Source organism: Pseudomonas sp. C8002, assembly GCF_013385765.1.
Classification (GTDB): Bacteria; Pseudomonadota; Gammaproteobacteria; order Pseudomonadales; family Pseudomonadaceae; genus Aquipseudomonas.
The window spans coordinates 1-57,671 of record NZ_JACAPJ010000037.1; the positions used below are offsets into that span (position 1 = coordinate 1).

At 62.8% G+C, this 57,671-nt stretch carries 50 protein-coding genes (1 of these 50 running past the window's edge); 32 read left to right on the forward strand and 18 right to left on the reverse strand.

What is annotated here, in order from left to right; genetic code table 11:
• Positions 1 to 267: 267 nt before the first annotated feature.
• The 4 genes from HX814_RS28560 to HX814_RS28575 form a co-directional block, all read right to left on the reverse strand.
• Positions 268 to 1,776 (reverse strand): MDR family MFS transporter, encoded by a 1,509-nt coding sequence (locus tag HX814_RS28560; RefSeq protein ID WP_177009187.1) that lies wholly within the window; start codon positions 1,774 to 1,776, stop codon positions 268 to 270.
• A complete protein-coding gene (locus HX814_RS28565) occupies positions 1,766 to 2,896 on the reverse strand; it encodes an HlyD family secretion protein (protein WP_003208172.1) in 1,131 nt (376 codons plus the stop codon). The genes HX814_RS28560 and HX814_RS28565 overlap by 11 nt, the downstream gene beginning before the upstream one ends.
• Positions 2,893 to 4,341 (reverse strand): efflux transporter outer membrane subunit, encoded by a 1,449-nt coding sequence (locus tag HX814_RS28570; RefSeq protein WP_003208173.1) that lies wholly within the window; start codon positions 4,339 to 4,341, stop codon positions 2,893 to 2,895. Before HX814_RS28570 ends, HX814_RS28565 begins: the two co-directional genes overlap by 4 nt.
• 114 nt (positions 4,342 to 4,455) lie before the next feature.
• Complete coding sequence (locus HX814_RS28575; RefSeq protein ID WP_003208174.1) at positions 4,456 to 5,199, reverse strand: helix-turn-helix domain-containing protein; 744 nt, start codon at positions 5,197 to 5,199, stop codon at positions 4,456 to 4,458.
• Positions 5,200 to 5,360: 161 nt separating this feature from the next.
• On the opposite strand from HX814_RS28575, the gene HX814_RS28580 reads away from it, so the two are divergent.
• The 6 genes from HX814_RS28580 (at position 5,361) to HX814_RS28605 (ending at position 11,061) form a co-directional block, all read left to right on the forward strand.
• Positions 5,361 to 6,161 carry a glucose 1-dehydrogenase gene (locus HX814_RS28580; protein WP_003208175.1) on the forward strand — a complete coding sequence of 267 codons (801 nt, stop codon included), beginning with the start codon at positions 5,361 to 5,363 and terminating at the stop codon, positions 6,159 to 6,161.
• Entirely contained in the window at positions 6,154 to 7,989 is a 1,836-nt protein-coding gene (locus HX814_RS28585; RefSeq protein ID WP_177009188.1) for a glycoside hydrolase family 15 protein, read from the forward strand. Before HX814_RS28580 ends, HX814_RS28585 begins: the two co-directional genes overlap by 8 nt.
• 136 nt (positions 7,990 to 8,125) lie before the next feature.
• Complete coding sequence (locus tag HX814_RS28590) at positions 8,126 to 8,587, forward strand: cysteine hydrolase family protein (protein ID WP_177009189.1); 462 nt, start codon at positions 8,126 to 8,128, stop codon at positions 8,585 to 8,587.
• Positions 8,588 to 9,078: 491 nt separating this feature from the next.
• Positions 9,079 to 9,711, forward strand: a complete 633-nt coding sequence (locus tag HX814_RS28595) for a BRCT domain-containing protein (RefSeq protein WP_003208180.1) — start codon at positions 9,079 to 9,081, stop codon at positions 9,709 to 9,711.
• The gene (locus HX814_RS28600; protein WP_177009190.1) at positions 9,711 to 10,103 is read left to right on the forward strand and encodes a VOC family protein; all 393 of its coding nucleotides are present in this window, start codon (positions 9,711 to 9,713) and stop codon (positions 10,101 to 10,103) included. The genes HX814_RS28595 and HX814_RS28600 overlap by 1 nt, the downstream gene beginning before the upstream one ends.
• A gap of 49 nt (positions 10,104 to 10,152) precedes the next feature.
• On the forward strand, positions 10,153 to 11,061 hold the full coding sequence (locus HX814_RS28605; protein ID WP_177009191.1) for an alpha/beta fold hydrolase: 909 nt from the start codon (positions 10,153 to 10,155) through the stop codon (positions 11,059 to 11,061).
• Here the strand turns inward: HX814_RS28605 and HX814_RS28610 are convergent.
• The 3 genes from HX814_RS28610 to HX814_RS28620 all read right to left on the reverse strand — a co-directional run bounded on the left by HX814_RS28610 (position 11,039) and on the right by HX814_RS28620 (position 14,918).
• Positions 11,039 to 13,234 (reverse strand): ATP-binding protein, encoded by a 2,196-nt coding sequence (locus tag HX814_RS28610; protein WP_087695344.1) that lies wholly within the window; start codon positions 13,232 to 13,234, stop codon positions 11,039 to 11,041. The two genes, HX814_RS28605 and HX814_RS28610, sit on opposite strands and share 23 nt — an antisense overlap.
• Positions 13,231 to 13,818 carry a biliverdin-producing heme oxygenase gene (locus tag HX814_RS28615; RefSeq protein ID WP_087695343.1) on the reverse strand — a complete coding sequence of 196 codons (588 nt, stop codon included), beginning with the start codon at positions 13,816 to 13,818 and terminating at the stop codon, positions 13,231 to 13,233. The genes HX814_RS28610 and HX814_RS28615 overlap by 4 nt, the downstream gene beginning before the upstream one ends.
• A 131-nt stretch (positions 13,819 to 13,949) precedes the next feature.
• Positions 13,950 to 14,918, reverse strand: a complete 969-nt coding sequence (locus HX814_RS28620) for a GlxA family transcriptional regulator (RefSeq protein ID WP_102605371.1) — start codon at positions 14,916 to 14,918, stop codon at positions 13,950 to 13,952.
• Between the two features lie 90 nt (positions 14,919 to 15,008).
• On the opposite strand from HX814_RS28620, the gene inhA reads away from it, so the two are divergent.
• Positions 15,009 to 15,689: an isonitrile hydratase gene (gene inhA, locus HX814_RS28625; protein WP_102369581.1), complete on the forward strand. Its 681-nt coding sequence runs from the start codon at positions 15,009 to 15,011 to the stop codon at positions 15,687 to 15,689.
• On the opposite strand, the gene HX814_RS28630 is transcribed toward inhA, so the two are convergent.
• On the reverse strand, positions 15,686 to 16,027 hold the full coding sequence (locus tag HX814_RS28630; protein WP_003208192.1) for an antibiotic biosynthesis monooxygenase: 342 nt from the start codon (positions 16,025 to 16,027) through the stop codon (positions 15,686 to 15,688). The two genes, inhA and HX814_RS28630, sit on opposite strands and share 4 nt — an antisense overlap.
• Before the next feature lie 27 nt (positions 16,028 to 16,054).
• A complete protein-coding gene (locus HX814_RS28635) occupies positions 16,055 to 16,684 on the reverse strand; it encodes a LysE family translocator (protein WP_087695340.1) in 630 nt (209 codons plus the stop codon).
• Between the two features lie 94 nt (positions 16,685 to 16,778).
• Between HX814_RS28635 and HX814_RS28640 the strand changes: the two genes are divergently transcribed.
• From HX814_RS28640 to HX814_RS28720, 17 genes are all read left to right on the forward strand, one after another.
• Positions 16,779 to 18,104 carry a PLP-dependent aminotransferase family protein gene (locus HX814_RS28640; protein WP_177009193.1) on the forward strand — a complete coding sequence of 442 codons (1,326 nt, stop codon included), beginning with the start codon at positions 16,779 to 16,781 and terminating at the stop codon, positions 18,102 to 18,104.
• Between the two features lie 298 nt (positions 18,105 to 18,402).
• On the forward strand, positions 18,403 to 18,705 hold the full coding sequence (locus tag HX814_RS28645; protein WP_003208197.1) for a DUF6124 family protein: 303 nt from the start codon (positions 18,403 to 18,405) through the stop codon (positions 18,703 to 18,705).
• A gap of 129 nt (positions 18,706 to 18,834) precedes the next feature.
• A complete protein-coding gene (locus tag HX814_RS28650) occupies positions 18,835 to 19,350 on the forward strand; it encodes a sigma-70 family RNA polymerase sigma factor (RefSeq protein ID WP_134327039.1) in 516 nt (171 codons plus the stop codon).
• Positions 19,337 to 20,296 carry a FecR domain-containing protein gene (locus tag HX814_RS28655; RefSeq protein WP_177009194.1) on the forward strand — a complete coding sequence of 320 codons (960 nt, stop codon included), beginning with the start codon at positions 19,337 to 19,339 and terminating at the stop codon, positions 20,294 to 20,296. Before HX814_RS28650 ends, HX814_RS28655 begins: the two co-directional genes overlap by 14 nt.
• A gap of 105 nt (positions 20,297 to 20,401) precedes the next feature.
• The gene (locus tag HX814_RS28660) at positions 20,402 to 22,888 is read left to right on the forward strand and encodes a TonB-dependent receptor (RefSeq protein ID WP_177009195.1); all 2,487 of its coding nucleotides are present in this window, start codon (positions 20,402 to 20,404) and stop codon (positions 22,886 to 22,888) included.
• Positions 22,889 to 23,332: 444 nt separating this feature from the next.
• Positions 23,333 to 24,772: an undecaprenyl-phosphate glucose phosphotransferase gene (locus HX814_RS28665; RefSeq protein WP_003208206.1), complete on the forward strand. Its 1,440-nt coding sequence runs from the start codon at positions 23,333 to 23,335 to the stop codon at positions 24,770 to 24,772.
• On the forward strand, positions 24,772 to 26,232 hold the full coding sequence (locus tag HX814_RS28670; protein ID WP_003208208.1) for a mannose-1-phosphate guanylyltransferase/mannose-6-phosphate isomerase: 1,461 nt from the start codon (positions 24,772 to 24,774) through the stop codon (positions 26,230 to 26,232). Before HX814_RS28665 ends, HX814_RS28670 begins: the two co-directional genes overlap by 1 nt.
• Positions 26,232 to 27,143 carry a glycosyltransferase family 2 protein gene (locus tag HX814_RS28675; RefSeq protein ID WP_003208209.1) on the forward strand — a complete coding sequence of 304 codons (912 nt, stop codon included), beginning with the start codon at positions 26,232 to 26,234 and terminating at the stop codon, positions 27,141 to 27,143. Before HX814_RS28670 ends, HX814_RS28675 begins: the two co-directional genes overlap by 1 nt.
• 29 nt (positions 27,144 to 27,172) lie before the next feature.
• Positions 27,173 to 27,937 carry a polysaccharide biosynthesis/export family protein gene (locus HX814_RS28680; RefSeq protein WP_003208211.1) on the forward strand — a complete coding sequence of 255 codons (765 nt, stop codon included), beginning with the start codon at positions 27,173 to 27,175 and terminating at the stop codon, positions 27,935 to 27,937.
• Positions 27,938 to 27,951: 14 nt separating this feature from the next.
• A complete protein-coding gene (locus tag HX814_RS28685) occupies positions 27,952 to 29,943 on the forward strand; it encodes an exopolysaccharide transport family protein (protein ID WP_003208213.1) in 1,992 nt (663 codons plus the stop codon).
• Positions 29,943 to 31,133 carry a glycosyltransferase gene (locus HX814_RS28690; RefSeq protein WP_177009196.1) on the forward strand — a complete coding sequence of 397 codons (1,191 nt, stop codon included), beginning with the start codon at positions 29,943 to 29,945 and terminating at the stop codon, positions 31,131 to 31,133. Before HX814_RS28685 ends, HX814_RS28690 begins: the two co-directional genes overlap by 1 nt.
• Positions 31,123 to 32,451 carry a cellulase family glycosylhydrolase gene (locus HX814_RS28695; RefSeq protein ID WP_008434562.1) on the forward strand — a complete coding sequence of 443 codons (1,329 nt, stop codon included), beginning with the start codon at positions 31,123 to 31,125 and terminating at the stop codon, positions 32,449 to 32,451. The genes HX814_RS28690 and HX814_RS28695 overlap by 11 nt, the downstream gene beginning before the upstream one ends.
• 8 nt (positions 32,452 to 32,459) lie before the next feature.
• A complete protein-coding gene (locus tag HX814_RS28700) occupies positions 32,460 to 33,677 on the forward strand; it encodes a glycosyltransferase family 4 protein (RefSeq protein ID WP_177009197.1) in 1,218 nt (405 codons plus the stop codon).
• Entirely contained in the window at positions 33,668 to 34,771 is a 1,104-nt protein-coding gene (locus tag HX814_RS28705) for a glycosyltransferase family 1 protein (protein WP_177009198.1), read from the forward strand. The genes HX814_RS28700 and HX814_RS28705 overlap by 10 nt, the downstream gene beginning before the upstream one ends.
• A 2-nt stretch (positions 34,772 to 34,773) precedes the next feature.
• Positions 34,774 to 36,201, forward strand: coding sequence for an O-antigen ligase (locus HX814_RS28710; RefSeq protein WP_043225192.1), 1,428 nt, complete (start codon positions 34,774 to 34,776; stop codon positions 36,199 to 36,201).
• Between the two features lie 2 nt (positions 36,202 to 36,203).
• The gene (gene murJ, locus HX814_RS28715) at positions 36,204 to 37,619 is read left to right on the forward strand and encodes a murein biosynthesis integral membrane protein MurJ (RefSeq protein WP_177009199.1); all 1,416 of its coding nucleotides are present in this window, start codon (positions 36,204 to 36,206) and stop codon (positions 37,617 to 37,619) included.
• Between the two features lie 36 nt (positions 37,620 to 37,655).
• Entirely contained in the window at positions 37,656 to 38,699 is a 1,044-nt protein-coding gene (locus HX814_RS28720; protein WP_177009209.1) for an acyltransferase family protein, read from the forward strand.
• Positions 38,700 to 38,812: 113 nt separating this feature from the next.
• On the opposite strand, the gene HX814_RS28725 is transcribed toward HX814_RS28720, so the two are convergent.
• Both HX814_RS28725 and HX814_RS28730 read right to left on the reverse strand, forming a co-directional pair.
• Entirely contained in the window at positions 38,813 to 39,394 is a 582-nt protein-coding gene (locus tag HX814_RS28725) for a DUF4174 domain-containing protein (RefSeq protein ID WP_003208227.1), read from the reverse strand.
• Between the two features lie 164 nt (positions 39,395 to 39,558).
• Positions 39,559 to 40,179, reverse strand: coding sequence for a glutathione S-transferase (locus HX814_RS28730; protein WP_177009200.1), 621 nt, complete (start codon positions 40,177 to 40,179; stop codon positions 39,559 to 39,561).
• 70 nt (positions 40,180 to 40,249) lie between these two features.
• Here HX814_RS28730 and HX814_RS28735 point away from each other — a divergent pair, with 70 nt between their 5' ends.
• Positions 40,250 to 40,465 (forward strand): AbrB/MazE/SpoVT family DNA-binding domain-containing protein, encoded by a 216-nt coding sequence (locus tag HX814_RS28735; protein WP_003208231.1) that lies wholly within the window; start codon positions 40,250 to 40,252, stop codon positions 40,463 to 40,465.
• Here the strand turns inward: HX814_RS28735 and HX814_RS28740 are convergent.
• A complete protein-coding gene (locus HX814_RS28740) occupies positions 40,462 to 41,040 on the reverse strand; it encodes a GNAT family N-acetyltransferase (protein ID WP_008434573.1) in 579 nt (192 codons plus the stop codon). The two genes, HX814_RS28735 and HX814_RS28740, sit on opposite strands and share 4 nt — an antisense overlap.
• 72 nt (positions 41,041 to 41,112) lie before the next feature.
• Positions 41,113 to 43,470 (reverse strand): DNA polymerase II, encoded by a 2,358-nt coding sequence (locus HX814_RS28745; protein ID WP_003208233.1) that lies wholly within the window; start codon positions 43,468 to 43,470, stop codon positions 41,113 to 41,115.
• Positions 43,471 to 43,700: 230 nt separating this feature from the next.
• Between HX814_RS28745 and HX814_RS28750 the strand changes: the two genes are divergently transcribed.
• The 7 genes from HX814_RS28750 to HX814_RS28780 all read left to right on the forward strand — a co-directional run bounded on the left by HX814_RS28750 (position 43,701) and on the right by HX814_RS28780 (position 52,147).
• Positions 43,701 to 45,935: a TonB-dependent siderophore receptor gene (locus HX814_RS28750; RefSeq protein ID WP_177009201.1), complete on the forward strand. Its 2,235-nt coding sequence runs from the start codon at positions 43,701 to 43,703 to the stop codon at positions 45,933 to 45,935.
• Between the two features lie 194 nt (positions 45,936 to 46,129).
• Positions 46,130 to 47,011, forward strand: coding sequence for a LysR family transcriptional regulator (locus HX814_RS28755; protein WP_003208237.1), 882 nt, complete (start codon positions 46,130 to 46,132; stop codon positions 47,009 to 47,011).
• Between the two features lie 120 nt (positions 47,012 to 47,131).
• Positions 47,132 to 48,238: a tartrate dehydrogenase gene (locus HX814_RS28760; protein WP_177009202.1), complete on the forward strand. Its 1,107-nt coding sequence runs from the start codon at positions 47,132 to 47,134 to the stop codon at positions 48,236 to 48,238.
• Between the two features lie 2 nt (positions 48,239 to 48,240).
• Complete coding sequence (locus tag HX814_RS28765) at positions 48,241 to 49,689, forward strand: aldehyde dehydrogenase family protein (RefSeq protein WP_177009203.1); 1,449 nt, start codon at positions 48,241 to 48,243, stop codon at positions 49,687 to 49,689.
• A 32-nt stretch (positions 49,690 to 49,721) separates the two neighbouring features.
• Positions 49,722 to 50,480 (forward strand): SDR family oxidoreductase, encoded by a 759-nt coding sequence (locus HX814_RS28770; protein ID WP_008434578.1) that lies wholly within the window; start codon positions 49,722 to 49,724, stop codon positions 50,478 to 50,480.
• Positions 50,481 to 50,507: 27 nt separating this feature from the next.
• Positions 50,508 to 51,479: a cyclase family protein gene (locus HX814_RS28775; RefSeq protein WP_087695324.1), complete on the forward strand. Its 972-nt coding sequence runs from the start codon at positions 50,508 to 50,510 to the stop codon at positions 51,477 to 51,479.
• Between the two features lie 80 nt (positions 51,480 to 51,559).
• On the forward strand, positions 51,560 to 52,147 hold the full coding sequence (locus HX814_RS28780; protein WP_177009204.1) for a hypothetical protein: 588 nt from the start codon (positions 51,560 to 51,562) through the stop codon (positions 52,145 to 52,147).
• A gap of 21 nt (positions 52,148 to 52,168) precedes the next feature.
• Here HX814_RS28780 and HX814_RS28785 read toward each other — a convergent pair whose 3' ends face one another.
• The 5 genes from HX814_RS28785 to mrdA all read right to left on the reverse strand — a co-directional run.
• A complete protein-coding gene (locus HX814_RS28785; RefSeq protein WP_177009205.1) occupies positions 52,169 to 52,636 on the reverse strand; it encodes an SRPBCC family protein in 468 nt (155 codons plus the stop codon).
• A 78-nt stretch (positions 52,637 to 52,714) separates the two neighbouring features.
• Positions 52,715 to 55,204 (reverse strand): TonB-dependent receptor, encoded by a 2,490-nt coding sequence (locus HX814_RS28790; RefSeq protein WP_087695323.1) that lies wholly within the window; start codon positions 55,202 to 55,204, stop codon positions 52,715 to 52,717.
• A 100-nt stretch (positions 55,205 to 55,304) separates the two neighbouring features.
• A complete protein-coding gene (locus tag HX814_RS28795) occupies positions 55,305 to 56,255 on the reverse strand; it encodes a FecR domain-containing protein (RefSeq protein WP_008434584.1) in 951 nt (316 codons plus the stop codon).
• Complete coding sequence (locus tag HX814_RS28800) at positions 56,252 to 56,776, reverse strand: sigma-70 family RNA polymerase sigma factor (protein WP_008434587.1); 525 nt, start codon at positions 56,774 to 56,776, stop codon at positions 56,252 to 56,254. Before HX814_RS28800 ends, HX814_RS28795 begins: the two co-directional genes overlap by 4 nt.
• An 83-nt stretch (positions 56,777 to 56,859) precedes the next feature.
• Positions 56,860 to 57,671: the end of a penicillin-binding protein 2 gene (mrdA, locus tag HX814_RS28805; protein WP_003208249.1), read on the reverse strand. It continues 1,081 nt past the right edge of the window; only the last 812 of its 1,893 coding nucleotides appear in the window; its start codon lies beyond the right edge, outside the window; it ends in the stop codon at positions 56,860 to 56,862.

Below are 57,671 nucleotides of genomic sequence, written 5' to 3' on the forward strand. Positions count from 1 at the left end.
CGCCAGGTTAGCCGTCCTGGGCCAAGGATGGCCCATGACGGCGGCCCACGGTCCAAAGCCGGAGTGAGGGCACACCGAGCCTAGGCGAGGTGCCGAGTGGTGGGGCAAGAGCGTTTTGCTTACTTTTGCGCTTTTCAAAAGTGAGCCGCTGTAAGAGCGGAACCATAAGCGGCCATCACCCAAATAACGGATATGTACCCAGCCCTCAAAACCATAAAAAACACACCTGAACCATTGCGCTCACTTGAGTCCCCCACAGCACTGCCCCTAGATCCGCCGCAACATCAACGCCGCCACCGCACACGCTGCCAACGCCACACACGCCAGAAAGAACGCATCACTGTAGGCCATCAAAAACGCCTGATGGCGCGCACTCCGATCCAGCAGGTCCAACACCACCTGATGCTCCGGCAACTGCTCCTGCAGCACCCCGCCAGGCAAGCGCTGTTGCAGCACCGGGTCAAACAGCGTCACCGCCTCCCCGATCCGCGCCGAATGCACCCGCTCACGCACCACCACCAACTGCGCCAGTAACGCTGTTCCAACGGCGCCCCCCAGATTGCGCAGCATCGAGAACACCGCCGACGCCGACCCCGCCTGCGCCTTGGCCAGCCCATGCACCGCAAGCACCGACAACGCCACCATGATCAGCGGCTGGCCCATGCCGCGCACCACGATCGAGGGCACGATCACATTGCTGGCGCTGTCCGCCGACAAGTGCGCACCCATCCAGCAGCCCAAAGCCATGATCGCGAACCCCGAGGCCACCAGCATTTTGGCGCTGACCCACTTCATCAGGCGCGGCAAAAACGGCGCCATGATCAGTTGCACCAGACCATACGCGATCAGGCTCACGCCAATTTCGCTGGCGTTGTAGTGCTGCAATTGCGACAGGTAGTTGGGCACCAGGAACACCAGGCCATAGGTACTGGCGCCGAAGATAAACATCGCCACGCTGGCCACCCCAAAGTTGTAGTGGCCCAACAGTCGCAGGTTGATAAAGGCGTGCGCGCCCCATAATTGCCGGGCAACGAAGCCGATCAGGCCCACCACCGCCAGCAGTGTCATCCACACGATAAAGGGCGAGCCGAACCAGTCCTTGCGCCCGCCCTCCTCCAGCACGATCTGCAACGCACCCAGGCCCAGCACCATGCAGCCGATACCCAGCCAGTCGCCCTGGCGCAGCAGGCCCAACTGCATCGGCTGGCGGTCAATGGACCAGGCCACCGCCGCCAGCAACGCGATCCCCGGGAACAGTTGCAGGTAGAAGATCCAGCGCCAGGAATACGCATCGGTCAGCCAGCCGCCAATCGACGGCCCGGCGGCCTGGGCCACACTGTTGGCCAGGCTGAACAAGGCCATGCCCAGCGGGATCTTGCTGGGCGGCAGCTCGGTGATGATCAGTTGGAATGACAAGGGAATCAGCACCGCCCCGGCCGCGCCCTGCACCACCCGGATCAGGATCATCACTTGCAGGTTGGGCGACAGCGAACACGCCACCGAGGCCACCAGGAATATCCCCGAGCCCCACAACATCACCCGGCGCAGGGAAAACACCTGCACCAGCCACGCGGTGAGGGGAATCATGATGATCTCCGCCACCAGGTAAGCGGTGGAAATCCACGAACCCTCCTCAAACGTCGCGCCCAGTGCACCTTCGATTTCCGGCAGTGCGGCGCTGGTGACGTGCACGTTCATCCCGGCCATGAAGCAGCCGAACAGCCCGCCGATCACCGCGACCCAGGCGCGAAACGGCACACGCCCTTCAGCCTCCATGGACGTGCTCCTGGCTGGCGGCAGGGCGGGTGTCAACCGTGGCAATCACCGACATGCCCGGCAGCACCCGCGACTCACCGGGTTCCAGGCGAATCTTTACCGGAAACCGCTGGACGATCTTGGTGAAGTTGCCGGTGGCGTTGTCCGGCGGCAACAGCGCGAACACGGCACCGGAGCCGGGGGCGATGCTTTCGACTTTGCCGTGCCAATGTGCGCCGGCAAAACTGTCCACCGCGATTTCCACCGACTGCCCCGGCGCCATGTGCTGCAACTGGGTTTCCTTGTAGTTGGCAATCACATAGGCCTGCTCCACCGGCACCACAGCCAACAGCGGCAGGCCGGGCATCACGTATTGCTGGCGCCGGACCTTGCGCTGGCCCACCACGCCGTCAAAAGGCGCGCGGATCTCGGTGTCCTTCAACGCATTGCGGGCCAGCGCGAGGTTGGCCTGGGCCTCGCCGATGCGTGCCTGATGCTCGACGATTTGCGCCTGCGCCTGTTGCCGGCGTGCCTGCAAGACCTGCAACTGCGCCTGCTGCCGCGCGACCTGGGCGCTCGCCTGGGCCAGGGCCGCCTGGGCCTTGGCCTGGCTGGCGCTGACGGTTTCCAGGTGCTGGGCGCTGGCCACCTGTTGCGCGACCAGTTCACGATAACGCTGGTAATCGAGCCGCGCGCGCCGGGCTTCGGCCTCGCCACTGCTCAGTTCCGCCCGGGCCTGGGCGATGCGTTGCTGTTGCTCGCCCATTTGCGCGTCGAGGGTTTGCACCGATGCCTGCTGTGCGCTCGCTGCTGCTTGCGCCTGTTGCAGTTGCGCCTGGGCGCTGTTCAGACGCTCGGTGAAATCCCGCTCATCGATACGCACCAGCACATCCCCGGCCTTGACCGGCTGGTTATCTTCCACCAGCACCTGGGCTACATACCCGGCAATTCGTGGGCTGATAGCGACCCAATCAGCGCGCACATAGGCATCGTCGGTTTCTTCAAGAAAACGCCCCCATTGCCACCAGTACCCGGCAAAGGTTGCCAGCCCCACCAGCGTCGCGAGGGAAGCCGTGGTCACCAGGGCGCGACGATGACGTTGCATAACGGTCAGGCGAATGGGTTCAACAGCCTGGTTCATGGTTTGGCTCCATTGACAGCGACAGATAAGGGGGCGGTTGGATCGTCACGCTGCCAGCCGCCACCGAGGGCCTGGAACAGGTCGATCTGGCGGTTGATCAAGCGCAGGTCGGACTCGGCCACGCGGGCTTCAAGGCCCACCAGGCTGCGTTCGCTGTCCAGCAGTTGCAGGGCATCCAGCGCGCCGGAATGGTAGCCGCGGGAGGCCAGGTCGAAGGCGCGGCGGTTGTTGTCCAGGGCGGCGGCCAGGGCCTGCCCACGCTGCTGTTCGCCCTGGTACAGGGCCATGGCCTGCTCCACCTGCTTCAGTGCGTTGAGCACCGTACCGTCAAACCGTGCCAGGGCCTGGCGCGCTTCGGCCTGGCTCTGCCTGACCCGCGCCTGGGCGACCTGCCGGTTGGGAAAGCGCCAGGACACCAGCGGCCCGACGGAATACACCGTGGCGTAGCGGTCCCCGAGTTTGCCCAGGCTGCTGGCGGACGAACCGAGCATCGCGCCGAAGGTGATCCGCGGGTAAAGCTCGGCGCGGGACAGGCCCACCGTCAAGGTGGCTGCGCGCAATTGCCCTTCGGCGCGGCGGATGTCCGGCCGCCGTTGCAGCAGTGCCCAACCCTCGCCCACCGGCAAAGGCGCCTGCAACTGCGGGGCCTGGGTACAGCTGCGTGGCGTGACCTGCTCCGGCGGCAACCCGCTGAGCACGGCCAACTCATACAGCGCGCTGCTGCGCCGGGCCGTGAACATCGGCAACGGTGCCCGGGTTTCTTCCAGCAACCCTTGCAGGCGCGCCAGGTCGAGTTGCGTGGCCGCGCCGGCCTTTTGCAGCTTCTGCGTGACCGCGACGCTCTGCTCCAGCAGCTGCACCGAGTGCGCCTGCACCTGTTCGCGCACACCATAGACGCAGGCCTGGGCATAGGCGCGGGCCGTCTGCGCGGCCACCGTCACCCGCAGCTCATCCTCCAGCGCCCGCGCCACCTGGGCATCCGCCCGTGCCGCAGCGATGCGATAACGCACCTCGCCCCACAAATCGAGGGTGTAGCTCAGGGAAAACTCAGGCGTGTGGCTCCATTCGGCACCGGCATGACGGTTAGTCGCCTGGGCCAGCGTCTGGTCATCGCGGCTGCGACCGTAGGCCAGGCCATAGTCCAGGGAAGTCGACGGCAGGCGCTCGCCGTCTGCCTGTTCCAGCTGCGCCAGCAACGCATCGACATGGGCGGCGGCGGCTTCGAGGTCTTTGTTCTGGTGCAGGGCCCGCGCCACCAGGGCGTCCAGTTGCGGGTCGCGGTACAGCTGCCACCAACGGGCGGGCAACGCCTCGGCCGACTCGGCGGAGAGCCGCGGTGCAGGCTGCGCCGTGACGGTCGACGGTTGACCGGGCACACCAGTGCACCCGGCCAGCACACTCAACAGGGCGATGGGCATCCATGGGTGAAAAGAAGGGCTGTGCATCACAAGGCTCGCTCAAGAAGGAGCCTTGCAGATTAGGCAGATGGCCTGTCCGATTCGCCCGCGTCAGGGCCATGTATCGTCGCTAAACAGACAATAGCGTTACCTGACGCAACACTAAACTCCGGGCCGAAAATGACTTGGCGGATAACCCAGCGACTTGCGAAACATCGCACTGAACGCACTCGGGCTCTGGTAACCATGCTCCAGCGCCACCTCCAGGATCGACACGCCCTGGGCCAGCAACTTCAAGCTCAGGGCCAACCGCGCACGCTTGCGCCATTCACCGAAACTCATGCCCAACTCCCGCTGGAACACCCGGCTCAGGGTGCGGGCGCTCATGTTCAGGCTGTCGGCCCAGGATTCCAGGCTGCTGTCGTCAGAAGGGTTGCGGATGAAATGCGTGCACAGCCTGGCCAGCCGTGCTTCGCCGGGCACCGGCACGTGCATCGCCACCACCGGCGCGGCGAGCAGTTCCATGCGGATCAACTCGATCATGGCCTGCAGACGCGGGCTGTGGTGCCCGGCAATCTGCGTGGCGGCGACGATCAGCTCCCGCAGCAATGCCGACACTTCAATCACCTGGCAGGTGCGCCCCAGCCCCGGCTCGGCCTCGGGCATGAGGAACAGCGTGCGCATATGCACCTCGCCGGCCATGCGGATCTCATGCGGGGTGCCGGCCGGCACCCACAACGCATGCCCGGACGGCACCAGCCAACTGCCCTGGGCGGTGCTGACCACCATCACCCCGGACACGCCGTGGATCAATTGCGCCTGGGCGTGGCAATGGGGATGCACCACGTCATCGTTGCGGTAGTTGTCGGCGTAGGCTTCAAGCCACGGGCGGGGTGGGCTGTTCATCGGCTGAGGTCTCGCATCAATCAAGCGTCGATTCTAGCGAAAAGTCCTGTGGCAAAAACGATAGATATAGACAGCCATCGTCGCATTCCAGACAGCCGGTGAACTTGTGGGCCGCCCCGCCAGTCAGCTAGTTGGGCACTCTGAAAAAGGTTGGGTGGGCAATGCGCATTTCGTTGGAGCAACAAGTGGCGCTGGTGACTGGCGCCAGTTCCGGAATCGGCGCGGGGGCCGCCAAGGCCCTGGCCGAGGCCGGAGCCGCCGTGGTACTGAACTACAACGCCCAGGCGGCGCCGGCTGAAGCCCTGGCGGCGCAGATCAACGCCAACGGCGGCCGGGCCATTGCGATTGGCGCCGACGTGTCGAAAGAGGCCGATGTGGAGCGCCTGTTTGCCCAGACCCTTGATGCCTTCGGGCACCTGGACATCCTGGTGGCCAACTCGGGCATGCAGAAAGACGCCGCTGCCGTCGACATGACCCTCGACGACTGGAACACCGTGATCGGCGTCAACCTCACCGGCCAGTTCCTCTGCGCCCGCGCCGCGTTGCGCATCTTCAACCGCCAGGGCATCCGCGAAGGTGTTTCCCGGGCCGCCGGGAAGATTATCCACATGAGTTCGGTGCACCAGGTGATTCCCTGGGCCGGGCACGTGAACTACGCCGCGTCCAAGGGCGGCGTGGAAATGCTGATGCGCACCCTGGCCCAGGAAGTCAGCCAGCAGCGCATCCGCATCAACGGCGTTGCGCCGGGGGCGATTCGCACGGCCATCAACCGCGCCGCCACCGAAGGCGCGGCCGAGGTGGAACTGCTCAAGTTGATTCCCTATGGCCGCGTGGGTGACGTCGAAGATGTCGCCAATGCGGTGGTGTGGCTGGCCAGTGATGCCTCCGACTACGTGGTGGGCAGCACCCTGTTCATTGATGGCGGCATGAGCCTTTATCCGGAGTTTCGTGGCAATGGTTGATCTGAAAAACGAACCACAAAGTGCCATTGATGCCCACGGCATCATCGGCGACATGCGCAGTGCAGCGCTGGTGAACGACAAAGGCAGCATCGATTTTTTCTGCTGGCCGGAGTTCGACAGCCCCTCCATCTTTTGCTCATTGCTGGACTCCCCCGCCGCCGGCATCTTCCAGCTCACGCCGGACCTGCCCGACGCCCGCCGCGAGCAGATCTACCTGCCCGACACCAACGTGCTGCAAACCCGCTGGTTGAGTAATGACGCGGTGGTGGAAATTACCGATTTCTTGACCGTCAGTGAAGAAGTTGACGACCTGCCGATCCTGATTCGGCGGGTGCGGGTGGTCAGCGGCAAAGCGAGCATCCATATGCGCTGCGCAGTGCGTCATGACTACGCCCGCGCCCAGACCCGGGCCACTCAAGATGACGGCGACGTGTTGTTTGAGGCCGCAGACCAACCCGGCCTGCGCCTGACCAGCAGCCACACCCTGCAGTTGGATGGCGACGCTGCCGTAGCATCCTTTGAACTCGGCCAGGAAGAAGGCGCCGAGTTTGTCCTCGGCGGGCTGGACGATGCCCGAGTCAAAAACGACTGCACCGACCTGTGCCTGGAGCGCACCCTGAAGTTCTGGCGCGGCTGGATTTCCCAATCCAACTACCGTGGGCGCTGGCGCGAGATGGTCAATCGTTCGGCCCTGGCCTTGAAGCTTTTGACCTCGCGCAAACACGGTGCAATCCTCGCTGCCGCCACCTTCGGCCTGCCGGAAACACCCGGCGGCGAGCGCAACTGGGACTACCGCTACACCTGGATCCGCGACGCCTCGTTCACCGTCTACGCGTTCATGCGCCTGGGGTTTATCGAGGAAGCCAACGGCTACATGCGCTGGTTGAAAGGCCGGGTGGGTGACTGCTGCGATCAGCCGATGAAAATCAACATCCTGAACATCCTGTACGGCATCGACGGCCGCCAGGAACTGCCGGAAACCGAGCTGAGCCACCTCAGCGGCCACGGCGGCGCGCAACCGGTGCGCATCGGCAACGAGGCGTACGACCAGGTGCAACTGGATATCTACGGCGAGTTGATGGACGCGGTATACCTGGTCAACAAATACGGTGAGGCCATCTCCCATGAGGGCTGGAAACACACGGTGGAAGTAGCCGACCAGGTCTGCGAAACCTGGAACCACAAAGACGTCGGCATCTGGGAAATGCGCGGTGAGCAGCATCACTTCCTGCACTCAAGGCTGATGTGCTGGGTGGCCCTGGACCGGGCGATTCGACTGGCGTCCAAGCGCTCGCTACCGGCGCCGTTTGCCCGTTGGGACCAGACTCGCCAGGCGATTTATGCCGATATCTGGAGCAACTTCTGGAACGAAGAACGCGGCCACTTCGTGCAGCATATCGGCAGCACCGCGCTGGATGGCTCGATGCTGTTGATGCCACTGGTGCGCTTCGTTGCGGCGACAGACCCGCGCTGGTTGTCGACACTGGAGGCGATCCAGAAAAGCCTGGTGCGTGACGGCATGGTCTACCGCTACCGCAACGACGACAGCCAGATTGATGGGCTACAAGGCACCGAGGGCGCGTTTGCAGCGTGCTCGTTCTGGTACGTGGAATGCCTGGCCCGGGCCGGGCAAGTGGAGAAGGCGCATCTGGAGTTTGAACAGTTGCTGCGCTATGCCAATCCGCTGGGGTTGTATGCCGAAGAATTTGATAACCAGGCACGGCATTTGGGCAATACACCGCAGGCGTTGAGCCATTTGGCGCTGATCAGCGCAGCGACGTTTCTGGACCGGAAGTTGAGCGGGGTGAAGACGGTTTGGCAGCCTTGAGCCCGAGCACAATCTCAAGGCAATTGAGTAACCTTGTGGGAGCTGGCTTGCCTGCTCCCACATGACCGCGCCAGACTTGGAGACGAGGTGTACCCGGTGCACAATGCGTGGTCCTTCGATCTATACCAGGATGCCAATGCGCCAAGTCCTACTGATCATCGATGTACAACCCTCCTTCGCCCCGCCCGACTGGCTGGTAATCGGTATCAACGCCTTGCTGGGTCGCATGCCGTCAGTGGCCACCGTAGAGCGCCACGACGAAAGCATCACCCCGTTCGCCCGCCAACTCGGCTGGCAGCCGGCGCCCGACGACGATAGCCTGATCGCCGCCGACCATATCTTCATCAAACACGGCTACGCGCCCACGCCCGAGACCATCAGCCACCTGAAAAGCCTCGCGCCAGACCGGGTGTTGGTGTGTGGCATCCAGACTGACACCTGTGTGCTGGCGGCCGGGTTTGCGTTGTTTGATGCCGGATTACAGCCCACGCTGATCAGCGATTTGACTGTGGGTTCATCGCTGGATCGCTCGGGGAAACTGGGCGCGGATTTGTGGCGGCATCACTTCAAACATGTCATCAGCCACGCAGAGATTTAAGTCAGCCCCTCACTGTGGCGAGGGAGCTTGCTCCCGCTGGGTCGCGAAGCGGCCCCAAAAAGCTCAACGCCATCTAACTCAAAGAACACATTCAACAAAACCTGGGGCTGCTGCGCAGCCCAACGGGAGCAAGCTCCCTCGCCACAGGTTGTTTGGCAAAAAACACAAGATCTGTGTAGATCGGTCGCACCGTTTACGACACCGCTAAATATTCAAGGAAGGAATATGACCGCAATACCTGTGGCGAGGGAGCTTGCTCCCGCTGGGGCGCGAAGCGGCCCCAAAAGCTCAACGCCATCTAACTCAAAGAACACATTCAACAAAACCTGGGGCTGCTGCGCAGCCCAACGGGAGCAAGCTCCCTCGCCACAGGTTATTTGGCAAACATCACAACATGTGTGTATATCGGTTTCACCATCAACGCGAAACCTTCGGCCCATGCTGAGCTGGACCGAGACCTGGCAAAGCACTGACTTAAGGAGCATGGACGCATGACCGATCTTCATCAGGAATTCGAACGCAGTCACCTCTTCCACAAGGCGCGTATTGATCGGCGCTCTGCCGACGCATTACTCGGCGTCACTGCCGGCCTGGTCGCCGACGGAAACATCAATCAGATGGAAGCAGCGTTTCTAAAGACCTGGATAGAAACCCATCTGCTCCAGTTGGAAGACCCGGTGGTAAACATTCTTTATCAGCGCCTTGCCAGCATGTTGAGTGACGGTGCTCTCGACGCGGAAGAGTCCGCAGAACTGTTGGAAATGCTGCATCAGTTTTCCGGTATCTCGGTGGGGTCACCTCAACGCCCCTCTGCTGTCAGCAGCCTGCCGCTGAACAATCCGGCTCCGACACTGGAGTGGCAGGACCGGACTTTTTTGTTTACCGGTGTCATGGCGTACGGGCCTCGCAAGGAATGTGAGTTACTTGTCGTAGAACGCGGCGGCCTAATCGGTAACTCGGTGAGCAAGAAGGTTCATTTTCTCGTGGTCGGGAGCGTTGGTAATGAACAATGGCTCCATAGCTCATATGGAACGAAGATCAAAAAAGCCGTCGAGTTAAGAAATAGCGGTATTCCGATCGCTATCATCAGTGAAACCCATTGGCAGCAGGTGTTGTTCGGTTGATGCCCATTATCTCCATCCTGATTCACGTCCCCGACTGGCGTGCCGCCACTGAGTGGTACGCCACCGCCTTCTGTGCCGCCACACGCATCTACCACGAGCCCGATGATTTCGGTCATTTGGACGTGGGCGGCGTGGCCATCGAAATCGTGAACGCCGACAACAAGGTCGCCAGCGGTGCGGCGGGGTCGGTGGTGTATTGGCGGGTGGTTAACCTGCATCACGAGGTACAGCGACTGGTCACGTTAGGCGCCACTTTGTATCGCGGCCCGATGAAAATCCAAGGCGGCGAGTGGATGTGCCAGGTGCGCGACCCGTGGGGCAACTGCATCGGCTTGCGCCAGGCCGGTCTAGACAAGTCAAGCAATTGCAGCCTTTCGAACCACACTCGGTAACCCGCTTGGTCTACAGTTCCAACACTTTCCCTCCACCCTCGGAGCCTCCATGCCCACCCTCCAAATCCGCACGCCCATGCTCGATATCGCCTACGAAGCCCATGGCCCGGAAGGCGGTGAGGTGGTGATTCTGCTGCACGGCTTCCCCTACGACCCTCGTGGCTATGACGAGATCGCCCCGGTGGTCGCCGCACGTGGCTACCGGGTATTGGTGCCATACCTGCGCGGCTATGGCCCGACGCGCTTTATCAACGAACAGGTGATGCGCTCCGGCCAACAAGCAGCGCTGGCCAAGGATTTGCTGGATTTCATGGATGCCCTGTCCATCGAAAAAGCCACGCTGGTGGGCTATGACTGGGGCGGACGCGCGGCGTGTATCGTTGCGACGCTTTGGCCTGAACGGGTGCGCGGCCTGGTGACGGGCGATGGCTACAACATTCAGGATATCGCTGCGTCGACCAAGCCTCGGGCGCCGGAAACAGAACATCGGCTGTGGTATCAGTTTTACCTTCATACCCAACGCGGCGTCGACGGCTTGACCGCCAATCGTCGCGAGTTCTGCCAGTTGCTCTGGGCGCTCTGGTCGCCGTCCTGGGCCGAAGGGCCGAGCCTGTATGGCAAGACAGCGCCCTCGTTTGATAACCCGGATTTTGTCGAGGTGGTGGTCCATTCCTACCGTCATCGCTTCATGTACGCGCCGGGTGATCCGGCGCTGGAAAGCATCGAGCAGGCCCTGGTGCAGCCACCGCCGATTTCAGTACCGAGCATCTCGTTGTGCGGCGCTGATGACGGCGTAGGTCCGGCTCCGGTCGAAGATGACGACCTGGAAAATTTCAGCGGGTTTTATCGGCGCGAGGTGTTGGCCGGCGTGGGCCACAACATTCCCCAGGAGGCGCCCCAGGCAACCCTTGAGGCGATCTTCGAGCTGCTGAGCCTCAGCCCCCAGCCGAAATCCTGAAGCTGAACACGCTGCCCTGCCCCACCACGCTTTCAGCCCACAGGGTGCCGCCGTGGGCTTCGACGATGCCGTGGGAGATGTACAACCCCAGCCCGCTGCCGGTGGGGTTGCCCTCGCGTGAGGTCCAGTAGCGGTCGAAGATATACGGCAACTGCGCCGGGTCGATGCCGATGCCGTTGTCGCATACCCGAAACAGCACTTCGTCCCCCGCCGCCTCGGCAATCACCTCGATCACTCCGCCCACCGGGGTGAATTTCAGGGCGTTGCCCAGTAAGTTGGAAAACACCTGGAACAAGCGCTCCGGGTCGGCCTGGGCACTCAGCCCGTCCACTGAGCGCCAAGTCAGGTCCACACCCTTGGCAGCCGCCAGCGGTTGCCACATCGAACAGATCTGGTCCAGGGTTGCCGCCACATCGAGCCGTTGCAGCGAAACGCTGTAGCGCCCGGCCTCGATGCGCGAAATATCGATCAGGTCTTCCAGCAGCGTGTTCATGCGGGCGGTGGCGTTTTGCATGGTTTCAATCGCGGTGGAGAGGCGCCGGTTCGCCTTGTTGTCCTCGGCGGGCACCATGCTGCGCATCATGCCGCATTGCATCAGCAGGATGGTCAGCGGGCTGCGCAGGTCATGGGAGACCACCGCCACCAGCTCGTCACGCGCCCGCACCGCAGCATGTTCGCGTTGCACCTGGCGCGCCAGGTCATGCTCCAGGGCATTGCGCCGCAGGCTCTCCGCCGCCTGTAGCTCCGACAGCGACCAATACAGCGCCTTGCCATCGACCTGCTGCTTCCACAACTCAAACGACAGGCGCGGGCTCAAGGTCGTGCTGCCCGGTTCCTGATGTTTGACCGGCTGGCCGCTCCACTCCACCGAGGACTGGACCTCCGGGCGAAACCACATCACCGCGTTGTCCACCGGCTTGGGCAGGCAGAACGCCAACAGGCCGCTGGCATGGGCCTGGTAGGCCGCCGCCGGGGGAAAGTCCACCGACAATTGATGGCTGTGCACCACGCCTTTGCCCTGTCCGCGCACCCACTGGTACAAGGCGTGGATTTCAGCACGTGCAGGGCAAACGCCGAACACATGCAGGCGCTCTTCCACCCGTATCGCCAGGCCACCGGCGGCGGTCAGGTTCAGCAGCGTTTGCGCATAGGGCAACAGGCTTTCCATCACATCGCACTGGTCCGCGGTCATGGCGGCGACCAACTCTTCGACCATGGCGGCCTTGTCACGTTGTTGGCGGCGCTCCTGCTGCTCCTGGAGCAACGTGATCTGCATCGACAACAACTGGCCGATGCTGGTGCACGCCGTGCGCAGTTCATGGGGCACGCGCAACGGCTCACGGTGACCACAGGTGATCAGGCCCCAGAGCTGGTCGTCCTTGAGCAGCGAAATGCTCATGGAGGAACGCACGCCCATGTTCTTCAAATAATGGCAGTGCACCGGGGACACGCTGCGCAACACGGCGAAGCTGAGGTCCAGGGGCTGGCCGTTGTCGGGGCGCAGGGCCGGCAGGATCGGCACCGGCTGGTACTCGGCGTCGGGAATCGCGCGGATCCAGTTCAGCCGGTACAGCTCGCGGGCCTGGGGCGGGATGTCCGACGCGGGAAAACATAATCCCAGGTACGGCTGCATGCCGTCGCTGAGGGCCTCGCCAATCACTTTGCCGTGGCCTTCCTGCTCGAAGCGGTACAAGGTGACCCGGTCATAACCGGTGAGGCTACGAATCTCGGTCACGCTGATCTGGTACAAGCTGTCGAGCGTCTTGGCCGACTGCAAGCGGCGCAGCGTTCGGGACAGCTGCTTCACAGCGCTGTGCTCAAGCGTGAGGCTCCGCTCCAGTTCGAGAAACAGCAGGCCTTGATGACGATGCAGCAGGATGTCGTAGGCGTAGCCATCCAGCGTCAGTTGATGCACGTCCTCCTCAAAGGCGTCCAGGTCTGCCAGGGCACGACTCACCTGTACTGCCGCTTCGCTGCCCAGCACACTGGCCAGCGCCTGGCCCGACAGGCGTTGCGCGTCCAGGCCCAGCGCGACGCTCAGGTTGCTGCTGGCTTGCAGCACCTCAAGCGCCGGTTCGCTCAGCGTCAACAACAACCCGTGAGGCTGGATCGAGCCGGGGATATGGATGGGCTCGCTGGCGCAATCGTCGATCAGCGTATCGACCGTGGTCATCGCAGCACCCCGCAGCGGTCCAGCCACTGCTCGAAACACAGGAAGGTCGACTCGGCGACCTTCACCGCCTCCACGCGCTCGTACGCGGTTCGCAGCGGGTAAAGGCACGCCAGAAAACGCTGCCACAGGGCGCTGGTCTCGGCCCCGTACACATTCATGAACGCGCCGCCATTGGTGGAGCCCACGCCAATCTTGATCTCGATAAGGTCGCGCAACACCTGGCCGCCGAGGGTGGCGCCTTCCAGCACATAGAGGGCGCCCAAGGCCTGGGCCACGTTGGTGATGGCGGGCAGTTCGGGGCATATCGGCAAGGCATCGATCTGCAGGTTTTCCAGGCCCAGCGCCCGCAAATCCGCCTGCAAGTACGGAGTTTTGCTGCGCCGCCCCCACTCCAGGTCCGGGATGATCTCGCCCCACGGCGCCAGGGCGCGCTCCAGCGGCTGATAGAAGCCGTAGTAGGCGCTCATCAACTCGCGGTACAGCGCCAGGTCCATGCGGGAAAAAGGCAGCCGAGTGTCGAGACGTCGATGCAGTGCAGCGGTCGCCGCGCGTAGTTCGACAAGGACAGGAGGTAGTGAATTCATGAGCTGTGCGCACGCCGGGAAGGTTCAAAACCGCGACGTAGAGGCCTGGGATCAAGACACTGCGCAATGGACTGTGAGTAACATAGCACCTTGATACAAAAACGTACCTATTCGTTCAAACAGGCTCGACCTCAACCGGGTGAGGAAAACCGTTCACGGTAGGCCTGGGGTGTGATCGATACCGCTCGCAGGAAGCTGCGGCGCATGGTTTCTTCGCAGCCAAAGCCGCAGTGCACGGCGATGCGCTTGATCGACGCGCTGCTGTCCGCCAATTGCCGGCGGGCGGTTTCCACACGGATCAATTCGACGGCTCGCGCGGGTGTCTGGCCGGTTTCGGCGCGGTAGTGGCGCACGAAACTGCGCTCGCTCATGCCTGCCTGGGCGGCCAGTGTGGCAACGTTCAAATCGAGGGTCAGGTGTTCGGCGATCCAGGCGTGCAGCTCCGCAAAACGGCTACCGCCCTTTTGCAGGGACAACGTCACGCTGAACTGCGATTGCCCACCGGGGCGCTTGAGAAACACCACCAGGTGCCGCGCCACTTCCAGGGCCACGGCGCGACCCAGGTCCTCCTCCACCAGCGCCAGGCACAAGTCGATACCGGCGGTCACGCCGGCGGAGGTCCACAGGTTGCCCTGCTGGATGAAAATCGGATTGGCCTCCACCGTCAGCTGTGGGTACTTGCGCGCGAGTTCTTCGCAGCGCGTCCAGTGGGTCACCACGCGGCGGCCGTCGAGCAAACCGCTGGCGGCCAGCAGAAAGGCGCCGGTACACACCGAAGTCATGCGCCGGGCCTGGGTGGCTTTTTGCCGAACCCAGTCCACCAGCGCCGGGTCTTCGGCGGCGCCGTACACCCCCCAGCCGCCGGCAATCACCAGTGTGTCGCACGGGGCATCGGCAGGCGGCAGTGGCTCGGCCACCAGGGCCAGGCCCGCCGAGGTCATCACCGGCTCGGCCTGCGCGGCGATCACACTGACCGCATAGGGCAACGGCAAGCCCTGCTGGCGCGCCAGGTCATTGGCCGAGGCAAATACTTGCAAGGGCCCGGTGACGTCGAGCACCTGCACGTTGGGAAAGGCGAGCACGTTGATGATTCTGGGCATGTTGGCGTAATTCGTGGGCTCAATGGCGTATGCGCCAAAGCCTAGGTGACTAGAGTGAAGCCGTCCATCCCTTTATCAGGAGCAGTCCCCATGACCTTGCAGATCGGCTTTTTGTTGTTCCCCGGCATCCAGCAACTGGACCTCACCGGGCCCTACGACGTGTTGGGATCGCTGCCGGATGTGAAACTGCACCTGGTGTGGAAGGACCTCGCGCCGGTCACCTCCAGCACCGGCTTGGTATTTACCCCCAGCACCACTTATGACGAGTGCCCGACGCTGGACGTGATTTGCGTGCCCGGCGGTTCTGGCGTCGGGGCATTGATGGAGGATGAGCAGACCCTGGCGTTTCTCAAGACACAGGCCCAGACCGCGCGCTATGTGACATCGGTGTGCACCGGCTCCCTGGTGCTGGGTGCCGCGGGCTTGCTGCGCGGGCGTCGCGCGACCACTCACTGGGCCTACCACGACCTGCTCGCACCGCTCGGTGCGATCCCGGTGCAGGAGCGCGTGGTGCGTGACGGCAACCTGTTGACCGGTGGCGGGATTACCGCCGGGATCGACTTTGCCCTGACCCTGGCCGCCGAGCTGTACAGCGAGGCGGCAGCGCAACTGGTGCAGTTGCAGATTGAGTACGCCCCGGCGCCGCCGTTCAATGCTGGCCGGCCGGAAACCGCACCGCCGCATGTACTGGAAGAAGCCCGCAAGCGCACCGCAGAGTCGCGCAAGACCCGGGGTGAAATCGTGGCACGGGCGGCGGCCAGGTTGGGTTAAGCGTTCGCCCGTCCGTGGCGGTCGGCGGGCACCAAATGCCCGATGGTGCCGTCCCCATACGCCCGCTCCACTTTGGAAATCACCACGTGATAACCGCCGTACCAGCGGCGGTATAGACGCTTGGCTTCCAGGTGGGTCGGGTGGCTGGCAAAGGCGCGAATGGAGGCCTCGTCACGCCAGTAATAACTGGCGTTGATCAACCCGCCATCCGCCGAACGCCACGACTCGGCCCCCACGTATCCCGGCAGCCTTGCTGCCAGTGCGTCGATCAGATTCGTGAGGCGCTGGAACTCGTCATCCCGTTCGCCGGGCTTGTAGATAAAGGCTGCGATGTACATGGGTAACGTCCTTTTATGAGTGATGTTTCACGTCGGGCGAGACATCAATGCCAAGCGCACGGCCAGCACCATCAGCACGGTTGCCAGGCCCCATTTCTGTAAGCCTGCGCTCCCCGGTTTGCCGGCAAAAAACCGGCTCACCGCCCCGCCAAAAATCCCCAGCACGGCATGAAACACACCGCTGATCAGCGTCAGGATGATCCCCAGTTGCACCAGTTGCAGCGCGATGGGGCCCGCCTCGGGGCTGACGAATTGCGGCAGGAACACCATGAAAAACAGCAGCGCCTTGGGGTTGAGCAAACTGTTGAGCATTGCCCGCACAAACACCCGGCCCAGCGGCACGCGGCTGACGTGGGCCGTGTCCAGGGCGGGCGTTTTCTGCAGGGTCTTGAACACCAGCCACAGCAGGTACAACACCCCGGCGTAGCGAATCAGGTCAAAGGCCGGCGGCCAACTGGCGACCAGAGCGGTCACACCGGTTGCGGTCAGTGCCGTGAGCAGCAGGTCCGCCACGCTGATGCCCAACCCGGATGCCACCCCGCCGCGCCAGCCATAGGTCACACCGTGGCTGATGACGAATGCCATGTTCGGGCCCGGGGATAACAACAGCAGCAGGACTGCGCCAGAGAACACAGCCAGGGTTGCGAGGTCGATCATGCTCAAGCCATCCACCGGGAAAGCCTGTAGATTAATCAGCTCACCTGATACAAACAAAAAATTGATCTAGATACGCTTTACACGGGAACGCACCATGGCTCAGGTCCGCTACAAACTGATCGTCGATGAACTGGCCACGCGGATTCGCGCCGGAAAATTGCCGCCGGGCACCCAGTTGCCGACCCTGCGTAGCCTGATGAACAGCCATCGCATCGCCCTCGCCACTGCCTTGCGGGTGTACAGCGAACTGGAGGCCAGCGGCCTGGTGGTGGGTGAACCGGGACGCGGGACGTTTGTGCGCGACACCACGTTGCTGCGGGGCATGGGCCTGGTGCAACAACCGCTGCAACCGGGCACCGTGGACCTGAGCCTCAACTACCCCTCGTTGCCGGGCCAGGCCGAGATGCTGCGCGACGGTTTGCGTGCCATTGCCGCCTCGGGCGACCTCGATGCGCTGCTGCATTCCGCGCCGCAGGGTGGCCGCGCCCATGAACGACAGACCGCCGCGCGGCACCTGCGCAATCGGCAGATTCGCGTGAGTGGCGAGCAAGTGCTGATCGTCAACGGTGCGCAACAAGGCCTCGCCGTCAGCCTGATGGCGCTGCTGCAACCGGGGGATGTATTGGCGGTGGATGCGCTGACGTATCCCGGGTTGAAAACCCTGGCCCAGTCCCAGCGCATCGACCTGGAGCCGCTGCCGCAACCGGCTGGGCATACGGATCTGGATGCGCTGGAGGCTTTGTGCAAACGGCGCCCGGTGCGGGCTTTTTATTGCATGCCCACGTTGCACAATCCGCTGGGCACAGTGATGGGTGAAGCCGACCGCGAGCGCCTTGCAGCGTTGGCTGAACGCTACGATTTTCTACTGATCGAAGACGGCGCCTACGCCTTTCTCGCCGAGCCCGCACCGAAGCCGTTGTTTACTTATGCGCCGCTGCGCACGGTGTATGTGTCTGGCCTTTCGAAGAGTGTGGCGTCGGGGTTGCGGGTGGGGTTTATCGTCGCGCCCAAGGCGTGGGTGCCGGCGCTGGAGCAAGCGATCCGTGTCTCGACCTGGAGCACGCCGACGCTCACGGTGAACCTGGCGTGCCGCTGGATAGAATCCGGCGCAGTGGATGCACTGGAAGAGCACAAGCGCCAGGATGCGCGCCAACGCCAGGCGCTGGCCCGGGAGGTCTTGCGAGGGTGTGAGGTGATTGCGCATCCGGCGTCGTATTACCTGTGGCTGGTGTTGCCGGAAGGTCTGCGGGCGGATGCAGTGGTGGCTGCGCTTGAGGGCCAGGGTGTGCGGGTCACCAGTGCCGAGCCGTTTGCCTGTACGGCCCATGTGCCGCATGCGTTGCGGGTGGCGCTGGGGTCGATTGATTTGGCGACGTTGAGAATAGCCTTGGGGAAAATTCGCGAGGCAATTCGGATATGAATAAAGGGCCAGCAGGGTAAATCCCTTTGATTTGCGGGACATTTCCGAGACAATCTTTCGGCCTTGTGCCCATTGGAACCTGTGGCTAGTCTTCGCCCCGTCACTGCTCATCAGTGATCGGGTTTAGTCGCCCGGGTCTTACATGGCGCATGGTTCTCATGAAGTTTTATGGTGGCTATGCGTAGGGCGCCTTCGGGTGCGCCGGTTTTCCATGTGGCCGGTCGACTAACCTGCGCATAGCCGCCACCCTCGTTTAGTCGCGACGGGTGTCAGCTCCTAAAACATATGGAGTTACACCATGAATAAACCCGTCCCCGACCCACCCATCGACCTGCTCAAAAACCGCGCTGCCTTCAATCGCGCCCTCGAACACTACCTGCCTTCCCAGGGTTTCCATACCGTCAACGAAGACCTGAGCTTCGAAGACTCCCTGCTCTACACCGCCAGCCTGCTCAGCAGCGCCTCGGCCACCGCTCTCGACTGCGGCGAACTGCTGCAAAGCCCCGAGCGGGCAAAGTTGCTGGCGGTGTGGCATTTGCTGGAAATTGCCAAGACCACCGTCGACCGCTCGATTGAGTGTTTGCACCTGCGCAAGGCTTAGCCGCAACCCCGTCAAGCCTGTGTGGGTTTGTGCATCCGGCCAAATCCACACGGCAACGATTGCCCAATCCTCTGGCCAACGCATAGAATGCGAACCGTTATCAATTAAGACGCCCGCGCCAGGATGCCCATGTCGAGCGACCACCCACTGGATCATGCCGCCATCGGCCAGCTCTACCATGCCCATCATTCCTGGCTGCGCGGCTGGTTGAGCCGGCGTACGGGCTGCCGTGAGCACGCCGCCGACCTGGCGCAGGAAACCTTCGTGCGCCTGCTCAATGCGCGCAAGCAGCAAGCCTTGCTGCAACCCCGGGCCTACCTGAGCAGCATCGCCCGCAGCCTGATGATCGACCAGTATCGCCGCCGCGAACTGGAGCGTGCCTATCTGGAGAGTCTCGCGCATTTCCCGCAAGTCGAGGTGCCGTCGGAAGAAACCCGCCTGCTGATCCTCGACAGCCTGGAGCGCATCGACCGCCTGCTGGACCAACTCAAGCCACGGGTGCGCGAAGCGTTTTTGCTGGCGCAACTGGACGGCCTGACCTGCCAAAAGATCGCCCTGCGCCTAGGGGTGTCCAAGGCCACCGTGGAGCGCGACCTGGCCAAGGCACTGCATGCCTGTTATCGGTTGCGTTATGCCGAAGGCTAATCCGCCATTGGTGGACCAGGCGATCCAGTGGATGATCAAGCTGCGGTTCAATATTGCCGATGACGCCACCACGGCCGCCTTCGAACGCTGGCTTGAAACCAGTAGCGACCACCAGCAGGCCTGGCAACGGGTCTCGTCGATGAGTGACGAGTTTGCGCAGTTGCCGGCACAGGTCGGCCGCCATGCCTTGCAAGGTGCCCGCCAACGCATCAGCCGCCGTGAAGGGTTGAAGTTGCTCGGGCTGTTCGCCGGTGCCGCAGGGCTGACATGGTTCGGCCGCGACTACACGCCATTGCCCGGCCTGCTGGCCGATTACCGCACCGCCACCGGAGAGCGGCGTTGGGTCGCCCTCGACGATGGCAGCCGTATCCAGCTCAACAGTGCCAGCGCCATCGACACAGTCTTCAACACCGAAAGACGTCTGGTGCAGTTGCGCCAAGGTGAAATCCTGATCGACATGGGCGCCGACGGTAGCGCGCCACGGCCCTTCTGGGTGCAAACCCGCGACGGTTATCTGCGCGCCTTGGGCACCCGGTTCATGGTGCGCGAGGAGCTCCACGGCACCTTGCTCGCCGTGCAAAAAGGCACCGTCGCGGTATTCGCCGACAGCCATCAGGCCAGCGCACGTGGGGTGATACAGCCCGGCGAGCAGGTGCTGTTTGATCGAAACGGCTTGCGTCCACCCGCCACCACGGGCCTGGATCCCTGGGCCTGGAGCGACGGTGTGATCAGCGCTCACAACATGCGTCTGGACGATTTCCTCGCGGAGCTGAGCCGTTACCGCACTGGGCTGGTGCGCTGCAGCGAAGCGGTCGCCGGCCTGCGTGTGTCCGGGACTTACCAGTTGGACGATACCGATCAGGTCCTGACCCTGGTGGCACAGGCACTGTCGGTGAACATCACCTATCGCAGCCGTTATTGGGTGACCGTCGCAGCTCGTGCATGACCTTCCGAAAATAAATGAGGTGAATTCTCATCTTCGCTCGACCTGTAAGGAAAGGCCGATCAACAGGCCGATTCTGTCCACTTCCTTCAGGAGCATTCCGCGGTCATGCAAGCGTTCCCCTCCAAGCGTTCTCCCCTCAAGCATGCGGTGCACGCCGCCCTGCTCGGTGCCTGCCTAAACGGCAGCGCCCTGCCCCTGGCGGTCATGGCGCAAACGCCTGTCAGCGACACCCAGGCCCGTGACTGGAACATTGCACCCGGCCCATTGGCCACGGTGCTCGACCAGTTTGCGCGCCAGGCGAGTATCAGCCTGTCCTATGACGCCACCAGCGTCGCCGGCAAGACCAGCCCCGGCCTCAACGGCGCGCTGGACAGCCAACAGGCCTTGAGCCAATTGATCCAGGGCCAGGGCTTGCAAGCCCAACGCCAGAGCAACAACACCTGGCTGCTGTTGCCGCAAGTCGCGGACACCGGCGCGCTGAACCTGGGTGCCACCACCGTGACCGGCGAACACCTCGGCGTCACCACTGACGGCAGCGGTTCCTACACCACTGGCGCGGTGACCATCGGCAAGGGCGCCCACAGCCTGCGGGAAACACCGCAATCGGTCAGCGTCATGACCCGCAAGCTGATCGACGACCAGAACATCACCACCATCGATCAATTACTGGAACACACCCCGGGTATCACCACCTACGACTCACCTATGGGTGGCAAGTATTTCTATTCCCGTGGTTTCAAGATGCTCGGCCAATACCAGTTCGACGGTGTGCCGTTGGACATCGGCAAAGACTACGTACAGGCCGACAGCTTCACCGCCAACATGGCGATCTATGACCGGGTGGAAGTGCTCAAGGGCGCGGCCGGCATGCTCAAGGGCGCCGGCACCGCCAGTGGTGCGGTGAACTTCGTGCGCAAGCGGCCACAAGAAAAACCCACCACCAGCCTGTCGCTGTCTGCCGGCACCTGGGACAACTACCGCGCCGACGTCGATACCGGCGGCCCGCTCAATGACAGCGGCACCGTACGCGGCCGCGCCGTGGTCAGCCAACAGAACCGTGGCTCGTACATGGACGTCTCCAAGCGCCAGGACCAAGCTGTCTACCTCGCACTGGATGTTGACCTCTCGCCTGACACCACCCTGGGCATCGGTGCCAGCTACGAAGATGTCGATGCAACGCCCTGCTGGGGCGGTGTGCCGCGCTACAGCGACGGCAAGAGCATCGGCCTGAGCCGTTCCACCTGCCTGGGCCAGGCCTGGAACGACTGGCAGAGCCAACGCACTACGCTGTTTGCCGACCTCACCCACCACTTCAACGACGACTGGCAACTCAAGGTCACGGCGGTGAACAGCCGCAACCTGCAAGACATCAAATACGCCGCCAGCCAAGGCACCGTGAAGTACGGTGATCCGGCGCCAACCGCCGAGATGTACGCCGCGCTGTTTGACTACGACCACCGGGATTTCGGACTGGATGCCTACCTGGACGGTAAGTTCGAAGCGTTCGGTTTGCAGCATGAACTCATCATCGGCGCCAATGGCAGCCGTGGCACCCAGGACGATGTCTACGCGATCCGCAGCCTGCCCGACCGGCAAAGTATCTTCCTGCCCAACCACCACTTCCCGCAGCCCGCCAACGATACCTTCTGGCCCAACATGTACCGGGGCGGCACTGTCAAGGAAACCGCCACCCAGTACGGTACCTACGCCACTTTGCGCCTGAGGCTGGCCGAGCCATTGATGGTGGTGCTCGGCAGTCGCGTCAGTTGGTTCGAAAACCGCCGCCAGTCGAATAACCTCGCCTGGGGCGAATGGGCCCTGCAGGATGCACGCACCAAGGAAACCGGTGAAGTCACGCCGTTCGCCGCGGTGATCTATGACCTCGACGACAACCTTTCGGTGTACGCCAGCTACGCCGATATCTTCCAGCCACAAAGCTCCAACGCCACGGTGACCGGCGCCGCCCTCAAGCCCAAAATCGGCGAAAACTACGAGCTGGGCATCAAGGGCGAATGGTTTGAGGGGCGCCTCAACAGCTCGCTGGCATTGTTCCGCGCTATCGAGAAAAACGCCGCCGAAACCGACTACACCACCCAATGCGGTACCTCGGCAGACGGCTATTGCTACACCGACACTGGCAAGGTTCGCGCACAAGGTGTCGAAGCCGAGTTGAGTGGCGAGTTGCTGGAACGCTTGCAAGTGGCGGGCGGCTACACCTACACCCAGACCAGGAATCTCAACAACATCAACAGCGCCGCAATTGGCGCGGTCGCAAACAGCTACGTGCCGCGACACATGCTGCGCTTGTGGGGCGATTATCAGTTGGACGGCACACTGTCGAAATGGAGCGTCGGCACCGGCGTCAACGCCCAGAGCAGCAACTACCGAATTCAAGGCATCAAACTGGAACAAGCCGGTTATGCGGTATGGAATGCGCGGTTGGCGTACCGGGTTGATGACACATGGACGGTGGCGCTGAACGGTAACAATCTCTTCGACAAAAATTACTATCAGACGGTGGGAACGGCCGACTGGGGTAATTTCTACGGCGAACCGCGCAACTTCACTGTCAGTTTGAAAGGCAATTTTTAAGGCTAGTACCGCCTCAATGTGGTGACGGACTCACGTCCTCACCACTCGTCGCTTGTCCCCGAAAAACCCCGCATCCGACCTCCGTCAAAAAAAGGTTTTCCTCAGCCGCAGGAAATTTCCTAAATTTGTTCCTACACTCCAAAACGCCAGCATTTTGTTCCGGGAAAACCCGGAAATCCGACCAAGACAGTCAACAAACTGTCACGCAGAAGAGCACCTGACGTGTCTAGACCGAAGGTCTTATAAAAAAGTCAAAACCTTGACGAGCGACGAAAAGGGAACCATCATTTAGCCATTACCCCGCAAATTCCCTGCAGATAGATAGGTAATTGCGTATTACCCAGCGAAGTAACCGTTCGTCTGGCGCCACTTATAAAGCAAGCCCTGCCTTTATGGATGAGCAGCCGAACAAGGAAGCCCTGGTGTGCAATGAGGGATGTTTTTATGCGCGAGAAGTCGTCAGTCGACAGCCTGTTTTTGACCCGGGCCGGTTTCATTGAGTTCTTTGTTGTTTTCGTAAAATTGATGCACGGCCTCACCGCCGTTTTTCCAGCACTGATCCTGCTGTTTTATCCAGACCCGATGGCCCCCGAACTGCGCGCGCACTTTCTCGGCTTGCTGCTGTTTTTCGCGATCCTGACGATCATTCTGTTCCAGGCCATGGGGGTTTACTCCGAGGAGCTGTTCAGCAACCGCCTGCGGTTTCGCACCATGCTGGTGGCCTGGTCCGCGGCCTTTTGCATCCTGCTGTTCATGTACCAGATTCTGCTGATGTTCCCGCAGTTGAGCCCGCGCAACCTGGCGTTCTGGTTTATCACTAGCCTTGCGTTGTTCGGGCTGGAGCGGATCGTGATGCTGCGCCTGTTCCGCAACCTGATGGCCAGCGGCAAATACCTGCAACGCACGGTGATCCTCGGCTTCACCGACACCGCCGTGCACGTGGCCGACCACTTGCAGCGCAACGGCGATATCCGTTCCGGACTGATCGGTTTTATCGACGACCGCACCGAGCGCATCCCCAAGGAACTGAGCAACCTGCCGCTGCTGGGCAACACGCGCGACCTGGAAAAACTGATCCGCTCCGAACAGGTCAACCAGGTGATGATTACCCTGCCCTGGGCCGCCGAACAGCGGATCAACGGGCTGGTAAAGCGCCTGCGGCAGATGTCGGTCAACGTGATGCTGGTGCCCGACATGGCCGCCCTGCGTTATGGCCACAGCCGCATCACCGATGTGGGCGGCATCCTGATGTTCAACACCTCCCATGTGCCGCTGCGGGGCTGGTCGCCGTTTATCAAGCGCTGCGAAGACCTGATTCTGGCGACCTTGGGCCTGGTGGCGTTGTCGCCGATCATGCTGATCACGGCGATTGCCATCAAGCTCGATTCCAAGGGCCCGGTGCTGTTTCGCCAGAACCGGTTTGGCTACAACGACAACGTGATCCGGGTGTTCAAGTTCCGCTCGATGTACGCCGAGATGAGCGACTTCAACGCCGACCGCCAGACCACCCGCGGCGACCCGCGCATCACCCGCGTGGGCCGGATCATTCGCAAGACCAGCATCGATGAGCTGCCGCAGCTGTTCAACGTGCTGCTGGGCAACATGTCGATGGTCGGCCCGCGCCCGCACGCCACCGCGACCAAGGCCGCCGGCGTGCCCTACGAAGTTGCCGTGAGCGAGTACAGCTCGCGCCACCGGGTAAAACCGGGCATCACTGGCTGGGCGCAAATCAACGGCTATCGTGGTGAAACCGACACCCTGTTCAAAATCCAGAAACGCGTTGAGTACGACCTGGAGTACATCTCGAAGTGGTCGGTGTGGTTCGACTTGTACATCGTTTTCATGACGGTCCCGGCCGTCCTTTCGACCAAGGAAGTCTATTGATGAACACCCTCAACGGCTTGATTCCCTGCATCATTTCCGGTGGGTCGGGCACCCGGCTGTGGCCGGTGTCGCGGCAAAACATGCCCAAGCCTTTCATGCGCATGCGTGATGACCAGAGCCTGCTGCAGAAGACGTTCCTGCGGGCCAGTCACCTGCCGGGCGTGGAAAGCGTGCTGACGGTGACCAACCGCGACCTGCTGTTTCGCACCCTCGATGACTACCGCGTGGTCAACAAGGCCCATCTGGCCCTTGACCTGTTGCTTGAGCCGTTCGGGCGCAACACCGCCGCCGCCATCGCCGTGGCCGCCCTGCATGTACAGGAAAACTTCGGCAGCGAGGCGCAGTTGCTGATCCTGCCTGCCGACCATCTGATTCTTGATGAAAGCGCCTTCGCCGATGCCGTCACCCAGGCCCGCGAACTGGCGGAAGCCGGCTACCTGGTGACGTTCGGCATCCAGCCCGACCACCCGGAAACCGGCTTCGGCTATATCGAACAAGGCGAGGCGCTGGGCCAGGGGTTCCGGGTCAAGCGCTTCGTCGAGAAGCCCGACCTGGCCACCGCCCAGGGCTACCTGGACGGCGGCAAGCACCTGTGGAATGCCGGGATGTTCTGCTTCAAGGCCGGTACATTGCTGGAGGAACTGGCGCTGCACGCCCCCGCCGTGCTGGACGCCGCCAAGGCCGCCCTCGAGCACGGCCACAGCCTGAACAACAACAGTTGCCGTCAGCGCGAGCTGAACGCTGAAGGTTTCGGCGCGGCGCCCGACATCTCGATCGACGTGGCGCTGATGGAAAAATCCGCGCAAGTGGCGGTGGTGCCCTGCGACATCGGCTGGAGTGATATCGGTTCCTGGGACGCGGTGCGCCAACTCACCCCCAGCGACGCCAACGGCAACCAGGTCAATGGCCAGGCGATCCTGCATGACGTGCACAACTGCTACATCGACTCGCCCAAGCGCGTGTTGGGCGCAGTGGGCGTGCGCGACCTGATCGTCGTCGACACCCCGGATGCGATCCTGATTGCCGACGCCAAGCGCAGCCAGGACGTGCGCTACATCGTCGCCGAGCTCAAGCGCCAGGACCATCCGGCATTCAGCCTGCACCGCACCGTCACCCGGCCGTGGGGCACCTACACCGTGCTGGAAGAAAGCAGCCGCTTCAAGATCAAGCGCATCGTGGTCAAGCCCCAGGCCTCCTTGTCCCTGCAAATGCACCATCACCGCAGCGAGCACTGGGTGGTAGTCAGCGGCGCGGCGATGATTACCAACGGCGACCGTGAATTCCTGATCAACGCCAACGAGTCCACCTACATTCCGGCCGGGCACAAGCACCGCCTGACCAACCCCGGCATCATCGACCTGGTGATGATCGAGGTGCAGAGCGGCGAGTACCTGGGCGAAGACGACATTGTGCGTTTTGACGACATCTACGGCCGGGCTCCGGCCGAAGTGAAGAAGTGATGCGTACCGCCCTGATCATCCCGACCCGCAACGCTTCCAGCCACCTCGACCGGCTGCTGCCGGCGCTGCGCATGCAAACCCTGCAACCGGACGAAACCCTGGTGGTCGACAGCGCTTCCAGCGATGACACCGTGGCGCGTTTTCGCGAGTTCGGCGTACGGGTCGAAGTGATCGATGCCAAGGACTTCAACCATGGCGGCACCCGCCGCTGGGCCAGCGAGCAAGTCGACGGCGACGCGCTGATCGTCATGACCCAGGACGCGATCCCCGCCGAACCCGAGACGTTCGCCAACCTGGTGGGCGAACTGGAACTGGACCCGCTCAACGGCGTCGCTTACGGCCGCCAGTTGCCGCACCCGGATGCCGGCGTGCTGGGCGCCCAGTCACGCCACTTCAATTACCCGCCGCAAAGCCGCAGCAAAAGCCTGGCTGATGCGCCGGAGTTGGGGATCAAGACCTGCTTCAGCTCGGATTCGTTTTCGGTGTACCGGCGCAGCGCCCTGCAAGCCGTCGGTGGCTTCCCCGCGGATGTGATCGGCAGCGAGGACGCCTACGTCGCCGCCCGCATGCTGCTGGAAGGCTACAAGGTGCGCTACGCCGCCACCGCCCTGGTCTATCACTCCCACGATTACCGTCTCATGGATGAGTTTCACCGCTACTTCGACATTGGCGTTTTCTACGGCCGCGAGCCGTGGATCCGCCAGGCTTTTGGCGATGCCGGCGGTGAAGGTAAACGCTATGTACTGGCCGAGCTTCGAGCGTTACGCGAAGCCGGTGCATTGCACCGCGTACCCGAAGTACTGGTGCGCAGCGCGTTCAAATTGCTCGGCTACCGGCTGGGCCATCTGGAGCGCCAGCTCCCCCTCGCCCTCAAGCGGCGCATCAGCATGTTCCCCGGTTATTGGAGGTGAGCATCATGACCTACAGGAAGACCCCTTTGATGAAACGAACCTTGCTCGTCCTGGCCATGATGGCATTGGCCGCCTGCAATACGCCCGCGCGGATCGTCGCGCCCGATGGCAAGACGGTGGACGAGGGCAAGCAGGCCCTCGATCGCATGGCCCAACTGCCACCGGCGGTGGAGCGGATCCGCATCGGCGACCAGTTGCGGATTGTCCGCGATGCCGGGGAAATGCCAACCCTGTCGGCGTTCAACGTCAGCACGATTTACGAGCTGACGCTGTACACCGTGCAGAACGACGGCAAGATCAACTATCCCTTCCTGGGGCCGATCCAGGTGGCGCGGCGCACGCCGGCGGAAGTCGCCGCCGAGCTGAGCCAGAAACTCGCACCGGTGTATCGCGAGCCTCGGGTGACGGTGAACATCAACCAGGCGCCGGGCAACACGGTGATCGTCGGCGGCGCGGTATTAAACCCGTCGGCTATCTCCATCGCCACGGCCCCGACCATGGAGCAGGCGATTCTCGGTGCCGGCGGCGTGAGCTCGGTGGGCAACGCGAGCATGGTCGCCCTGCTGCGTGAAGATGGCCAAGGCGTCTACCACGCCTACTTCCTCGATTTCAGCCAGTACCTGAAGAACGGCGCACTGGGCCGCAAGCCCGTGGCGCTGCAACGCGGTGACGTGGTGTTTGTACCCAAGTCCAACGTCGGCGAACGGATCCAAGGCGTGGACACTTACCTGAACCAGCTGATTCCCTTCACCAAATCCATTGGTGTGGGCTACAGCTACACCACGAACCACTAAAGGAGCGACATCCCATGATCGAGATCCGTTCTTTTCGTGATCTTCTGCGTCTGTTCTTCATCTTCAAGCACGAGTTCAAACTGGCGGCGATTGCCGCGCTGGTGATCATTTTGCTGGGGGCGTTCCTGCTGCCGGCCAAGTATGAATCCACCGCGCGATTGCTGGTAAAACCAGGCCGTGACTCGACGATGCCGATCGAGGTCGACAACCGTCAGCCAATCGTCATGCCGAGCACCCAGCGCGACCCGATTGTCGACGAAGAGCGCCTGCTGACCGGCCGCCCTATCGTGCGTGCAGTGGCCGAGCATTACCTCGACGTGATGGACAAGATGCAGCCGCCGGAAGGCGTGTGGAAGCGCACCAAGTGGTACGTCAAGAAAGGCATCAGTGCCGTATTTGACGGTGTGCGAGTGGTGCTGGAAACCGTTGGCATCGTCGAAGAAACCACCCCGGTGGAACGCCTGGCGAAAAGCCTGGAGAAAAACTTCGAAGTGACCCACGCCATCGGCTCTACGGTGATGGACATCAGCTTCCGCTGGGATGACCCGCAAATCGCCCAGGCGGTGGTCAAGGATTGGGTCGAGACCTACATCGACGAGCGCACCCAGGCGTTGGGCCGCAAGAGCCTGTATGCGTTCTATGAAGGCCAGGTGTCTTCCAGCGCTGCGCAGATCAAGAGCTACAAGGAGCAGATCCTCGCGCACTTGAACGACATCGGCGCCTCGAGCATCACCGATCGCCTGGAAGACTTGTCCGAGCGGATCAACGTGCTGCGTGGCGAGGTGTTCAACTCCACTCGGCTGATCGCTTCCTCCGACGTGGCGTTGCAGAGCACCCGTGACCAACTCAAGGGCCAGCCCAAAGAGGTGACCACGGTTCGCCAGATCGCGTTGAACCCGCAGCAACAAGACTTGCGTCGCCTGCTGAACCAGAAGCTCCTGGAAAAAGCCGACATGATGCGTACCTATACGGATAACGCGCCGCCGGTCAAAGCCCTGGACGCTTCGATCCGTGCCATGCAGGCCCAGGTCGCCGGTGAAAGCGACACGGTGCAAAGCTCCGAGAACCGCGCGCCGAACACCCTGGAAATCCACCTGCAACGGGTACTGCTGGATGAGACCAGCCGCAACCAGTCGCTGCGTACACAGTTGGTGCAACAGCAGAAGCAACTGACTGAACTGGAAGCCCAGCGCAAGGACGCCCTGGCCATCGAGCCGGAACTGGCGCGCCTGGCCCGTGAGTTGAACGGCACCGAGAAAAACTACGCGCTGTATGTCGACAGCCTGGAAAAATCGCGGATCGACCGTGAACTGGACAAGAGCCAGATCAGTAACATCGCGGTGATCGAAGAAGCTACCCTGAACCCTGGGCGCGTCTTCCCGAAAACCCTGCTGATGCTGTTGCTGGCGATCCCGTTCTCCATCGTGGTCGGCTTGCTGGTGATCTACCTGTGCTACCTGCTGGATCAACGGATCCACGACGGCGGCCTGGTGGAAGGCAAATTCGGCCTGCCGCTGTGGACCACGCTGCCGGAGCTGGACACCAGTACCGCGCAAAGCACCAACGCCTTCAACGCGAGCATCTATCGCCTGTATGGGTTGCTGCCGCTGGAGCGTATTGCCGAACAGGGCCTGACCCTGGGGCTGACCTCGGCACGGCACGGTGAAGGCGTGAGCTTTATCGTCGAGCAGTTGCGCCAGTTGCTGGAAGAGAACGGCGTGCGGGTGCGGATCGGCGGGGTTGAGCCGGCGATTCCGGGCCAGGTGGTACTGCTGGATGCTTCGGCGCTGCTGGACAATCGTGATGCGTTCATCAACCTGCGCCGTGCCGACCTGATTGCGCTGGTAGTGGAAGCGCAAAAAAGCACGGTACCGGTGGTGGAACACGCACTGTCGATCCTCACCACCGCGTTCGGCAAGGTCGATGGCATTATCATCAACCGCCGCAAGTTCGAGGTACCGGTCAAGGTGCTGAAAACCATCGCCAAATACCGGGGTTCGTTCTGATGCGCATCGCCCTGCTCGCTCCCCTGCCGCCGGAAAAGAACGGGATCGCCGACTACGCGAACCACTTCAAGACGGCACTGGAGCAACTGGGCGTCGAGGTGGCTACGCCCTTGACGGGCGTGGTCGGCAGCACGGCAGCGATCAAGCAAGCCATTGCCGGTTTCGACTGGCAGGGTGTTGACCTGGTCCACGCCGAGCTGGGCGGCGGGCGGCTGGGGGAGTTCCTGGCCCTGCGCGAATTGCGCAAGGCCTACCCCGCCCTGCCGTTGACCGCCACGGTGCATGACCCGGAACGCATGGTCTGGCGGCGCGAACAATTGCCCTTTCCGCTGAACCTGCTGGAATCCTTGCCCAGCCCATTGCCCCAGGCGGCAGTGGTGCTGGCCGATCCCTTGACCCTGCGCGAAGAACGTCACGTCGCCCAGGGCCTGACCCGGCTGGTGACCCTCACCCGCCTGGGCGCCGACTGCCTGACGGCGCGCATGCAATTGCCCGCCGGCAAGGTGGCGGTGATCAACCACGCCAACCTGGATATCCCGCCGGTGGCCTTGCCGGCGCTGGATACGCTGCACCTGTTGTATTTCGGTTTTATCTACCGTGGCAAAGGCATCGAAGATCTGTTGCAGGCCCTGGCCGCCGCCTTCGAAAAAGCCCCCGAATTGCGTGACCGTGTGCGCCTGACCCTGGCCGGTGGCACTGCCGCCGAAATGGCGTTTGGCACAGGCGGCAATTACCTGGAGCAGTTGAACAGCCAGATTGCCGAACTCGGCCTGGCAGGCTCCATCGACTGGCGGCTGAATTTGCCGGCCAGCGAGATCCCGCAGACGATCCAGGCGCACCATGTGATGGTGCTGCCGTATCGCGAATCGAAAAAGCTCGGCCTGCTGGGCCGCCAGCGCGGCACCAGCGGCGCATTGTCCTGGGCTGCCGCCTGCGGGCGCGGCGCGATCACCTCCGATGCCCGGGCGTTTGCCGAGGAAGTCGCCAGCGGCAATGGCGCCATCTATCCACAAGGCGATGTAGCCGCCTTGAGCGAACAACTGCTGCGGCTCGCACGCAACCCGCACATGGCCACGGACTGGGCCGCACGCGCCGCCGCCATAGGCCGCGAACGGTTGTGGCCAGTGACCGCGCAGAAGTTCGCGAGCCTGTTTGAGCAAACCGTTGCAGGAGGCAACCATGGCGCGTAAACGGACTTACCTCGCTACCCTCGCAGTCGTCGCTGCGCTGGGTTTGACCGCCTTTCTCTGGGGCCGCCCGGCCGATGCCGAGAGCCATGTGCTCAAGGGCAGCAAAGAGGTCGTGTGGAAGGACTTCCTGGGGGTGAACGCGCAGTTCCTGTGGTTCAGCCCCGAGCGTTATCAGAAGCAGATCGACCGCCTCAAGGCCCTGGGCCTGGAGTGGGTGCGCCTGGACCTGCACTGGGACCAGCTGGAAACCGCCGAGAACCAGTACAACGTCGCGACCCTCGACGAACTGGTGAACAAGCTGCAGCAGAACCAGATCAAGTCGGTGTTCTACCTGGTGGGCTCGGCGAAGTTCGCCACCACCGCGCCCGCCTCCTCGCCGTACCAGGACCAGTTCCCGCCCAAGGACCCGAATATCTTCGCCAACCGCATGGCATTGCTGGAACAGCGTTACCCCAGCGTAGATGCGTGGCAGGTGTGGAACGAACCGAACCTGCTGGGGTTCTGGCGCCCCGCCGCCGACCCGGCCGGCTATGCGAACCTGTTGCAAGTCACCGCCGCCGCGTTGCGGGTGGTGAACCCGAACAAACCGGTGGTGGCCGCCGGCATGGCATTCTTCAGCGAAATGCCCAACGGCCAGAACATGCTCGACGGGCTGCTGCAACTGGGCGTGCCGAGCCTGAATACCATCATGTCCTATCACCCCTACACCCAATTGCCCGAAGGCAACACGCCGTCGAACCTCGACTTTGTCGAAAAAACCAGCGCCCTCAACCAGAAACTGCGGGCGGCCGGGGTGAATACCCTGTGGAGCACCGAGTGGGGCTGGTCGACCTACAAAGGCCCGAAAGAGGTGCAGGACTTCATCACCACCCAGGGCCAGGCCGACTACATCGTGCGCCGCGTCGCGCTGATGAGCGCGCTGGATTTCGACAAGATCTTCCTGTTCACCCTGAGCGACCTGGACCAGCGCGCCAGCGTGCGCGACCAGAGTTATGGCTTGCTCGACATCGACGCCAACCCCAAGCCGTCGTACACCGCGCTGCAGAATTTCCTGCAGGTGAGCGGGCCCAAATTGACCCCCGGCGACCCACCCACCGCCGATCAGTTGCCCGATGGCCTGTTCAGCATCGGCTGGTCCCGTGCCGACGGGCGCAAGGTGTGGTTTTTCTGGTCGGCCCGTGGCGGCAGCGCGCACTTGCCGGGCATGACCACCGCCACCTTGTATGACCCGTTGCGCGGCACCGAAACACCCTTGAGTGGCACCAATGGACTGGACGTACCGGTCAAGCCGAACCTGCAAATTCTGTTATGGGATTGAAGCCACCCATGCGCATCCTCTGGATCCTGCCCTACTCGCCTTGGCCCGCTACCAGCGGCGGCAAGACGCGCCAGTTTCATTTGCTGCGCAGCCTGGCTGCGCGCGGGCATCGGATCACCTTGCTACTGCATGACAAACATGCGGTATCGCTGACGGATCGCCACGTGCTGGAAGCCTTTCTGGAACAGGTGATCATCCTCCCCCGCCGCCCGCTGCGCAGCCTGAAGACCCTGCTGGCCGGGCTGTTTGCGCCGTACCCGTTGCTGGCCAGTGTGAATGGCCTGTCGGGTGAACTGCAGGACACCTTCGAGCGCTTGCTGACCGAGCATTGGGACGTGGTGCAGATCGAACATACCTACACCTTCCAGCCTTACGAAGCTGCATTGGCCCGTCGCTCCCAGCCGTTTGTGCTGACCGAGCACAATGTCGAATCGTCCCTCGGCGCCGCGACTTACGACCGCCTGCCCGGCTGGGCGTTGCCGTTCATACGCTACGATCAATGGCGCTACGGCCGCTGGGAACACCGGGTGATGCGCCAGGCCGCGCAAGTGGTCGCCGTGACCGACGCCGACGCCCAGACCCTGGCGCAGATTGCCGGCAAGCCGGTACCGGTGGTGGTCAACGGGGTGGATTGCGCGCACTTCGCTGCTGCCCGACCCGACCCGACGACCCGCCGCGTGCTGTTTCTGGGCAACTACGAATACGCGCCCAACGTCGATGCCATCGAGTGGGCACTGGATGAGATCCTGCCGAAAGTGTGGGCCCGCTGCCCCGACGCACGCATGAGCGTCTGCGGTTTCGGCATGCCGGAAAGCTGGCGCGAACGCTGGAAGGACGGACGCATCGAATGGCAGGGCTTTGTCCCCAACCTGCTGGCCCTGCAATCGAGTTGCTCGGTGTTTCTGGCACCGTTGCGCCATGGCGGCGGCTCCAAGCTCAAGGTGCTTGAAGCCCTGGCCGCCGGCCTGCCGCTGGCGAGTACCGACCAGGGCGTGTCCGGCCTGGACCTGGTGGAAGGCCTGGATTACCTCGGCGGCCAGACCGCTGAAAGCCTGGCCGACGCCGTGGTGCGCCTGCTGCAACAGCCTGAAGTCGCTGCTCCCATGGGCGAAGCCGGTCGCGCCTATGTGCGCCGTGCCCATGACTGGAGCGTCGCCGCCAGCCAGCTGGAGCAGGTGTACGCGCAACTGTCGCCCCAGAGCCAAAAGGAGCCGGCATGCGCATAGGCCTCGATTACCGCACCGTCGGCACCTCGCCGCAATCAGGCATCAGTCGCCAGGTGTACGCCCTGGAAGATGCCCTGCGCACCCTGCCCGGCATCGAGCTCGAACGCTTCAGCGTCGCGCCGCTGGGGGATGAGCTGCGCCTGAACGTGCATTGCCCGGACTGGGGCTGCGCCAAGACCGCCATGCACCAGCCGCACCAGCGCCTGCGTTTCGAGGCGGGCTATCTGCCCAAGGCGCTGCGCAATGAGCACATCGATGTGTACATCAGCACCTTCAATATGGGCCTGCCGCTGCCGCCCACACCCCAGGGCCTGCGCACCGTGGTGCTGCTGCATGACCTGTTTCAGATCACCCTGGACAACTATCACGCCAACCGCCTGAAGGCGCTGATCTACAAGGCCAGTGATCGGCTGTCGATCACCTATGCGGTGCACACGGCAGACCGGGTGTGGACGCCTTCGCAGTACAGTGCCGACGAAACCGCGCGGCTGTTTCCCAAGGCGGCAGGCAAGATTCGCGTGTTGCCCAACCAGGTGGTGGGTTTTGTCGGACTGCCGGCGGACCTCTCGGCCCGGCAACTGCCCGAGCGCTACTGGCTGCTGGTGGGTACCCGGGAATTGCGCAAGAACGTGCCGTTCCTGGTGGACGCCTGGCAGCAAGCGCGCAGCCAGTCGCCGAGCGTGCCGGAACTGGTGCTGGTGGGCAGCCTGGAGCATTTGCCCGAAGCACAACGCAACTACCCGGGGATACGCGCCTTGAGCGGCGTATCCGACGCTGAATTGCACGGGCTCTACCGCAAGGCCTTGCGCCTGTGGCAGCCTTCCTACGCGGAAGGCTTTGGCTTGCCGGTAATCGAAGCCCTGAGCGTCGGCACTCCGGTGGCGGTGGCCAGCGGTACCTCGCTGGACGAAATCACCCCGCCGCTGGCACCGCGGTTTTCACCCACGGACGGCGCGGCGCTGGTGCAATTGATGCTGCACCTGGCCGACCAACCCGTCGAACAACCACCTGAACAGTTACGCAGCTGGGCCGAACGCTTCAACCACCAGGCCTACCGTCGGCGCCTGGCCGAACTGATCGAGGAATTGAATTGAGAATCTCACTGGGTAGCCTCGTCGCCATCGTCTTCGGCCTGCTGTTTGGTGGGTTGATCCTGTTTCTTTCCCCGGTCAAGGCCGTGCTGGCAGTGATCGGCCTGGCCGCTGCCGTGACGATTCTGCGGTTCCCGTTCTGGGGACTGCTGCTGTTCGCCCTGGTGGCGACGTTCATGCCCTACTCCACCCTCAACCTGGGGATTCGCAGTACGGTCAGTGAGGCGCTGATCGCCCTGACCTGGGCGGCGGTGATCTGGCACGGTTTCCTCTCGCGCCTGCCGGCCGCCCCACCGCTGTCGCGGCGCCCTACCGACCGCATGTTGATGTGGCTGATGATCTTCACAGTGGTGCCGTTTATCGTCGGCCAGGTCAGCATCACCGCCGAGGCCAGCGGCGTGGCGAACTGGTTGCGTTGGCTGCTGAACCTGTCGGTGCTGTTCCTCGCCGCCAAGCTGCTGGTTGAACAGAAGAACCGCGAAGCCCTGGTGATCGCCTTGTTGCTGGGCACACTGGCGATGCTGGTGATGTCCATCGGCGTATTTATCCGCTCGCGCTCGGCCTCGGGCATGTTGCCGATCCTGACCCTGATGAACTACGGCAGCCTCGACACCCTGTCCCTGGGCCTGGGTGCCATGGCCTCGCGGATGGGTTCGCCATGGATGCACCCGAATGCCACCGGCGGGATCATGGCGCTGCTGCTGCCATTGGCGTTCTGCTACGGCATCACCAACACCGGCTGGAAACGCGGTCTCGGCCTGGGCGTTGCCTGCCTGGGTGCGGCGGCCCTGCTGTTGGCCAGCAGCCGGGGGGCGATGGTCAGCCTGGCGCTGGTGCTGATCTGGATGGCGTCGCGCCGGGTGCCGTACACCGGGCGTTTGCTGATGATCGGCGTGGCGTTGGCCGTGGCGCTGGTGCTGTCGTACCCACCGTTGCAGGAACGTCTGGCGACAATCTTTTCGGCGCAGAACGCGAGTACCGAAGTGCGCTTTGACGAATACCGCATGTTCCCCCAGGCCGTGGCCAGTTACCCGCTGGGCATTGGCTTCAAGGTTGACCCTCCGGTGCCGGGTACGCACCTGCTGGGGATTTCCAACCTGTGGCTGAATTTCGTCTACAAGACCGGGGTGATCAGCATGCTGCTGTTTATCGCAGTGACCTGGCGCTGGTGGCGCGAGTCCCGTCCGGAAATCGGCCCGATCCGCCTGACCAAGGACAATGCGATCTGGCTGGGCAGCACGGCGGGGATTCTGTCGGCGCTGGTCAGCGGCTTTTTTGACCACTACTTCAGCTTCGCCCTGGTGATGATTGCGCTGTTCTGGCTGATGGTGGGGATCAACGTGCTGGAGGCGCGGCGTCTGTTTCCGGCGCGTCTGCCAAAGGTCAAGACCGTGGCGCATCGCAAGCCTGTGTTCAATAGCGTCGGGCCCTAGGCATGCTCGGATCGGCGTTCTGGTTGACCCTGGCAACCTTGCTGGGGCTGTGCCTCGGGTTTGCCCGTGAGTGGTTGCTGGTGGCGGCGTGGGGTGCGGGCGAGCGCAGCGATGCGTTCCTGATCGCGCTGTTCTTGCCCGAAGCGTTACGCATGTCCCTGGCCGGCGGTGTGCTGAGTGCCGCCGCCCTGCCGCTGTACCTGCAACGCAAGGACGGCGAGCGCCTGGACTGGCTGGCGGTGTTGTTCCCGGCGCTGTTGCTGATCGCCCTGGTGACCAGCCTGCTGCTGACGTTGCTGGCGCCATGGCTGGTGCAGCTGCTCGGCCCGGGGCTGGCGGCGACGGCCACCAGCCTCGCCAGCAGCAACTTGCAGATTCTCGCCTGGAGTGTGCCGGGGCTGATGCTGCATGCGCTGTTCAGTATTCCGCTGCAGGCCAGCGAGCGCTTTGTGGTCGCGGGGCTCGGTTCGTTGCTGTTCAACCTGCCGCCGGTGACCTACCTCGCCCTCGCCGGTACCGCCACGCAACCGCACTCGCTGGCGTTGGCCTGCCTCACCGGCAGCCTGCTGATGCCCCTGGCGCTGTTGCCGTCGATGCTGCGCCTGGGCTGGCGGCCGTGGCGGCTGCGGGCTTCGACATTGGAATTGCGCGAGCTGGGCGCTCGCATAGGCCCGCTACTTTTAAGCAACGGTGCCAGCCAGGGTTTGGCGCTGATTGAACGGCTGGTGGCGTCCTTGCTGGGTGAAGGTGCGGTGACCTGGGTCAACCTGGCCCGCAAGCTGATGAACTTGCCGTTGATTGCCCTGATGAGCCTCAACCAGGTGCTGCTGGGCATGATGAGCCGGCGCCAGGGCGACGAGCGCCTGGCCCTGCTCAAGCGTGGCCTGGAAACCGCCAGCCTGCTGACCTTGCCCGCAGGCGTCGGCCTGGTGGCGGCGGCGCCGAGCCTGGTGGCGTTGCTGCTGCCGAAGCAGTCGGTGGATTCGCCGTTGCCGCTGTTGCTGGCCTGGTTTGCCGTGCCGCTGGTGTTCGGCGCCTGGAACGCCCTGCTGGCGCGTTATGCCTATGCCGCCGGCGACACCCGCCAGCCGCTGCGTTGCGAGTTGCTGGGCAGCCTGGTGAACGTGCTGCTGCTGGCTGCGCTGCCGTTTGTGTTTGGCCTGGCGGGCATTCCGCTGGCCGCCCTCGCCGGGGTGTTGTGCACCGCGTTGCTGTTGATGCAGCGCCAGGACTTGCTCGGCGCCCTGCCCTGGAAGCGGCACTGGGTGTTGAGTGCATTGATGATGGGCCTGGCGGCGTTGGTGCTGTTCAGGATCCAAGGTATCTGGCTTCAGCTGGGGTTGAGCACCCTGGCGGGGGCCGTGGTGTTGCTGGGCATGGGCCTGTGGCTCAAGCCGTGGCGCAAGGCAGATTTATAGAGTGGGAGCAGTCAGGTGAAAAAACGCTGGATTCAAATGGATATTGCCAAGGGCATTGGCATCCTGATCATCGTGTTCGGGCATGGCTGGTTCGTGGAGCATTCCCCGAACCTGCTGTACCCGATACTCGCGGTCTTCATCCTGCCGCTGTTCTTTTTCCTCTCCGGGGTGTTCTTCAAGCCCGAGCAGCCGTTCGTTGAAATGGCGGTGCGCAAGGCCGATGCCCTGCTCAAGCCGTTCTTCACCACGATGCTGGTGTACGTATTGGTGCGCGACATCCTGCGCGGCCAACCGCTGCTGCCCGACATTGGGGGCGTGCTGTACGCCTCGGTGGATACCCTGCCCTGGCAGGCCTTGTGGTTCTTGCCACACTTCTGGGCGGCGATACTGTTTGCCTGGGTGATGCTGCGGCTGATGCAACGCCTGGGCCTGTCCCTGGTGTGGAGTTGCGTGGTGGTGGGCGTGCAGTTGCTGCTGGGGGTCTGGACCCTGGACTGGTTCTGGCAGGTACCGATCACCGTCGGCGGCCAGACCTGGACGATGCCGGGGCTGCCCTTCAGCCTGGATGTCACGTTGATCAGCAGTACCTATTTCATCCTCGGTTATCTGCTGCGGGACGTGCTGCGCAAACATCAGAGCTCACTGCTGAGCATGGTGGTGGCGCTGGTGGTGTACTTCGCGATTTTCATCCCGACCTGGGACACCATGGACCTGGCCCAACGGCGCTATGACCATTGGTTCTGGACCAGTGCACTGGCGGTGATCGGTGTGTACATCTGCTGGGCGCTGGCCGGGTTGATGATGACGTCTGCGGTGCTGACCCGCGCCATGACCTACATCGGCCAGTCGACACTGATCCTGTTGATTTTCCACGGCGAGATCCAGCACAAGACCATTGCCCTCCTGCAGCACCTGGGCCTGCCGGATGTGGCGGCGGCGTTTATCGGGCTGGTGGTGGCGGTGGTGGTGCCGTTGATGATCGGCGAGGTGATCAAGCGGGTGGCCTTCCTGCGGTTTTTCTACTTCCCGTTCCCGGTGCGCAAGGCACCGGCGGTGGCCGGTGAAAAGCCTGGAGCTTGAGGCGTGATGTGGGAGCTGTCGAGCTTTAGCGAGGCTGCGATGGCATCACCGCGGTGTGCCTGAATTACCGAGGTGATGCTATCGCAGGCAAGCCAGCTCCTACAGAAAAACGCTCAATCATCCAGTGCCGGTTGTGGCGCTGGATGCTTGGTGTTTTTGCCCGCCTTGGCTCCAGGCTTGCCTGCTGCAGGGGCAGCGGGCTCAGGTTCGGCCGGGGCGGCAAGGTCCTTTTCAGCCTGGGGCATCTGATCAATCGCGCTGAAGAAATCCGCCAGGCTGAGGGTGTCGGGTGGCACGGTCTTCTCGAGTTTTTTCTCGCCGTCCTTGCCCACTAGGATCACCTTGGTACCACTGCCGGCGCCCAGCTTGAGTGCGCGGATCAGCGCGTTGGTTTCCGGCGGCGCGAGCTTCTTGTTGTCCTTCGCGTCCTTGGCGAACTTCTCGCCTTCAGCGCCGATGCTGCCAAAGGACACGGTGTACAGCACCATGTTGCGCTCTTCAAAGGACTGCTTGTTGGCAGGCTCGTCCAGCTGTTTCTTGAGGGTGGCCAACGTCGGGTTGCCGGAGTCGAGCTCCACCACCACCAACGGACGGGACTTGCCCAGGTCCTGCTTGAGCGGATTGAGATCATCCGCGGCCAACAGCGGCCCCGTAAAAGCCATCAGGGTAGCCAGGGTCAGCGACCGGATGAGCATGCACACCTCCTTTGAATTCCATGCAGGGTTCTTGAGTTTCATGTCTGCGACAGTCAAATTCAAGGATGATTCCTACAACAACTTCAGAAAGCGTAGGTCAGGACGCCCGCGACGCAAGGCGTTTAGCCACCTTACGCCTCATTGTTTCTTTTGATTGCGGATGCTCACGACGGCCAATGCCGGGCAAATACCGGCGCTACGTTTGGGTGGGCATCCACCTGCGCCAGCACCCGGGCAAACTCAGGCCGCGACTGTTGCAGCGCGTCCCGCCCGCCTGCCCAACGCGACACCGCCGCAGCCATGATCGCCAGTGCATTCGGAACCTGCGCCGGGGTGAACAGTTGCTCGGCAAATTGATCGGCAAACACCTCCCAGGCCCTATGCAGGCGGCGACGGGTGCCGCTGATCAACTGTTCATGCTGCTGCGCATCGGGGCTGTCGGTCCAGCGTTCCGGATAGTCGATGATGCCAATCGCCGAGTAACAGTTGGCGGCGATGTACACCAGGCCGCGAATGACTTGGGCGGGCTCCTCGGGCAGCAGCCCTGAGGCGGGAAACTGCAGGCCCAGGTGAATCAGGATCGCCGCGCTTTCCGTCAACACGCTGCCATTGGGCAGTTGCAGGGTGGGGATTTGCTTGAGCGGGTTGATCCGCGCCAACGCCTCGTTGCCCACGCGGTCTTCCCAGGAGCAGGCGTCGACCTGGCACCACTCGACACCGCAACGCTGCAGGGCAATTTCGATGATGCACGAGCCGGTGCCTTGGGTTCCGTAAAGGGTGTACACAGTGCCAAGCCTCCTGGCAGTGGATTGAGGTGTTAGGCTAGGCCGTTCATTCGTTCAACGGGAAGCCATCATGCACAGCAAACGCGTCACGATCGAAGACTGGGACGGCGACGGCGCCATCCGCCTGCCAGACGAAGCCTTGCAGGAACTGGGGCTGGATGTGGGCGACACGCTGTACATCGTCGAGACCTATGTGGGCACGCAAAAAGGCTTTGTGCTGTCGACCACGCCGAAAATTGCCGACCGGATGGATGAGTTGGTGGAAGAGCTGAGCCATAAGCCCTAGCGAGCCAGCCTGGCTTGCAACCCCGCCTTCACCTGTGGCCATTCCGGATCAATGATGCTGAAGCGCACCGAGTTGCGCTTGCGGCCATCGGGCATGATGCGCTCGTGGCGCACGATCCCTTCCTGTACCGCGCCGAGGCGCAGGATCGCGGCCCGGGATTTTTCGTTGAGTTCATCGGTGGTGAACTGCACCCGCACGCACTCCATCACTTCAAACGCGTGGGTCAGCAGCAACAGCTTGGCCTCGGTGTTGACCCCGGATTTCTGCACCGACTGGCTGATAAACGTGTGGCCGATCTCCAGCTTGCGGTTGACCCGGTCGACTTTCCAGAACCGGGTGCTGCCCACCACTTCACCGGTGTCGCGGCGCACGATGACAAACGGCATCACGGTGCCCGCCTCACGCCCGGCCAGGGCAATGTCCACGTACTTTTCGACGGTGTCGGGCCCCGGCACGTTGGTGACCTTGAGGTTCCACAACTGCCCGTCGGCAGCAGCCTGTACCAGGGCGGTGGCGTGTTCGCGTTGCAGGGGCCGGAGTTCGACCGTGGTGCCGGTCAGGGTGATTTCAGTCATGGGAGGGCTGCGCTGTATGGTGGTCGTCAGTGGCCAAGATTGCAGGCTCTCGCCACCTCAAGGCAAGCCGTTTCAGAACAAGCCCATCTGGCCGCCCACCAGGGTGCCGAAGTCATCGTTTACAAACGGCAGGATCGCGTCCGCCACCGGTTGCAGTTGCCGGGTGACGTAGTGGTCGTAGTCGATCGGTGCCTGGCGCACTTCCAGCGGTTCGGGGCCGTTGACGCTGATCACGTAGCTGATCCAGCCACCGTTCTGGTACTGGCGCGGGCGGCCCTGGCGGTCGTTGTATTCGTCGGCCAGCCGCGCGGCGCGCACGTGGGGCGGTACGTTGCGCTCGTAGTCACCCAGTTGCCGGCGCAGGCGCTTGCGGTAGATCAGCAGGTCGTCGAGCTCGCCGCTCAAGGTGCGACGTACGTAGTCGCGCACATAATCCTGGTGGGGCTGGCGGTGGAAGATGCGCTGGTAGAGTTCCTGCTGGAATTGCCGGGCCAGGGGCGACCAGTCGCTGCGTACGGTTTCCAGGCCCTTGTAGACCATTTCTTCGCTGCCGTCGGCACGGGTGACCAGCCCGGCGTAGCGCTTTTTGCTGCCTTCTTCCGCACCACGAATGGTCGGCATCAGGAAGCGGCTGAAGTGGGTTTCGTATTGCAGTTCCAGGGCGCTTTGCAGGCCGAACTCACTCTGCAGGCGCTCGCGCCACCAGGTGTTGACGTGCTGCACCAGGTCCAGGCCGATGCGCGTCGCGTCTTCCTGGGAATGGGGGCTGCCGAGCCAGACAAAAGTCGAGTCGGTATCGCCGTAGATCACCTCATAACCCCGGGCTTCGACCAGCTCGCGGGTCTGGCGCATGATCTGGTGGCCGCGCAGGGTGATGGACGATGCCAGTCGCGTGTCGAAGAAGCGGCAACCACTGGAGCCGAGTACGCCGTAGAAGGCGTTCATGATGATCTTCAGCGCTTGGGACAGCGGCGCGTTGTGTTCGCGCTTGGCCACTTCGCGGCCCTCGGAAACCCGCGCGACAATCGACGGCAGGCAATGCCGGGTGCGGGAAAACCGCGCACCGCGAAAGCCTTCCACCGACTCGCTGTCTTCGGGGTGACGCAGGCCTTCGATCAGGCCCACCGGGTCGATCAGAAAGCTGCGGATGATCGACGGGTAGAGGCTTTTGTAGTCAAGCACCAGCACCGACTCGTAGAGGCCCGGGCGCGAATCCATGACAAACCCGCCGGGGCTGGCCTGGGGTGGTTTGTCTCCCAGGTTCGGCGCGACGAAACCCTGGCGGTGCATCAGCGGCATGTACAGGTGCGTGAACGCTGCCACCGAACCGCCGTTGCGGTCTGCCGGCAAGCCGGTGACGCTGGCTCGTTCGAGGAGGAATTTCAGCAGCTCGGTCTTCTCGAAAATCCGCGTGACCAGCTCGCAGTCCTTGAGGTTGTAGCGTGCCAGCGCGGGCTTGTCCTCGGCGAACATGCGGTTGATTTCGTCCATGCGCTGGTACGGCGTGGAGATCGATTTACCTTCACCGAGCAAGGTCTGGGCGACGTTTTCCAGGCTGAAGGATTCGAAACTCCAGGTGGCCGAGCGCAAGGCTTCGATGCCATCGATGATCAACCGCCCGGCCGCTGCCGCGAAGTAGTGATTGCGGCTGCCGTGCTCGCGCCAGCCCATGGCATCGCCGCCACGGCCCAGCAGCAGCGGCACGTTCAGGCGTTGCGCGTGTTCGTGCAGCACGCGCAGGTCGAACTGCACCAGGTTCCAGCCGATGATCGCGTCGGGGTCATGGGTGGCGAGCCACACATTCAGGCGTTCGAGGAGTTCGGCGCGGGTGTCGCAGTAGTCGAGCTTGAAGTCCACCGCATCGGTGTTGTTGGGCGGGCCGAGCATGTACACCTGGCGCTCGCCGCAACCTTCCAGGGCGATGGAATACAGGTCGCCCTGGGCGGTGGTCTCGATGTCCAGCGACACCAGCTTGAGGGGCGGGCGGTAATCCGGCGCGGGTTTCATCTGCGCCTCCACCAGCATGCCGCCCTCGCCCGCTTTGCCGCCGAACAACACCGGCGCGGTGATGAAGCGCTCCATCATGTAGCGATCGGGCGGGCGCACATCGCCTTCGTAGACGTCGATGCCGGCTCGACGCAGGCGCTTTTCCAGGTCCATCAATTGGCGATGCTGTTTGGTGTAGAGGCCCAGCACCGGGCGATGGTGGAAGTCGCAGAGCGCCAAGTCACGCAACTCGATACCGCGCTCGCCCTTGAGCTGCAGCTCGGCGGGCTTGCGATGGGCTTGCGGGATGAACATCACGGAGGTCTGCACCGGCAAGCGCACGAACCTGGGGCCTTGATCGGTAGCCAGCCAAAAGCTGACCTCCGTGCCCGCCGGGGTGTCGCGCCAATGCCGGGTCAGGACAAACCCCTGCTGTAAATCCACCTTGCCACACCTCTAGAATCACTTTCAGGGCGTGATTCTACTCGGCCTGTGCCACGGCGCGGCGACTTAACCGAAATGGCCTACGTATACGGAGAGAGTAATCTCACAAACTTGTTGCAGAACATTAATGACAATTACTATCATTCGCACCGGAGTCGTATCCGCGCAGCGAGGACGCGCAACGTTGTTGTCCTTTTCCTCACATTGACGGTTCGCCGTCAGGATCGACCATGCCCACTTCCACCCGTTTGGCTGTGCCGTTTCGCCCTACCCTGCTCGCCCTTTGCTGCTCCCTGAGCCTCGCCGCTCACGCCGCCACTCCAGAAACCCCGCAGGATGCGAACAACAGTCAGGACGGCAAGGCTCTGGAACTGGGTGCTACCACCATCAGCGCCGACGCGGCCACGCCCAACGCCCTGCCCCCGGTGTACGCCGGCGGCCAGGTCGCCCGCGGCGGGCAGCTGGGGGTGCTGGGCAACCAGGACATCATGGACGTGCCGTTCAGCATGTCTTCCTACACCGAAAAATTGATCCGTGACCAGCAGGCCGAGAACGTCGGCGATGTGCTGCTCAACGATTCGTCCGTGCGCCAGGCGTCGGGGTACGCGAACCAGGCCCAGGCCTTTGTGATCCGTGGCCTGCCGCTGAACGGCGATGACATTTCGTTCAACGGTCTGTACGGCATCCTGCCGCGCCAGATCATGTCCACCGACGCCCTGGAGCGGGTTGAAGTGTTCAAGGGCCCCAACGCCTTTATCAATGGCGTGACGCCCGGCGGTTCCGGGATTGGCGGCGGCGTGAACCTGCAACCCAAGCGCGCCGATGATGTGCCGTTGCGGCGTTTCAGCACCGACATCAGCAGCGATGGCCGGGTCGGCGAGCACCTGGATATCGGGCAACGTTTTGGCGAGGACAATCGTTTTGGCGCACGGGTGAATATTTCCCAGCGCGAAGGCGACACCGGGATCGATGACGAGAGCCAGCGTTCGAAGCTGTTTGCGGTTGGCCTGGACTATCGCGGTGATGCGCTGCGTTTGTCGGGAGACTTTGTCTACTCGAAACAGCAGATCAATGGCGGGCGCAACACCGTGTTGCTCGGCCAGAACCTGACCCATATCCCCAACGCGCCTTCGGCCGACACCAACTACGCGCCGAGCTGGGGCACCAGCAGCCTGGAAGACACTTTCGGCATGTTGCGCGCCGAGTACGACCTGAATGACAACTGGACCGCCTACATCGCAGGCGGCGCCAAGCACACCAACGAGATTGGCCGTTACTCCTCGGTCACGTTGAATGACACCCTGGGCAATGCCACCGTCAGCGGCTCGCGCATCGCCCACCAGGAAGACAACACCAGCCTGATGGCGGGCTTGAATGGCAAGTTCCAGACCGGCGCTGTCAGCCACAAACTGAACTTCGGGTTGACCGGGATCTGGGCCCAGACGCGCAACGCCTATGACTTCGACCTCAACGGCCACGCCAGCAATATCTATAACCCGGTGGACGTTGCCGAACCGGTCAAGGGCAGTTTCGTCGGCGGCGACCTGAACGATCCGGGCATCACCGCCAAGACCTTCGCCCGCAGTGCAGCGGTCTCGGACACCCTGGGCTTTATGGATGATCGCTTGCTGGTGACCGCCGGGTTGCGCCGCCAGGAACTGGTGGTCCAAGGGTATGCCTACGGGTCGGGCCCACGTAACGCCGATTACGACAAGTCGATCACCACACCGGTGTACGGCCTGGTGTTCAAGCCGTGGGACCACGTGTCGTTCTATGCCAACCATATCGAAGGCTTGGCCCAGGGCCCGACCGCACCTCAGAACGCCGGCACCGCACCCATTACCAACGCCGGCCAGGCCTATGCCCCGGCGCGCTCGAAACAGACCGAAGCCGGGGTCAAGCTCGACATGGGTACCTATGGCGCAACCCTGGGTGTGTATCGCATCGAGCAACCAACCGACGGTTACTCACAACTCAGCGCCGACGGCTTGAGCGCCACCTATGTTCGCCAGGGCGAGCAAGTCAACAAAGGCGTTGAGCTCAACGTGTTCGGTGAACCGATCGCCGGCCTGCGCCTGCTGGGCGGCGCAACCATCATCCACACCGAAGTCCACGGCACCCAGAACGGCGCCAACGACGGCAACCGCGCCATCGGCGTACCGACCTTCCAACTGAATGCCGGCGTGGACTGGGATGTACCAGGCCTGCAAGGCGTGACAGTCAACGGCCGGATGCTGCGCACCGGCGGCCAATATGCCGACGCGGCCAACAACCTCAGCCTGCCCGCCTGGAACCGCTTCGACGTGGGCGCCCGCTACACCTTCAAGGTGGAACAGCGTGACGTCACCCTCGGCGCCACTGTGGAGAACGTCGCCAATACCAAGTACTGGGAATCGGCACTCGGCGGCTACCTGACCCAAGGTGACCCGCGCGTGGCCAAGCTGTCGGCCAGTATCGACTTCTAACCCTAGTCAATGTAGGAGCTGGCTTGCCTGCGATGCAGGCACCTCGGTGTGTCAGATGCACCTCGGTGATGCTATCGCAGGCAAGCCAGCTCCTACAGAAAGCAGATCTGCCTGCACCCGGGTTGTTTGCCGGACATTGGACAGCCGAACGCCAACTGCGTAGTTTCCCAACCACTGCGCACAAGGACCCCGGCATGTCCCCCGACCTCACTTCCATCGAGCTGTTCCTCAAGGCGGTCAAGCTGGGCAACCTGTCCCGGGCGGCCGAGCAATCCCATCTCTCCCTCTCTGCCGCCAGCCGACGCCTGTCGCTGCTGGAGCAGCACTTCAAGGTCGCCCTGCTGACCCGCACCTCCACCGGCGTTTCACCGACGGCAGCCGGGGAAGTATTGGCCCAGCATGCACAATCGATCCTGCGGGCCGTGGACGGCATGCACGCCGATCTCGCCGATTACGCCAAGGGCGCCACCGGCCGGGTTTGCCTGTACGCCAACAGTTCGGCAATGAGCCAGGAACTGCCGCGCCAACTGACCCAGTGGAACACCTTGCACCCGGGCATCCGCCTGGATATTCGCGAGGAGCGCAGCCGGGAGATCCTCCAGGCCGTGCGCGAGGGCGTGGCGGATGTCGGTATCGTCACCACCCGCCCCAGCGAAGAGCTGCGGTTCGAGCCCTACTGCCAGGACCGCCTGTGCCTGCTCGTGCCCAATGACCACCCACTGAAAATGCGCCATGCGCGCTTCGAGGATTTGCTCGGCTACGACTTCGTCGGCCTGGAAGACAACGCCGCCATCACCCCGTTGATTACCGAGGCCGCCGCGGCGATCGGCATGCCGTTGCGGCTGCGGGTGCAGGTGCGCAGTTTCGAAGCAGTGTGCCGCTTGATCGCCGCCGGCCAGGGTGTGGGCGTGTTGCCACAGGGCGCGGTGCAGATCTTCCGCAAGGAGATGGCCTTGCGCTTTATCGAAATCGACGACAGCTGGGCCGACCGGCAGATGTACCTGTGCATGCGCAAGGAACAGCCGTCACTGACGAGCCTGGCACTGTTCGACTACCTGAGCGCCAACCCTGCGTAAACCTTTGGCCTTCGAATTTTGCGAAGGCCGATTCCACAATTAGCAATTCCCCTGTTGTCACAGCTGTGCCAAGAATGCCCCCGCCAGACCTTCCTATAAAAACAAGACAGGAGACACGGCGTGTCCCAATCCCACACCCGCCCCACCCACCGCATCGCCGTGATTCCCGGCGACGGCATCGGCCGCGAAGTGGTGCCCGAAGGCCTGCGGGTACTGGACGCTGTCAGCCGGCGCTTCGGTATTCACTTTCACTTCGACCACTTTGCCTGGTGCAGCGAACACTACCTGGCCCACGGCACGATGATGCCCGACGACTGGGCCGAACAGATCGGCAGCCATGACGCGATCTTCTTCGGCGCGGTGGGTGCGCCCGACATCATTGCCGACCACACTGCGGTGTGGGAGTCGCTGCTGAAGATCCGCCGCCAGTTCGATCAATACGTGAATATCCGCCCGGTGCGCCTGATGCCCGGCGTGCCCTGCCCGCTGGCCGACCGCGTGCCGGGGGACATCGACTTTATCGTGGTGCGGGAAAATACCGAAGGCGAATACTCCAGCGTTGGCGGCCGCATGTGGGAAGGCACGGCGCGGGAAATCGCGGTGCAGGAGTCGATCTTCTCCCGCGAAGGCGTGGACCGCGTGGTGGACTACGCCTTCAAACTGGCGCAACAGCGCCCGCGGAAAAACCTGGTGGCGGCGACCAAATCCAATGGTATCTCGATCACCATGCCGTTCTGGGACGAGCGGGTTAACGAAATTGCCCGGCGCTACCCGGACGTGAAGACCGCCAAGTTCCACATCGACATTCTGTGCGCGCACTTCGTGCAGCATCCCGACTGGTTCGATGTGGTGGTGGCCTCCAACCTGTTCGGCGACATCCTTTCCGACCTCGGCCCGGCGTGCACCGGCACCATCGGCATCGCGCCGTCGGCCAACCTCAATCCCGAGCGGCGCTATCCGTCGCTGTTCGAGCCGGTGCACGGTTCCGCGCCGGATATTGCCGGGCTCGGTGTCGCCAATCCCATCGGGCAGATCTGGTCGGCCGCGCTGATGATCGAGCACCTGGGCGACGGTGACCCGCTTTACCAGGAAGCGGCGGCAGCCATCGTGTCCGCCATCGAAACGGTGCTTGCCGAAGGCCCGCGCACCCGGGAAATGGGCGGCAGCGCCAGCACTGTCGAAGTGGGTCGCGCCATCGCCGAATGCGTCGCAGGGAACAGGAGCTGAACATGACCAACGCACATTACATCGCCAACCAATGGCTGGCGTCGACCTCGCTGGAAGACATTCCGGTGATCGACCCCAGCACCGGCGAAACCTATTCGAGCATCGCCCGTGGCACGGCCGCCGATATCGAGGCGGCGATCAGCGCGGCGCGCCTGGCACTCGGCGAAACCTTCGACGGCCCGTGGGGCCGGTTGTCTGCCGTGGAGCGCAGCCGTTTGCTGGCCAAGCTCGGCGTGGCGGTGCTGGAACATCATGAAGAGCTGGCGCAGATCGAGGCGCGGGACACCGGCAAGGCGCTGAAAGTCGCCCGCGCCGATGCCACCGCCCTTGCCCGCTATTTCGAATACTACGCGGGTGCCGCCGACAAACTGCACGGCGAAACCCTGCCGTACCAGGCCGGCTACACGGTGTTGACGGTGCGCGAACCCCACGGGGTGACCGGGCATATCATCCCGTGGAATTACCCGATGCAGATTTTCGGGCGCAGCGTCGGCGCCTCGTTGGCGGCGGGCAATGCGTGCGTGGTCAAGCCGGCGGAAGATGCCAGCCTGTCGTTGCTGCGCCTGGCGGAAATCGCTGCCGAGGTTGGTTTTCCAGCCGGCGCGATCAACGTAGTCACCGGTTACGGCTACGAAGCCGGCGCGGCGTTGTGTGCACACCCGGGCATCGATCACATTTCGTTCACCGGCTCCACCGCCACCGGTACTGCCGTGTCGAAAGCCGCTGCCGAACGCCACTGCCCGGTCACCCTGGAGTTGGGCGGCAAGTCGCCGCAACTGGTGTTCGCCGATGCCGACCTGGATGAAGCGTTGCCGGTGCTGGTCAACGCCATCATTCAGAACTGCGGGCAAACCTGCTCCGCCGGCAGCCGTTTGCTGGTGGAACGCAGCATTTACGAAACCCTGCTCGCACGCCTCAGCCAACGTTTCAGCGAATTGCGCGCCGGGCCTTCGGCGCTGGACCTGGACATGGGCCCGCTGATCAATCAGAAGCAGCTGCGCCTGGTGCGCGAGTTTATTCGTCAAGCCGAACAGGCGGGGATCACCGTCGCCGCGCGCGGAACGGTGGTGGCCGAGGCCGGCAGCGGCGGGTATTTCCAGGAGGCGGTGCTGTTTCGCGATGTGCCGCCTGACAGTCGCCTGGCGCAACAGGAAGTGTTCGGCCCGGTGCTGGCCGTGATGCCCTTCGACGATGAAGCCGAAGCGATTCGCCTGGCCAACGGCACCGAGTTCGGCCTGGTGGCCGGCGTGTGGACCCGCGATGGCGCGCGGCAAATGCGCCTGGCGCGCACCCTGCGTTGTGGCCAGGTGTTCATCAATAACTATGGCGCCGGTGGCGGCGTTGAATTGCCATTCGGCGGCGTAAAGGCCAGCGGGTATGGACGGGAAAAAGGCTTCGAGGCGCTGCTGGGTTTTACCACCTTGAAGACCATTGCGATCAAACACGGTTGATTCCTCACAACAACAAGAACGGAGAACACACCATGCGTTTAGCCAATAAAGTCGCGATCGTCACCGGCGCCGGTTCGGGGTTTGGCGAGGGCATCGCCAAGACTTTCGCGCGCCAGGGCGCCAAGGTCATCGTCGCCGACATGAACGCCGTCGGCGGTCAGCGGGTGGTCAATGAAATCGCCGAAAGCGGCGGCCATGCGCATTTCATCGAGGTCAACGTGGCCAACGATGAAAGCATGGGCGCCCTGCTGCGTGGCACTTTGGAGCAGTTCGGCGGCCTGGATATCGTCATCAACAACGCCGGTACCACCCACCGCAACCGGCCGATGCTGGAAGTCGACGAAGCCGAATTCGACCGGGTGTTTGCGGTCAACGTCAAAAGCATCTTCTTGAGCGCCAAGCATTTTGTGCCGCATTTTCGCGGCCAGGGCGGCGGCGTGTTCGTCAATATTGCCTCGACGGCGGCGATCCGCCCGCGTCCGGGACTGGTCTGGTATAACGGCAGCAAGGGCGCAGTGGTGGTCATGAGCAAGACCATGGCGGCGGAGCTGGGGCCGGACAATATCCGCGTCAACTGCGTGAACCCGGTAGTGGGTGCCACGGCGTTGCTCAGCGAATTCATGGGCGTACCGGACACCCCGGAAAACCGCCAGAAATTCATGGCGACCATTCCCCTGGGGCGCTTTTCCACCCCGCAAGATGTGGCCAACGCCTGCCTGTACCTGGCGTCGGACGAAGCGGCGTTCATCACCGGCACTTGCCTTGAAGTCGATGGCGGGCGCTGCGTGTAACTCACTCTCACAGGGACCGGAATTGCTATGTGTGATCTTCATAATAAGAACGAGCCGAACACCCGCGAATTGCTTGAAGGCCTGCCAAAGAACTGGGGTAAATGGGGCCCGGACGACGAAGTCGGCGCCCTCAATTACCTGACTGAAGCCGAAGTACTGCGGGGCGTGGCCTCGGTGCGCCAGGGCAAGACCTTTACCCTGCAAGTGCAGATCGGCCACCCCGACGGCGACCCGATGTGGCCGGCGCGCAACCCGTCGATGCGCTTCAATACCCTCGACCACAGCCATTACCACTTCGGCAAACAGCCGCACATGACCGGTGGTGCGGCGTATTCCGACGACGTGATCTTCATGCAGCTGCAAGGCTCGACCCAGTACGACGCCCTCGGCCACGCCTGGTACGACAATCAACTGTGGAACGGCTACGACGCCCAGACCACCGTTGGCGGCATGGCCAAGGCCAGCGTGCTGGCGATTGCCGAACGCGGCGTGGTGGGCCGTGCGGTGCTGATCGACATGGCCCGCCATCGCGGCAAGAAGTGCCTGGGCCGGGGCGAAACCTTCAACCACCTGGACCTGCTCGACGCCGCCAAAGCCCAGGGCGTGACCATTGAAAAACGTGACATCCTGATCATCCGCACCGGGTCCATGGGGGCGTTTTATGAGCTGGGCAAGACCGAGTTCTTCAAGGACCTGATGGAGCCGGGGCTGACCTACAGCCGGGAGCTGGTGGAGTGGTTCCACGAGATGGAAATCCCCAACCTGGTGACCGACACCATCGCCAACGAAGTGATCACCGACCCGGTGTCCGGGGTGCAGATTCCGCTGCATTGCGCGCTGATGCGCAACCTGGGGATCGCCTTCACCGAAATCGTGTTGCTGGAGGAACTGGCCGCCGATTGTGCGGACGACGGCCAGTGGAAATTCCTCTACACCGCCGCCCCGCTGAAGATTGTCGGGGGCAGTGGCGCACCGGTGAATCCGGTGGTGATCAAGTAGCCGTTCCGTCTCAGTGGCGAATTTGCGAATCGCGAACGCGCCACTAGACTCAAGGCTCCTCTCACATGGAAGTCCACTCAATGAATGTATTGCGCCCTCTTCGCCAGGCAATTGCCCTGGCAACCCTGCTGTCTGCTGGTGCCCTGACGGCACATGCTGCCGATATCCCGTTGTCCAAGTCGCTGGAAGCCGATGAGGTGACCACCAAGGTGCTGGAGGTGGATGCCGCCAACCATCAGGTGGTGCTCGAAGGTGCCGAAGGCCGCAACGTGCATGTGCAGCTCAGCGACCAGGCCAAGGACCTGGGCAATCTCAAGGTAGGTGATCAGGTCAAGGTGCTGGTGACCCATTCGGTCGCCGCCGTGCTGGACACCGACATCGACAAGAGCGCACCGGACGCCACCGAGAAGACTGGCGTCTTGCGCGCCACCGCGGATAACCCGAACCCGGGCGGTGCGGCCTTCCGCCAGGTACAGGTGCAGTTGAAGATCACCCACATTGACCTGGCGAAAAACCAGGTAACCCTGGAAAACCCGGCGGGCCAGAGCAAAGTACTGACCGTGGAGAAACCGCAAATCCGCGCCGGCCTCAAAGACCTCAAGGTCGGCCAAAGCGTGTTGGTGACCTACACCGATACCCTGGAAATCAGCACCGCCCACGAAGGCTGATGAATGCGGCGCCCCATCAGCTCACGGCTGATGGGATTTCGCCAGATAGTCTTCGATGTTGTTCATCTGATCATCCCAGCCTCGGGAGTTCTTCTTGTAGGCCTTCTGGCGGCGATCGTCCGGGATCCCGTCAAAACCTGACTCCACCACCCGCAACAAGATGCCTTCGGCGTGATCCTCGAGGGTGAACTCCACCAGCGTTGGGGTTTCCGCGTCGTAATCCACATCCTTGTCTACGGCGTAGGGATGCCAGCTGAAAGAGAACCGTGTCTGTGGTTCAAGCCGCTCGATCCTTGCCTTCCACACCACGTGCTCGTAACCGGGATAGGTGATGGGGGCCTCAATGGCCCGCCCCTGGGCGAACTGTTTGCCCTTGAGGGCGATGCCAAACCAGCTGCCGAATTGCTCGGCGTCGGTCAGTGCTTCCCAGACCCGTTGGCGTGGAGCGTTGAGCAGGACTTTACGTTTGATTTCATTTGATTCGTGCATGAGACACCTCCTGTATTGACAGTAGGCGACATCGACCAATGCGCAACCCTGGGGTTGCGCATTCCCGGTTTCAGCGAGTCAGAATTGCCACTTGGCGTTGACCATCGCGTTGCGCGGTTCGCCGTAGGAGCCGGAGTTGAACGTGCCCAGGCCGTCGTAGTACTTCTGGTCGAACAGGTTGTTGACGTTCAGGCCCACCGACAGGTGTTCATCAACCTGGTAGCTGGCGAGCAGGCCGACCACACCGTACGGGTCCTGCTTGGCCTTGTAGTACGGGCCTTCGTAGTTGATTTGGGAGGACGCATAGATCTCGCTTTGCCAGGTGACGTTGGCGCCGATGGTCAGGCGGTCGAGGTTGCCGGGCAGGCGGTATGAGGTGCCGAGTTTGAACAGGTTGATCGGCTGGTTGGCCTGCACGCGTGCGCCGTCCTTGTCGTGGGATTCGCGGTAGGTGTAGCCGCCGAATACGTTCCAGCCTTCGGCCACTTCACCGGAGATTTCGGTTTCGACGCCACGAGTGCTGGTGCCGGCGATGGCCTTGTAGACGGCTGCGCCTGAAGAGTCGGTGCCGGATTGCTCGGGAGTATTCTTCTGCTCGATGTCGAACAGGGCAATGCTGGCGTTCAGCGCGCCATTGAAGAATTCGCCCTTGAGACCGATTTCGTAGTTGTCGCCCTGCTGCGGCGCCAGGGAGCCCTTTGAAGACGTCTTGTAGAAAGTCTGCGGCAGGAAGATGTTGGTGTAGCTGGCGTAGACCGAGTAGGTATCGTTGAGGTCATAGATGACGCCGGCGTAGGGCGTGACCACGCCGGTCTTCCTGGTTTTATCGATGGTTTTCGTGCCTGCTGCGTAGTCCCGGTCGGCGTTCTCCTGGTTCCACCAACTGACCCGCGTCCCCAGGATGATCGTCAGCGGATCAATCGGTTTCAAGCGCAGGGCGGCGTAGACGCCGGTCTGTTGCAAAGTGGTGACGGTGCCACCGACTTCGGTGTACGAACGGCGACTGTACTGCCGGCCATCCCAGGTGAAGATGTTGTCCACCTGACCGTAGTCGTTATCGGCCGAACCGCTGCTGTAGTCGGGGAAGTTCAGGTGCGTACGCGAACTGCTGGCGCCCATCACCAGTTCATGCTCACGCCCGCCCAGCTGGAACGGGCCGGTGGCATACACATCGACGGTGTCCTGGGTCTGATAGCTGTCCAGGCGATAGATGAAGGCACCCGCGCCCTGCCCTGTCACGGGGTCCGGGTAGCCGCCACTGGCCGACGCGCCCTGTCCTTTGCGGTAGGAATACTGATGGCTGTAGGCAGTCTTGAGGCTCCAGTCGTCATCCAGCTTGTGATCGAGCATCGTCGTGAAGGTGTAGCTGGTGTTGTCCATGTAGCTGGAGCGCGAGGCCGGGTTGAAGGAGCGGGAGAAGTGGGTCTGGGTGCCATTGTTGTAGAACAGCGGGATATGGCCGTAGGTGCTGCCATTGGCGTCGTTGTTCTGGTAGTCGAGGCTGGTGCGCAGCGTGGTGTTTTCGTTCAGGTCGATGTCCAGGGCGCCATACATCACGCGCTTGTCCTGCTTATACCAGTCGATGAACGAATTCTGTTTTTGATAAGCCGCGACGAAACGTCCGCGCATGTTGCCGGTTTCGGTCAACGGGCCGGACACATCGACTTCGGAACGGTAACGGTCCCACGCCCCGGCTTCGCCGGAAACGTAGGCCTGGAAGTCCTTGGTCGGGCGCTTGCGCACCAGGTTGATGGTGGCCGATGGAGTGCCGGCGCCGCTCATCAGCCCGGTGGCGCCGCGCACCACTTCGACGCGGTCGTAGATCGCCATGTCGGAGATCGCGCCGGTGTATTGCTGGGACTCGTTGGCCACCTGCGACGGAATACCGTCGTACTGGAAATTCTGGATTTCAAAGCCCCGGGAATAGAACGAGTAACGCTCGCTGTCGCGGTGGTTGCTGCTGATGCCGGGGGTGAAGGCCAGCACTTCGTTGAGGGTCGACAGGTGTTGGTCGTCCATCAACTGGCGGGTGACGACGCTGACCGATTGCGGCGTTTCCCGCAGCGACAACGGTAGCTTGGTCGCGGTACTGGTGGCGCCGGTGGTGTAGGAGCCGGTGTTTTCGGTGGTCAGGCTCAGCCCTTCGGCATTGATGCTGGTGGCGCCCAGGGTCAAGGCGCCGCTGGATTGCGGGATCAGGCCGTAGCTGCCATCACCATTGGCCGCCACGCTCAGGGCGCTGCCCGCCAACAAACGCGCGAAACCCTGCTCGACACTGTAGGTGCCGGTGAGGCCCTGGCTCTGCTTGCCCGCGGTCAGGCCCGAGTCAAAAGACAAGACGACGCCGGCGTCACTGGCAAAGCGGCTCAGTACCGACCCCAACGGGCCGGGCGCGATGCTGAAGGTCTTTTGCGGGCTGGCCGCCACAGCGCTGGAGCCTGGGGACAGCAACGGGCCCAGAAGGCTGTATTGCACCATCAACGACACGCCGAACAACGCCACCTGCAGGGGCTTTTTGCGAAATGATCGAAGCGGTGGATTGGCGACTGAAGTTTGCCCTGCGCGCATTACTGACTCCTGGTGACCGAAAGAAATGAAGAGGTATTGCAGGAGGAGTCGAGCGAGGCGCGGCAAATCGACAACGGCGGCGGATAAATATTTTGCGTTTTTATCCGCGGGCGACAATTTGGGTCCAGTAATCGGTGCGGGAGATGCGCCGTACCGGTAGCGCACGGGTCAGTGCGGTGAGGGTCAGGTCCAGATCATCCAGGGAATAGGCGCCGGAGACCCGCAGGTGGCCGACCTCGGCAGCACACCCCAGGTAACCTGGCCGATAGCGCTGCAACTCTTCGAGCAGGCGATCCAGCCGCCAGTTGTCCACCACCAGGCGCCCCGCCGCCCATTCGCCCTCGCCGGGCTCAATGGCGCGCAGCGTCAGCAGGCGGCTGGTATCGAAGGTCACGGCGTTGCCGGTGGTGATCACCGTCTCTGCCAGCTCATCACCCGGGCGCACGGCCACGGCGTGTTGCAGGACGCTCATGGCGGTGTAGCCGTCGAACTGGCGCACGGTGAAACGTGTGCCCAGCGCGCGCATCTCGCCGTGGGCGCTGCGTACCATGAAAGGGCGTGCATCCTTGGCGGTCTCGATCAGGATCTCACCGGCGCGCAGGATCAGCAGCCGCTGGTCCGGGCCGTAGCGCACATCTACGGCGCTGGCCGTATTGAGCGACAGCCGGGTGCCATCCTCGAGGGTGACAGTGTGACGTTCGCCGGTGGTGGTGCGCTGATCGGCCATCCATATCGGTGCCTGGCGATAGCCGGTCCAGCCCATGGCGCTCACCCCGGCACCGATCACCAGGCCCTTGAGCAAGCCGCGTCGCCCCAGGTGCCGGGAATGATCGGCGGCCTTGTCCAGCACATTGACGGCCAGGGATCCCGGCAGGCACTGGAGTTGGCCCTGGAGCATCTCCACACGCTGCCAGGCCCACTGGTTCAACGGGGATTCTTCGCGCCACGTGTTCCAGTCCTGCTGAAGCTGGCGATCACCGGGCACCTCCGCCAGGCGTGCAACCCATTGGGCTGCGGCACTCAGCGCCTGGCGTTGCGGGTCAAGGGTCATTGGTCCAGCGCTTCAAGCAGGCAATGCTCGGTGGCCTTGGCGATGTATTTGGTCACCGAGCTGACCGAGACCTGTAGCTGCTCAGCGATTTCCTTGTAAGGCATGCCCTGCAACTGCGAGAGCAGGAACGCGCGTTTCACCTTGCGCCCGAGACCGTCGAGCATCGCATCGAGGCGCTGCAGGGTTTCGATGATCAGCAGGCGCTCTTCGGGTGACAGGGCGTAGGCCAAGGGCTGTTCGGCCAAAGCCTGGAGATAAGCCTGCTCAAGGGCCTTGCGACGGTAGCTGTCAATCATCACGCGCCTGGCGATGGTCACCAGGAAGTGCCGCGGCTCCTTCAGGTCGGCGGCCAGAGGTTTGGCCCGGTCGGCCAATAGCAGGCGAATGAAGGTGTCCTGTGCCAGGTCAGCCGCCTGATGCGAACACCCCAGCCGCGCACGCAACCAACCCACCAGCCAGCGGTGATGGGCACCGTAAAGCGTGGCAACAGGCTGGTGAGCGTGGCGGATCGATTCGGGCATGATGGCGATTAGCGCTAATGAGAACGAATCGCAATTTAGACGAATGTAGGAGTAAGGGCAATCACCTGTGTGTATTTGTGGCTTTAGACGTGGGGATCACCCGGCGCCTTGGCAGGGGTCGCGTATTGCGGCTTCAAGTGGCCTTCCTGATCGAGCAGCCAGGCGTCCATGATCTGGCGCACCACCGGCCCCGCCACTCGGCCACCGGCCTCGCCGTTTTCGATCATCACCGAAATCACGATCCGCGGGTGCTCCGCCGGGGCAAAGCCGACGAACAAGGCGTTGTCGCGGTTGCGCTCCAGGGTCTTGAGACGGTTGTAACGCTCGCCCTGCTTGATCGCCACTACCTGCGCAGTACCAGACTTGCCAGCAATCCGGTACTGCGCACCGGCTGCAGCCGCCCGGGCGATACCGCGTGGATCGTGCATTACCAATTGCATGCCGTGGTTGACCTGCTCCCAGTCGCGTGGGTCTTTGAGCACCACGTTGGGCATCGGGTTTTCATCCACCGGCGGCACGCCATTGATGGTCTTGGCCAGGTGCGGTCGGTTCCACACGCCCTTGTTGGCGATCAGCGCAGTGGCCTGGGCCAGCTGCAACGGGGTGACCTGCATGTAACCCTGGCCGATGCCGAGGATCACGGTTTCACCCGGGAACCAAGGCTGGCGCCGGGTAGCGCGCTTCCAGGCTTGGGACGGCATCAGGCCGGCTGACTCTTCGAACATGTCGAGGGAGACTTTCTGGCCAAGGCCGAACTCGGCCAGGTAGTCGTGCAGGCGGTCGATACCCAGCTTGTGGGCCAGGTCATAGAAGTAGGTGTCGTTGGAGCGCATGATCGCTGCGTCCATGTCCACCCAACCATCGCCGCTGTGGTTCCAGTTGCGGTATTTGTGGT

Excerpts from the sequence above, each read along its gene's own strand:
- HX814_RS28565 (WP_003208172.1), bottom strand. The coding sequence starts at position 2,896 with ATGAACCAGGCTGTTGAACCCATTCGCCTGACCGTTATGCAACGTCAT.
- HX814_RS28775 (WP_087695324.1), top strand. The coding sequence starts at position 50,508 with ATGTGTGATCTTCATAATAAGAACGAGCCGAACACCCGCGAATTGCTT.
- HX814_RS28560 (WP_177009187.1), bottom strand. The coding sequence starts at position 1,776 with ATGGAGGCTGAAGGGCGTGTGCCGTTTCGCGCCTGGGTCGCGGTGATC.
- HX814_RS28800 (WP_008434587.1), bottom strand. The coding sequence starts at position 56,776 with ATGCCCGAATCGATCCGCCACGCTCACCAGCCTGTTGCCACGCTTTAC.
- HX814_RS28645 (WP_003208197.1), top strand. The coding sequence starts at position 18,403 with ATGAATAAACCCGTCCCCGACCCACCCATCGACCTGCTCAAAAACCGC.
- HX814_RS28585 (WP_177009188.1), top strand. The coding sequence starts at position 6,154 with ATGGTTGATCTGAAAAACGAACCACAAAGTGCCATTGATGCCCACGGC.
- HX814_RS28685 (WP_003208213.1), top strand. The coding sequence starts at position 27,952 with ATGATCGAGATCCGTTCTTTTCGTGATCTTCTGCGTCTGTTCTTCATC.
- HX814_RS28785 (WP_177009205.1), bottom strand. The coding sequence starts at position 52,636 with ATGCACGAATCAAATGAAATCAAACGTAAAGTCCTGCTCAACGCTCCA.
- HX814_RS28705 (WP_177009198.1), top strand. The coding sequence starts at position 33,668 with ATGCGCATAGGCCTCGATTACCGCACCGTCGGCACCTCGCCGCAATCA.
- HX814_RS28695 (WP_008434562.1), top strand. The coding sequence starts at position 31,123 with ATGGCGCGTAAACGGACTTACCTCGCTACCCTCGCAGTCGTCGCTGCG.
- HX814_RS28575 (WP_003208174.1), bottom strand. The coding sequence starts at position 5,199 with ATGAACAGCCCACCCCGCCCGTGGCTTGAAGCCTACGCCGACAACTAC.
- HX814_RS28670 (WP_003208208.1), top strand. The coding sequence starts at position 24,772 with ATGAACACCCTCAACGGCTTGATTCCCTGCATCATTTCCGGTGGGTCG.
- HX814_RS28650 (WP_134327039.1), top strand. The coding sequence starts at position 18,835 with ATGTCGAGCGACCACCCACTGGATCATGCCGCCATCGGCCAGCTCTAC.
- HX814_RS28790 (WP_087695323.1), bottom strand. The coding sequence starts at position 55,204 with ATGCGCGCAGGGCAAACTTCAGTCGCCAATCCACCGCTTCGATCATTT.
- HX814_RS28740 (WP_008434573.1), bottom strand. The coding sequence starts at position 41,040 with ATGACTGAAATCACCCTGACCGGCACCACGGTCGAACTCCGGCCCCTG.
- HX814_RS28700 (WP_177009197.1), top strand. The coding sequence starts at position 32,460 with ATGCGCATCCTCTGGATCCTGCCCTACTCGCCTTGGCCCGCTACCAGC.
- HX814_RS28770 (WP_008434578.1), top strand. The coding sequence starts at position 49,722 with ATGCGTTTAGCCAATAAAGTCGCGATCGTCACCGGCGCCGGTTCGGGG.
- HX814_RS28640 (WP_177009193.1), top strand. The coding sequence starts at position 16,779 with ATGGCTCAGGTCCGCTACAAACTGATCGTCGATGAACTGGCCACGCGG.
- HX814_RS28720 (WP_177009209.1), top strand. The coding sequence starts at position 37,656 with ATGGATATTGCCAAGGGCATTGGCATCCTGATCATCGTGTTCGGGCAT.
- HX814_RS28690 (WP_177009196.1), top strand. The coding sequence starts at position 29,943 with ATGCGCATCGCCCTGCTCGCTCCCCTGCCGCCGGAAAAGAACGGGATC.
- HX814_RS28595 (WP_003208180.1), top strand. The coding sequence starts at position 9,079 with ATGACCGATCTTCATCAGGAATTCGAACGCAGTCACCTCTTCCACAAG.
- HX814_RS28725 (WP_003208227.1), bottom strand. The coding sequence starts at position 39,394 with ATGCTCATCCGGTCGCTGACCCTGGCTACCCTGATGGCTTTTACGGGG.
- HX814_RS28765 (WP_177009203.1), top strand. The coding sequence starts at position 48,241 with ATGACCAACGCACATTACATCGCCAACCAATGGCTGGCGTCGACCTCG.
- HX814_RS28750 (WP_177009201.1), top strand. The coding sequence starts at position 43,701 with ATGCCCACTTCCACCCGTTTGGCTGTGCCGTTTCGCCCTACCCTGCTC.
- inhA (WP_102369581.1), top strand. The coding sequence starts at position 15,009 with ATGACCTTGCAGATCGGCTTTTTGTTGTTCCCCGGCATCCAGCAACTG.
- HX814_RS28755 (WP_003208237.1), top strand. The coding sequence starts at position 46,130 with ATGTCCCCCGACCTCACTTCCATCGAGCTGTTCCTCAAGGCGGTCAAG.
- HX814_RS28675 (WP_003208209.1), top strand. The coding sequence starts at position 26,232 with ATGCGTACCGCCCTGATCATCCCGACCCGCAACGCTTCCAGCCACCTC.
- HX814_RS28580 (WP_003208175.1), top strand. The coding sequence starts at position 5,361 with ATGCGCATTTCGTTGGAGCAACAAGTGGCGCTGGTGACTGGCGCCAGT.
- HX814_RS28735 (WP_003208231.1), top strand. The coding sequence starts at position 40,250 with ATGCACAGCAAACGCGTCACGATCGAAGACTGGGACGGCGACGGCGCC.
- HX814_RS28605 (WP_177009191.1), top strand. The coding sequence starts at position 10,153 with ATGCCCACCCTCCAAATCCGCACGCCCATGCTCGATATCGCCTACGAA.
- HX814_RS28780 (WP_177009204.1), top strand. The coding sequence starts at position 51,560 with ATGAATGTATTGCGCCCTCTTCGCCAGGCAATTGCCCTGGCAACCCTG.
- HX814_RS28795 (WP_008434584.1), bottom strand. The coding sequence starts at position 56,255 with ATGACCCTTGACCCGCAACGCCAGGCGCTGAGTGCCGCAGCCCAATGG.
- HX814_RS28680 (WP_003208211.1), top strand. The coding sequence starts at position 27,173 with ATGAAACGAACCTTGCTCGTCCTGGCCATGATGGCATTGGCCGCCTGC.
- HX814_RS28665 (WP_003208206.1), top strand. The coding sequence starts at position 23,333 with ATGCGCGAGAAGTCGTCAGTCGACAGCCTGTTTTTGACCCGGGCCGGT.
- HX814_RS28610 (WP_087695344.1), bottom strand. The coding sequence starts at position 13,234 with ATGACCACGGTCGATACGCTGATCGACGATTGCGCCAGCGAGCCCATC.
- HX814_RS28590 (WP_177009189.1), top strand. The coding sequence starts at position 8,126 with ATGCGCCAAGTCCTACTGATCATCGATGTACAACCCTCCTTCGCCCCG.
- HX814_RS28570 (WP_003208173.1), bottom strand. The coding sequence starts at position 4,341 with ATGCACAGCCCTTCTTTTCACCCATGGATGCCCATCGCCCTGTTGAGT.
- HX814_RS28615 (WP_087695343.1), bottom strand. The coding sequence starts at position 13,818 with ATGAATTCACTACCTCCTGTCCTTGTCGAACTACGCGCGGCGACCGCT.
- HX814_RS28620 (WP_102605371.1), bottom strand. The coding sequence starts at position 14,918 with ATGCCCAGAATCATCAACGTGCTCGCCTTTCCCAACGTGCAGGTGCTC.
- HX814_RS28660 (WP_177009195.1), top strand. The coding sequence starts at position 20,402 with ATGCAAGCGTTCCCCTCCAAGCGTTCTCCCCTCAAGCATGCGGTGCAC.
- HX814_RS28630 (WP_003208192.1), bottom strand. The coding sequence starts at position 16,027 with ATGTACATCGCAGCCTTTATCTACAAGCCCGGCGAACGGGATGACGAG.
- HX814_RS28600 (WP_177009190.1), top strand. The coding sequence starts at position 9,711 with ATGCCCATTATCTCCATCCTGATTCACGTCCCCGACTGGCGTGCCGCC.
- HX814_RS28635 (WP_087695340.1), bottom strand. The coding sequence starts at position 16,684 with ATGATCGACCTCGCAACCCTGGCTGTGTTCTCTGGCGCAGTCCTGCTG.
- murJ (WP_177009199.1), top strand. The coding sequence starts at position 36,204 with ATGCTCGGATCGGCGTTCTGGTTGACCCTGGCAACCTTGCTGGGGCTG.
- HX814_RS28655 (WP_177009194.1), top strand. The coding sequence starts at position 19,337 with ATGCCGAAGGCTAATCCGCCATTGGTGGACCAGGCGATCCAGTGGATG.